This window comes from Veillonella sp. CHU740 (assembly GCF_003992055.1).
Classification (GTDB): domain Bacteria; phylum Bacillota; class Negativicutes; order Veillonellales; family Veillonellaceae; genus F0422.
This window is the reverse complement of record NZ_RQVD01000006.1, coordinates 1-57,671: the sequence shown is the minus strand read 5'-3', so window position 1 is coordinate 57,671 and position 57,671 is coordinate 1. Positions and strand designations below refer to the sequence as shown.

At 40.1% G+C, this 57,671-nt stretch carries 48 protein-coding genes (1 of these 48 running past the window's edge); 5 read left to right on the top strand and 43 right to left on the bottom strand.

Annotated features, from left to right (window positions below):
* The 31 genes from yvcK to EO115_RS04640 all read right to left on the bottom strand — a co-directional run.
* On the bottom strand, positions 1–261 hold the 5' end (the start) of the coding sequence (yvcK, locus tag EO115_RS04795) for a gluconeogenesis factor YvcK family protein (RefSeq protein WP_126937847.1). Its footprint begins 1,089 nt before the window's first position; only the first 261 of its 1,350 coding nucleotides appear in the window; it begins with the start codon at positions 259–261; its stop codon lies off the left edge, out of view.
* A 40-nt stretch (positions 262–301) separates the two neighbouring features.
* Positions 302–1,216 (bottom strand): RNase adapter RapZ, encoded by a 915-nt coding sequence (gene rapZ, locus EO115_RS04790; RefSeq protein WP_126937846.1) that lies wholly within the window; start codon positions 1,214–1,216, stop codon positions 302–304.
* Positions 1,217–1,235: 19 nt separating this feature from the next.
* A complete protein-coding gene (locus EO115_RS04785) occupies positions 1,236–2,027 on the bottom strand; it encodes a Cof-type HAD-IIB family hydrolase (protein WP_126937845.1) in 792 nt (263 codons plus the stop codon).
* 259 nt (positions 2,028–2,286) lie between these two features.
* On the bottom strand, positions 2,287–4,527 hold the full coding sequence (gene hemG / locus EO115_RS08470; protein WP_240628946.1) for a protoporphyrinogen oxidase: 2,241 nt from the start codon (positions 4,525–4,527) through the stop codon (positions 2,287–2,289).
* Position 4,528: 1 nt separating this feature from the next.
* On the bottom strand, positions 4,529–5,449 hold the full coding sequence (gene hemH, locus EO115_RS04770; RefSeq protein WP_164724053.1) for a ferrochelatase: 921 nt from the start codon (positions 5,447–5,449) through the stop codon (positions 4,529–4,531).
* Positions 5,436–6,464, bottom strand: coding sequence for a uroporphyrinogen decarboxylase (gene hemE / locus EO115_RS04765; RefSeq protein ID WP_126937843.1), 1,029 nt, complete (start codon positions 6,462–6,464; stop codon positions 5,436–5,438). Before hemE ends, hemH begins: the two co-directional genes overlap by 14 nt.
* Before the next feature lie 325 nt (positions 6,465–6,789).
* Positions 6,790–8,763, bottom strand: a complete 1,974-nt coding sequence (locus tag EO115_RS04760; RefSeq protein WP_126937842.1) for a VWA domain-containing protein — start codon at positions 8,761–8,763, stop codon at positions 6,790–6,792.
* 48 nt (positions 8,764–8,811) lie between these two features.
* Positions 8,812–9,750: an ATP-binding protein gene (locus tag EO115_RS04755; RefSeq protein WP_126937841.1), complete on the bottom strand. Its 939-nt coding sequence runs from the start codon at positions 9,748–9,750 to the stop codon at positions 8,812–8,814.
* Position 9,751: 1 nt separating this feature from the next.
* Entirely contained in the window at positions 9,752–10,552 is an 801-nt protein-coding gene (locus EO115_RS04750; RefSeq protein ID WP_126937840.1) for an ABC transporter ATP-binding protein, read from the bottom strand.
* Positions 10,549–11,535, bottom strand: a complete 987-nt coding sequence (locus EO115_RS04745) for an iron ABC transporter permease (protein WP_126937839.1) — start codon at positions 11,533–11,535, stop codon at positions 10,549–10,551. Before EO115_RS04745 ends, EO115_RS04750 begins: the two co-directional genes overlap by 4 nt.
* Positions 11,528–12,502, bottom strand: coding sequence for an ABC transporter substrate-binding protein (locus EO115_RS04740; RefSeq protein ID WP_126937838.1), 975 nt, complete (start codon positions 12,500–12,502; stop codon positions 11,528–11,530). The genes EO115_RS04745 and EO115_RS04740 overlap by 8 nt, the downstream gene beginning before the upstream one ends.
* Positions 12,489–16,025, bottom strand: a complete 3,537-nt coding sequence (locus tag EO115_RS04735) for a cobaltochelatase subunit CobN (RefSeq protein WP_126937837.1) — start codon at positions 16,023–16,025, stop codon at positions 12,489–12,491. The genes EO115_RS04740 and EO115_RS04735 overlap by 14 nt, the downstream gene beginning before the upstream one ends.
* Positions 16,026–16,035: 10 nt before the next feature.
* Positions 16,036–18,018, bottom strand: coding sequence for a TonB-dependent siderophore receptor (locus EO115_RS04730; protein ID WP_126937836.1), 1,983 nt, complete (start codon positions 18,016–18,018; stop codon positions 16,036–16,038).
* 266 nt (positions 18,019–18,284) lie between these two features.
* Positions 18,285–18,773 carry a EutP/PduV family microcompartment system protein gene (locus tag EO115_RS04725; protein ID WP_126937835.1) on the bottom strand — a complete coding sequence of 163 codons (489 nt, stop codon included), beginning with the start codon at positions 18,771–18,773 and terminating at the stop codon, positions 18,285–18,287.
* Positions 18,774–18,775: 2 nt separating this feature from the next.
* Complete coding sequence (gene eutS / locus EO115_RS04720) at positions 18,776–19,120, bottom strand: ethanolamine utilization microcompartment protein EutS (protein ID WP_009353658.1); 345 nt, start codon at positions 19,118–19,120, stop codon at positions 18,776–18,778.
* Positions 19,121–19,141: 21 nt separating this feature from the next.
* Positions 19,142–19,876 (bottom strand): MIP/aquaporin family protein, encoded by a 735-nt coding sequence (locus EO115_RS04715; protein ID WP_126937834.1) that lies wholly within the window; start codon positions 19,874–19,876, stop codon positions 19,142–19,144.
* Positions 19,877–19,886: 10 nt separating this feature from the next.
* Positions 19,887–21,035 (bottom strand): 1-propanol dehydrogenase PduQ, encoded by a 1,149-nt coding sequence (locus EO115_RS04710; protein WP_126937833.1) that lies wholly within the window; start codon positions 21,033–21,035, stop codon positions 19,887–19,889.
* Positions 21,036–21,037: 2 nt separating this feature from the next.
* On the bottom strand, positions 21,038–21,571 hold the full coding sequence (locus EO115_RS04705; RefSeq protein WP_126937832.1) for a heme-binding protein: 534 nt from the start codon (positions 21,569–21,571) through the stop codon (positions 21,038–21,040).
* A 29-nt stretch (positions 21,572–21,600) separates the two neighbouring features.
* Positions 21,601–21,873, bottom strand: coding sequence for a BMC domain-containing protein (locus EO115_RS04700; protein ID WP_303733696.1), 273 nt, complete (start codon positions 21,871–21,873; stop codon positions 21,601–21,603).
* Between the two features lie 8 nt (positions 21,874–21,881).
* Positions 21,882–22,463 (bottom strand): BMC domain-containing protein, encoded by a 582-nt coding sequence (locus EO115_RS08555; protein WP_126937831.1) that lies wholly within the window; start codon positions 22,461–22,463, stop codon positions 21,882–21,884.
* An 11-nt stretch (positions 22,464–22,474) separates the two neighbouring features.
* On the bottom strand, positions 22,475–23,878 hold the full coding sequence (locus EO115_RS04690; protein WP_126937830.1) for an aldehyde dehydrogenase family protein: 1,404 nt from the start codon (positions 23,876–23,878) through the stop codon (positions 22,475–22,477).
* Positions 23,879–23,889: 11 nt separating this feature from the next.
* On the bottom strand, positions 23,890–24,525 hold the full coding sequence (locus EO115_RS04685; RefSeq protein ID WP_126937829.1) for a phosphate propanoyltransferase: 636 nt from the start codon (positions 24,523–24,525) through the stop codon (positions 23,890–23,892).
* Positions 24,512–25,546 (bottom strand): AraC family transcriptional regulator, encoded by a 1,035-nt coding sequence (locus tag EO115_RS04680; protein WP_240628956.1) that lies wholly within the window; start codon positions 25,544–25,546, stop codon positions 24,512–24,514. Before EO115_RS04680 ends, EO115_RS04685 begins: the two co-directional genes overlap by 14 nt.
* A gap of 19 nt (positions 25,547–25,565) precedes the next feature.
* Positions 25,566–26,867: a PocR ligand-binding domain-containing protein gene (locus EO115_RS04675; RefSeq protein ID WP_126937827.1), complete on the bottom strand. Its 1,302-nt coding sequence runs from the start codon at positions 26,865–26,867 to the stop codon at positions 25,566–25,568.
* 118 nt (positions 26,868–26,985) lie between these two features.
* Positions 26,986–28,308: an aldehyde dehydrogenase gene (locus tag EO115_RS04670; protein WP_126937826.1), complete on the bottom strand. Its 1,323-nt coding sequence runs from the start codon at positions 28,306–28,308 to the stop codon at positions 26,986–26,988.
* 14 nt (positions 28,309–28,322) lie between these two features.
* Positions 28,323–28,586: a EutN/CcmL family microcompartment protein gene (locus tag EO115_RS04665; RefSeq protein ID WP_126937825.1), complete on the bottom strand. Its 264-nt coding sequence runs from the start codon at positions 28,584–28,586 to the stop codon at positions 28,323–28,325.
* A gap of 22 nt (positions 28,587–28,608) precedes the next feature.
* Positions 28,609–29,142 (bottom strand): hypothetical protein, encoded by a 534-nt coding sequence (locus tag EO115_RS04660; RefSeq protein ID WP_126937824.1) that lies wholly within the window; start codon positions 29,140–29,142, stop codon positions 28,609–28,611.
* Positions 29,143–29,198: 56 nt separating this feature from the next.
* Positions 29,199–29,480 (bottom strand): BMC domain-containing protein, encoded by a 282-nt coding sequence (locus EO115_RS04655; RefSeq protein WP_009353643.1) that lies wholly within the window; start codon positions 29,478–29,480, stop codon positions 29,199–29,201.
* Between the two features lie 30 nt (positions 29,481–29,510).
* Complete coding sequence (pduB, locus tag EO115_RS04650) at positions 29,511–30,281, bottom strand: propanediol utilization microcompartment protein PduB (protein ID WP_009353719.1); 771 nt, start codon at positions 30,279–30,281, stop codon at positions 29,511–29,513.
* Positions 30,282–30,289: 8 nt separating this feature from the next.
* Complete coding sequence (locus EO115_RS04645; RefSeq protein WP_126937823.1) at positions 30,290–31,210, bottom strand: glycyl-radical enzyme activating protein; 921 nt, start codon at positions 31,208–31,210, stop codon at positions 30,290–30,292.
* Between the two features lie 26 nt (positions 31,211–31,236).
* Positions 31,237–33,792, bottom strand: a complete 2,556-nt coding sequence (locus EO115_RS04640; protein WP_126937822.1) for a glycyl radical protein — start codon at positions 33,790–33,792, stop codon at positions 31,237–31,239.
* Between the two features lie 347 nt (positions 33,793–34,139).
* Here EO115_RS04640 and EO115_RS04635 point away from each other — a divergent pair, with 347 nt between their 5' ends.
* Genes EO115_RS04635 through EO115_RS04625 form a run of 3 tightly spaced genes read left to right on the top strand, consistent with a single transcriptional unit; the run spans position 34,140 to position 36,986 of the window.
* A complete protein-coding gene (locus EO115_RS04635) occupies positions 34,140–34,676 on the top strand; it encodes a hypothetical protein (RefSeq protein ID WP_126937821.1) in 537 nt (178 codons plus the stop codon).
* Positions 34,677–34,684: 8 nt separating this feature from the next.
* Positions 34,685–36,391: a DUF4037 domain-containing protein gene (locus EO115_RS04630; RefSeq protein ID WP_126937820.1), complete on the top strand. Its 1,707-nt coding sequence runs from the start codon at positions 34,685–34,687 to the stop codon at positions 36,389–36,391.
* Between the two features lie 10 nt (positions 36,392–36,401).
* The gene (locus tag EO115_RS04625; RefSeq protein ID WP_126937819.1) at positions 36,402–36,986 is read left to right on the top strand and encodes a DUF4125 family protein; all 585 of its coding nucleotides are present in this window, start codon (positions 36,402–36,404) and stop codon (positions 36,984–36,986) included.
* Between the two features lie 1,131 nt (positions 36,987–38,117).
* Here the strand turns inward: EO115_RS04625 and EO115_RS04620 are convergent.
* On the bottom strand, positions 38,118–38,720 hold the full coding sequence (locus tag EO115_RS04620; RefSeq protein WP_126937818.1) for a hypothetical protein: 603 nt from the start codon (positions 38,718–38,720) through the stop codon (positions 38,118–38,120).
* A gap of 133 nt (positions 38,721–38,853) precedes the next feature.
* Complete coding sequence (gene nifJ / locus EO115_RS04615; protein ID WP_126937817.1) at positions 38,854–42,402, bottom strand: pyruvate:ferredoxin (flavodoxin) oxidoreductase; 3,549 nt, start codon at positions 42,400–42,402, stop codon at positions 38,854–38,856.
* Between the two features lie 422 nt (positions 42,403–42,824).
* Here nifJ and EO115_RS04610 point away from each other — a divergent pair, with 422 nt between their 5' ends.
* The gene (locus EO115_RS04610) at positions 42,825–43,757 is read left to right on the top strand and encodes a LysR family transcriptional regulator (RefSeq protein WP_126937816.1); all 933 of its coding nucleotides are present in this window, start codon (positions 42,825–42,827) and stop codon (positions 43,755–43,757) included.
* 139 nt (positions 43,758–43,896) lie between these two features.
* Complete coding sequence (locus tag EO115_RS08390; protein WP_164724052.1) at positions 43,897–44,148, top strand: hypothetical protein; 252 nt, start codon at positions 43,897–43,899, stop codon at positions 44,146–44,148.
* A gap of 297 nt (positions 44,149–44,445) precedes the next feature.
* Here the strand turns inward: EO115_RS08390 and EO115_RS04600 are convergent, their stop codons facing one another.
* From EO115_RS04600 to EO115_RS04555, 10 genes are all read right to left on the bottom strand, one after another.
* Complete coding sequence (locus EO115_RS04600; protein ID WP_126937814.1) at positions 44,446–45,603, bottom strand: hypothetical protein; 1,158 nt, start codon at positions 45,601–45,603, stop codon at positions 44,446–44,448.
* A gap of 148 nt (positions 45,604–45,751) precedes the next feature.
* Positions 45,752–49,444: a thiol reductant ABC exporter subunit CydD gene (gene cydD / locus EO115_RS04595; protein ID WP_126937813.1), complete on the bottom strand. Its 3,693-nt coding sequence runs from the start codon at positions 49,442–49,444 to the stop codon at positions 45,752–45,754.
* Between the two features lie 90 nt (positions 49,445–49,534).
* Positions 49,535–50,554, bottom strand: a complete 1,020-nt coding sequence (gene cydB / locus EO115_RS04590; protein ID WP_126937812.1) for a cytochrome d ubiquinol oxidase subunit II — start codon at positions 50,552–50,554, stop codon at positions 49,535–49,537.
* Positions 50,545–51,930, bottom strand: a complete 1,386-nt coding sequence (locus EO115_RS04585; RefSeq protein WP_126937811.1) for a cytochrome ubiquinol oxidase subunit I — start codon at positions 51,928–51,930, stop codon at positions 50,545–50,547. Before EO115_RS04585 ends, cydB begins: the two co-directional genes overlap by 10 nt.
* Before the next feature lie 28 nt (positions 51,931–51,958).
* Positions 51,959–52,402 (bottom strand): Rrf2 family transcriptional regulator, encoded by a 444-nt coding sequence (locus EO115_RS04580; RefSeq protein WP_126937810.1) that lies wholly within the window; start codon positions 52,400–52,402, stop codon positions 51,959–51,961.
* A gap of 183 nt (positions 52,403–52,585) precedes the next feature.
* Positions 52,586–53,584, bottom strand: coding sequence for an inorganic phosphate transporter (locus tag EO115_RS04575; RefSeq protein WP_126937809.1), 999 nt, complete (start codon positions 53,582–53,584; stop codon positions 52,586–52,588).
* Entirely contained in the window at positions 53,577–54,209 is a 633-nt protein-coding gene (locus EO115_RS04570; protein WP_126937808.1) for a DUF47 domain-containing protein, read from the bottom strand. Before EO115_RS04570 ends, EO115_RS04575 begins: the two co-directional genes overlap by 8 nt.
* 307 nt (positions 54,210–54,516) lie before the next feature.
* The gene (locus EO115_RS04565) at positions 54,517–55,092 is read right to left on the bottom strand and encodes a molybdenum cofactor biosynthesis protein B (protein WP_126937807.1); all 576 of its coding nucleotides are present in this window, start codon (positions 55,090–55,092) and stop codon (positions 54,517–54,519) included.
* 108 nt (positions 55,093–55,200) lie between these two features.
* Positions 55,201–56,754 (bottom strand): ClC family H(+)/Cl(-) exchange transporter, encoded by a 1,554-nt coding sequence (locus tag EO115_RS04560; protein ID WP_126937806.1) that lies wholly within the window; start codon positions 56,752–56,754, stop codon positions 55,201–55,203.
* Positions 56,755–56,796: 42 nt separating this feature from the next.
* Entirely contained in the window at positions 56,797–57,090 is a 294-nt protein-coding gene (locus tag EO115_RS04555) for a hypothetical protein (protein WP_126937805.1), read from the bottom strand.
* Positions 57,091–57,671 lie beyond the last annotated feature (581 nt).

The window sequence follows — 57,671 nt, the reverse complement described above, 5'->3', positions numbered from 1 at the left end:
TTTTCGGATCCCCCACAGCATAGCAAGTATACCTAGTACAATCCCAGCAACTCCAATAGTAGCTATCACTGTATAGTTATAGGAGCCAGTCAGGTGAAAAAGAAATTCTAAAAAGACATCTTCAAAACTGCTAAACCACTGGTAGTTCATCATCATGAGAACGCCCACAACAAGCCATATGGTACCTAGAGAAAAGAGAAATAACCACCGCTTAATATTAATACCAGGTGCAAACCAACGCATCCAATTATTATATTTCATAGGCTTGAGAGATAACCAACTGGCTATCTCACTCCTTTCTTTATAGATCTACTTGAGAACGTGGATTCACATCTTCTTCCACATGATTTCGCATCATATCTCGATGCTCTACAGATACATTGCAGCCTTTTTCTTTTAAATGGGTATATAAAGCCTCTGCCATGGCCACACTACGATGCATACCACCCGTACACCCTACGGCAACAATAAACTGACTTTTCCCTTCTTGTTCATAGTTCGGCACTAGAAAGTCCAAGGTATTAAAGAAGCGGTTTTTAAATTCATGTGTCACTTCAAAGGAATGAATATATTCTTTCACTACTGGCACACGACCCGATTTATGTCGATATTCTGGAATATAGTACGGATTCGGTAAAAATCGTACATCCCATACCATATCTGCATCGATAGGCATGCCAAATTTAAACCCAAAACTTACCACCGTAATTGCCATGCCATCAGTTTGCTCTTGTACATGGCTAAAGGTACGTCTCATGTACGATTTCAAGCTAGATGTTTTCATATTTGTGGTATCAATGATATGGTCTGCCTTGCTTCGCACATCTTCTAATAATGACCGCTCTTGTGCTAACCCTGTAATGATTCGACCAGCTGGCGCCAACGGATGACTTCGACGGCTTTCTTTGTAACGACGAATTAATGTATCATCACTGGCTTCCATGAACACAATTTCATAAGGCACACTCATAGCCGTCAAATCATCTAAGGCACTGTTTAAATCATCAAAAAATTCACGACTGCGGATATCTACCACTAAGGCTACTCGACTCACTTTAGTGCCTGCACTTTGACGACAAATTTCACTAAATTTTGGAATTAATACAGGAGGTATATTGTCGATACAAAAATACCCCATATCTTCTAACACTTGCATGACTTGCGTTTTCCCCGCTCCTGACATGCCAGTGACAATAATTAAACGAAATCCTTCCATACGGCCCTCCTAGTCCATGTTATAACACATTGGCATCGATCCATTTCGCAACGCCATCTTTTTCATTTGTATCGCATACTTCTTTGGCGATTGTCTTCACATGATCCTCTGCATTTCCTACTGCCACAGAATGGCCCGTAACTGTTAGCATAGAAATATCATTTTCCGAATTCCCAAAGGATACCATATCTTCTAAGCCGATGCCTAATCGTTCACCCATGAAAGCTAGGGCTTCTCCTTTTGACACATGAGGGGCTACAATCTCCAAGAAGTTCACCTTAGATCGAACTAAGTCCACTACATCTCCTACTTCTCTAGAAAGTATCTCAATGACCTCTGCCATGCGTTCAGGCTCTTCTACTACTAATAGCTTATTAGCTCCTTTTTTAGGTTCATAGATAGCATCTCCTACATACATAGCCTTAGCACCTGTAATCTCTTCATAAAGGCGAGAAAACTCAGTTTCACTATGCACTAATAGTTCATCATCAATATAAGACTGAATATAGATATTATGCTCTTTTGCAATGGCTAATACTTTGCGTGCTACCTCTGGTGAAATCGCTCGTTCCCAAATGAGTTCCTTACTTTCCACACGTTGAATGATACCGCCAGAATACAGTACCATCGGTACATCACCTAAGCCTAAGCGATGTGCTACGGGATATGCTGTTTGGTACATACGACCTGTGGCAATGAGAACTTCAATTCCCTTCTGCTGTGCTTTTTGAAGCACTGTTTTTGTATAGTCAGACACAGTGTTATCATCACGTAACAATGTATCATCTAAGTCTATGGCTAACAATTTCATGACATCACTCCTTCATCATACCTTTCATTATACCACATAACAACGTATATCTAATGTATGAGTATCACTCAGATACAACTAGTTCTATCCGAAAAGATATAAAAAATGACTCAACCATACATGTCGGTCACAACTCTTTGATGAGTGCCCCCACATTGAGGAAAGCAAAAAAATACGACAGGTTATACAGTCCAGTATGTACTAGTATGCAAACCTGTCGCAATTCTATTTCTTTATAGTGTATTGCCCTATTGATGCATTAGAAAAACAGATGATCTATGCCATTCATATCTAGAATGGTGCCAATCGTAAATGGTCCAAAGATACCAAAACGAGCACTTACTTCATCAAAGCGCATTTCATTGACGATTTTTTTGAATTGAATTGGATCATCACTCATCAAGGTGATGCCCCATTCCCAATCGTCCATACCAAATGCACCTGTAGTAAACTCTTTGATAGTGTCTTCATATTTTTTACCAATTTGACCATGAGAACGCATCATTTTACCACGACTTTGACGATCTAACATATACCAATTATCTGTCAAGTTGCGTTGCTTAGCCATAGGGTAAAAACACATACAAGCCAATCTTGGAATTTTAGGGTATAAGCGGGCTTGCACTTTTGGATGATCTTTTGGAGATTTTACATAGTTGCTTACTTCAATAACAGATACAAAGGAAGATTCCGGTTGTAATACACTGAAAATTGGTAATTTTTTCAATTGTAATTCCACTTCGTTTAACTCTTGTAAGCTTGGTTGCAAGAACCAAAACATAATATCTCCCTTATGACCATTAATTTGGTACATAGCATAACTACTTGTATGAGCTTCATGGGCTCTTTCTAAATTCCCAATAAAATCCTTGAAAGATTGCAACGCTTCACTTTGTTGCTCAGCAGACCAAGTTCTCCACTTTTCAAAATTAATGGAATAATTAGCGTGCAAGCTAAACCAACCTTCGTACGTTTCAGGTACTTTTTCTAGTCCTGTTATTTCTGGACGTCCTTCCACAGACAATACTCCATGATGACCATGGTGAGACTCTGGACGCCCCTCCAATGGACCTGCTCCATGATGTCCGTGGTTAGATTCTATATGTGTATCCATAGGAACTACCTCCTTAGTTTCTTTTTTCCATGCTTCTACTAATTCATATGCTTGTTTGATGCCATCTGGCATACCTACCCCTTTAAATGGCGTTCCAATCAATGCCAATCCTGGATAGTTCTGTACCACATGGTCCATGATTGTTGCGATTCTATCTTTATGACCCACTTCATATTGAGGCATACTTTTTTGTAACCGCACTACTTCCATCCATTCTGGATTTCCTGTAAACCTCAATATATTTCGTATTTCTGAAAGTGCCAATTCACATAATTCTTCTTCACTGTGCGTATCTACTGTAGAATCTGTAGGCTTCCCTAAAAAGACACGCAGTACCACCTTGTCTTGTGGTGTCGTTTGTGGCCATTTACTAGAAATGTAAGTACATGCCGTCAATGGTGTCTCTGTACTGCGAGTGATTACAAATCCTGTGCCTTGCAATGGTTTTGTAAACGCTGACTTCGGCAAACTCATAATCACAATGGCACAAGAAGATTGTTCCATATGCCGCAAGTCTTCAAATTGTTCATCTCCCACAAAAAATCTTTCATAGGCTTTAGGTGGAGTAGTGATCACAAGACGGTCGTAGGAGTCTGTACCATTCTGTGTTTGCACTCTATAAATCTTATCTGCGTAAGATGCCTCTAGCACCTCAGTCGATGTGTGCAAAGAAACGTTCTTCGGCATTTGCTCCACTAGCGCATCTACCAAAGATTCTAACCCTCCCGTTAACTGGGCAAATTGACCTTCTGTAACAGCCCCAGATTGTTTGCGCATACCTTGCATAGCCATCATTCCTTTGACCAAGTTTCCATGCTTTTGTTCTAGTTGACGAAATTCTGGAAAAGTTCCCAGTAAACTTAAGCGTTTTAAGTCTCCGCCATAGATACCCGCTAAGAGAGGTTCAATTAATACATCGACTAGTTCATCCCCTAAATGATAGCGGAAAAAGGCATCGATGCTCATATCCTCGTTTCCTGGATATGGCTTCTTAAAAATATCTAATCCAGCACGTATTTTACCAGACCAACTCAATAAACTGGACATAGCAAAAGGGAGAAATTCTGTAGGGATACCAATGATGGATCCTCCAGGAATAGGCTTCATTTGACCTTGATGATAAATGTAGGATTCTCCTGTAGCATTACGCACTAAGGTATCACCTAATCCCAATTCTTTCACCAAATCTGTCATAGCTGTTTTTCTTGCTAAGTAGGAATCAGGACCCACTTCCACCACATAGCCATCATGGCGTTTTGTTTGCACCTTTCCACCCCAACGATTAGAGGATTCCAACACATGAATCTCCCAATGAGGAAATGCCTTACCCATATAATAAGCGGAAGACAAGCCAGTTAAACCGCCACCAATAATTGCTATTTTCATATTATCCCTCCTTCCAGAGAGCTGTTACTACACCGTGCGCCATGGCTTTCACAAAGAGAGTATCATGGTCTGGCATAGGTACTCGCACATAGGTCATCCCCAACTGTTCACACTGTTCCTGTCGTTCTATATCTAAATCATAGGACACTTCCATATGGGTACAAGTAAAGCCGATGGGAATATATACCACATGGGTATAGCCTTCTGCGCCCGCTTGTTCTGTAACAGCTTCCACCGTAGGTGTTAACCATTCCCCACGAGTCCCTGCACTTTGCCAAGCTAGGGTAGCGTTCGGCAACACCAATTGATCTGCCATGGACTGCATCACCCGTTGTAAACTATGCACATATCCATCATAGGAAATTCCTTGCATCAGTGGCACACTATGAGCCGTAAAGACATAAAACGGTTTCGCCGTAACAGGCAATGTACGCATAGTCTTCTGTACTCGTTCTGTCCAAGATTGCACTAATGTCGGTGCGTCCGCCCAACTTTTCACTATCTTCCACCTGTCATTCATAAACAGTTTCAGTGGCTCTAGATAGGATGCATTTAATATGTCTGTTCCATAAGGATTCATCATGAGTACAACTACTGTATCATAGTGATTCAATTCCTTGGCTACATCCGCGATGAGTGGTTCTATATATTTATGTGCTTGTACCACCGTTACCTTTGCAATGGGCAGTTCGTTTTGTAACTCTTCTTGTAATCTCTTAACTTGCCACGCAGTGGACTCCATCAATTGGGATTGACCACCGATACGTTCATACTTATGACGTAATCCTTGTAATTCTTCATCACTTGGTCTATGGCCTCTCCGTATGCGAGTATAATACTCTTCTATATCATTTAAAGAGCGAGGAGAACCATAATCTAATACCAATACACAAACTTCTTGTGTTGTTTTATCCTCTGTCATGTACATACTCCACAATGTTTCGCAATACTTTCGGATTCGCATCTGGCACAACACCATGGCCTAAGTTAAAGATATGCTTTCCATGAGCAGTACCTTCTTCTAAGATGCGGTCAATTTCACCTTGAATCGTTTTCCAATCTGCGAATAAATAGGCCGGATCTAAATTCCCTTGTAATGTTTGCTTGATACCCATCGCGCTTGCTTCTGCAATGGAGCACCTCCAATCACAACCGATTACATCTAATGGCAATTCTTTCCACACAGGAAATAAATGCTTAGTGCCTACGCCAAACATAGTGATAGGAATATGAGGATATCGTTCCTTAATGGTCCCAATAATACGTTTCATATAGGGGAATACGCCACCTTCATATTGTTCCATAGAAAGGGCACCAATCCATGAATCAAAAATTTGAATTGCATTCACTCCCGCCTGAATTTGACCTTCCATATACGTAATGGACATAGTCGTCAATCGTTCCATCAAAGCATGCCAAATCTCAGGCGTTGCCACTAAACATTGACGAGTTTTCTGGTAATTCTTAGAAGGGCCACCTTCAATCATGTAACTAGCTAATGTGAAAGGAGCCCCTGCAAAGCCAATCAACGGTACTGCAAGTATTTCCTTCGTAAGAATCTGGATTGTTTTTACCATAAAATCCAGCGATTCTTCTACTACAATATCACGTAAATTTGCTACATCTTCTTGAGAACGTATGGGATTTGCAATGACAGGTCCTACGCCAGGTTTAATCGTTACATCCACACCCATAGGTACCAAAGGAGTCATAATATCTTTGTACAAAATAGCCGCATCTACATCATATTCATGAACAGGAAGTGCCGTTACTTTTGCACATAATTCCGGTTGATGAGTAATCTCAAATAGGCTATATCGCTCTTTTATCTTGCGATACGCCTCTTGACTCCGCCCCGCTTGACGCATAAACCAAACTGGTCTGCGGGACACCGACTCACCTGCAATCATTTGCAAATAATCTTGTCGTTTTTCCATATATAATTTACACCTTACCTTTTACCAAACCAAACTTGGATTCTATATTCTATTGTAGCATATGGTAGCTATAATTACCTATAGATTCTATCACTACATATAAAGTGTATATCGATTTTCATCTATAAGATAATAATAATTATCTAACATTGTCTTACCTTGCATTACTATACTTTTCTTCATTAAGAGTATATTTTGTTATCCTTACATACAAAAAGAGGCGGTAACAAACATGTAAAATGTACATGTTGTTATCGCCTCTGAGACCCCTGTATGGGGGATGTCCCTCTCTTAATAAGGAACTGTTAGATTCTATGCTCTTTGGTTATATGTCTTGTACCCTTACATACTCTGCCCCTAGCATAAGAGCAATCTCTTTCCCTCGATTCATACGAACAAAGCTAGTATCGGTATCAATTACAATCGTTTGTATCCTCTGACTGATAAGCCAGTCACCAACTTGTTCTAGCCCTTGTAGTGCTTGAGATGTTACCTTCCCATCCGTTATGACTACTAAATTAGCCTGTATGTGCCCCATTTGAGACATGTCGACACCTATCTGTTTTGCCGCTTCCTCAATACCTTTCACAAAAGGCGTTCTTCCCCCAATCCTAGCTGCCTCCAATGCATTAGGGATGGTCTCAATTCTCCTTGTCAATGGCACCACACATTGAGCTCCTTGCTTTTGAAAGGTGATGAGCGATACATACTGTCGTTTCACATACATCATCTGTATGACTTGTGAAAGTAACTTCTCGGTCCCCTTTAATCGTGTTCTCTGTCCCATAGATCCACTTGTATCAACTACTAAATAAATGGCTTCTTTTGGCATCTCCTGATGCATAGCATATCTGACATCTTCTATGGTTAGCCGAATAGGTAGTTGGCGGCTACGTATAATCCCTTGTACTATCGTTGGAATCCAAGCAATGGTTCTCCCCGTAGTTCCTTGACGATGCACCTTAGGGCCTCGACCGTCGGCACTGATGTCTATTTGTTTCTTTTCGGATCCAGATTGCAACATCCCATATAGATGTAACACCTGTGTTTCCACCGTTTCTGAAAGTGTAAAGGACTCCTCTATCTTACCTGTATTGGGCTTACGTTGGCCCTGTCCGTTAGTATCTTTTTCTCTGTCTCCTCCATCATGACTAGCATCTAGTTCCTCTTCTGTCTGATCTAGTTCCAGAGTGGTTTCCTCTTTTGATTGTCCATCGTGAGATTCATCGCTATCTGTTGTCATCCTCTGAGACATTCTTCCTATTTGCTCATCACGGTCGTTCTCCCTATCCATCCCTTGTGAGCCATTGTTCTCTTGTTCTCGGTTTGAACTGGCCTCTTGCGGTTTCTCTTGTTCAGTTCTTGTCTTATCAGATGTCCTTCGATCTGATGGATCCTGTGCATCTCCATCTTGAGATGTTGGAGGAGTCACTAGGTTCTTCATTTTCTGTGGTAATGTCCAAGGAAGTACTGTTTCTACATCGGTAGGCTCCACAAATTGATGGCCTTTTTCTCTAGCTAAGCCTATGGCTGCTTTTAGTAAAATATATTCCATGCCCATAAAAGAAATGTTGAATTTCTCTACTAGACTGGAAATATATGTATATATGCTATCATGCACGGTTGGGATTCCAGGTACATCTATTAATTTCCCCTTAGGACGAATCGGCTCTTCTCTATGGGTTTCAAATGTAGCCATTACTTTTCCCTCAGGAGGAATCTGTTCTTCTCTGTGGAATCCATATACATCTATTGTGGTTCCCGTGCGAAGAGTTCCTACACTGTAGTGCCTTTCACGAATCGCACCGTTCTCATATGTATCTGCATGGTCTCTATCTGCTAGGACCCGTACTCTAGTGTCCGCATCTGGTGATTCTATGGGAATCCACAAATCCATATCATAGACCCATTGCGATAGCCCTTCTGTTCCTGTATACGTTGCCATAATTTGTAGCGGTCTTCCCGCTTCGTACCGCCGATTTTGCTCGGAAAGAATCCGTAGCCACATGGACCGGTCAAAATGATCCAATCCTTCGCAGATAAGTAGATCATAGCCATCCCAAGGATGTGCTTGTTTTACAATTTGTGCTGTTTCTAAGGTCCTTTGTATATCCACCGCTTCCTGCATAGCACTCACATCTGTGTGAGACATAATCGTCATATAATTTCGGCCCCTATCATGCAATGCTTGCAACAGGGCATAAGTTTTTCCCGTTCCCACTTCACCTGAAATAAGCAATGTCCGCAACAAAGGTTCTTGCAAAAAGAGGTGAATGCCTGTATTTATTTGTACACTCATACCATTCACCTCCTTTAACAAAATCTTTGTTGTTAGTTCTGGCTTCTACTACTTGTGTATTCCTTCATACGTAGCCCATAGATTCTTTAACATACTTTCATCAAATTCACGTTGCTCAAAAGGTTTTCGCTTCATCCGATGAGCCACCACAAGAGGTGTCAACTGTTTCAGATGATCGATGGTCACATGGGGCTCCCCTTGTAACGCCGCTAAGGCGCGGCTACTATTGAGTAAGGTAATATCCGAACGATGTCCCTCTACGCCTAGGATAATCGATATATTGGCAATCAATTCTAATAGATTCGTATCTACCACAATCGTAGGCAATACTTTACGAGCTGTTTCAATGGTTTTACGCAACGCTTCATCGTCCTTGCTGTAGGACTCAATAAATGCTTGCGGATTCTCTTCAAAGGCCAGTCGACGGCGCAATACCTCCATCCGCAAGGCTACGTCTGTTTCCGCTTTCACCATCACCGATAAGCCAAAGCGATCTAGCAATTGTGGTCGAATAGCACCTTCTTCGGGGTTCATGGTACCCACCAAAATAAATCGTGAGGGATGACTATGGCTAATGCCCTCACGTTCGACCCGATTCACCCCCATGGCCGCTACATCTAGCAATGTATCCACTAAGTAGTCCTCTAGTAAATTGACCTCATCCACATAGAGAATATTTTCGTGGGCCTCAAATAAAATGCCTGGGGAAAACTCTTGCTTCCCCTCTTGCAAGATCCGCTCGATATCCAGAGTTCCCACCAATCTGTCTTCCGTACAATGCAAAGGAAGGTCCACCACTTTCATAGGTGTTCCATCACGATGCATAGGCAGCACCTTAGCTAAGCCTCGTACCGCCGTCGATTTTGCCGTTCCCTTATCACCTTGTATCAATACACCACCTACTCGTGGATCTACTGCATTGAGGAGTAAGGCCAATTTCATTAGATCTTGTCCTACTAAGGCTGTAAAAGGATATAGATTACTCATATTACTCTCCTTGCCAACGTCCTTTGGTAGGGATAATTTCTATGCGCAATTGTCCATACCGTTCATCTCTGAATACATCTGTATCCATATCAAAGGCCCGTTTAATATAGTCCGGGCGCAACACTTCTTCTGGCGTGCCATCTGCAATGACACGATGCTCTCCAATAAGCAATAATCGTGTGCAGTATTTAGCAGCTAATTCTAAATCATGTACAACGGTAATGATAGTTTTTCCTTGCTTGCACAAATGTTGAAAGAATCGGAACATATCATCACTATGGCCTTTATCGAGGGCAGAAGTTGGCTCATCTAATAGCATAATGTCTGTTTCTTGGGCTAGAGATTTAGCTAATAAAATGCGCTGTTTTTCTCCACCACTGACCTGTTCTAACCGCTGATCTTTTAAATGCGATACTCCTGTATACGCCATCACCTCTTGCACAATACGACGATCTTCGTCGCTTTCACTATCCCACCAAGATTGGTACGCATAACGACCCGTCATAACGATTTCTTCGGCGCTAAAAGCGTAAGGAATCTCCGCTTGTTGTTGCATATAACTCATCGTTTTGGCAATAAACGTATCCGACTGTTTCGCCAAATCTTGTCCATTTCCATAAATATGCCCCTCATAGGGTAATAGCTGGCGAATCGCTTTGAGCAATGTGGTTTTACCATTCCCATTCGCCCCAATGATACCAATACATTCCCCTTTGTAAAAGTCTTTGGTTACATCTTGAACGATCGGTTGTCCATCATGGTATACAGATACCTGTTTTAAGCGCAATACTACGTCACTCATAGAGAACCTCCTTTCACTTTCAAACGATGTAAGAGGAATAAGAAATATGGCGTTCCTAATAAGGCCGTCATAATACCCACTCGTATATCTACAGGATGGAATAAGGTGCGTCCCAATGTATCGCACAACAACACAAAACAAGCGCCCCCCAAGGCAGAGGCAGGTATCACAAGGCGATGGTCAGGTCCTACTAAGAGGCGCACCATGTGCGGCACCACAAGACCCACAAACCCAATACTACCGCCTACGCATACAGAAATAGCCGTCATCATAGCCGACAAGAGCAAGAAGATCATACGATACCGATTGGTATTCATACCTACAGCTCTGGCTTCTACTTCGCCCATCACTAAAATATTTAAATGTTTACTCAAGGCTATAATAATCGCTGTTCCTACCGCAATGACAGGCAGTGCAATGGCCACATGGTCCCATCGGCGATACTCTAAGCTACCAACCATCCAGAATAAAAATTCTTTCAAACGATATTCATTCATCAACGTTAAAACTCCAGATGTCAAGGCTCCCAACAGCATGCTGATAGCGACCCCTGCTAACAATAAAATGCGAGGGTCCATCCGCCCTTTATACCAACTGAGGAGCATTGTAATACCTAGAGCTGTCAAGGCGCCGATAAATGCAAAGGATGGCATGTAATAGGCACTCACCGATGACAACCCTAATGCTACCGCAATCACAGCCCCTGTGGAAGCCCCAGATACAACGCCCATTATGCCTGGATCTGCCAACGGGTTACCAAATACGCCCTGCATGACTGCACCTGCAATGGCCAAGGCCATACCAATAGAAATAGCCACTAAAATTCTAGGCAAACGTATAAAATATAAAACTCGTTCTTGCTCCTCTGTTAAATGCAAGAAATCACTAGCACTGATGGGAATAATACCCATACACAAGGACACGACAATAAGCACCAATAGCAGTATTATCATGCCAACCATATAGAACCACGGTCTATTCATGGTTGCCTTCTCCTTTCTCGCTCTCTCGAACGATGCGCAAAATATCTTTCATAGATGTACCGATGAATTGATTTCCAGCATATAAATTGGATGCGTCCATGGGCAACACACGATGGTCTTGCACCGCTTTTACCGTTTGCAATCCTGGATTATCTCGGTATAGTGTTTGCCACGCCATTTCACTTTTGTCGTACACTGGTATGAGAATCACATCAGGATTCATTTCAATAATGCGCTCTTCCGTGAAAGCAGTCCTCGGTGCATATCCTAAGTGGCTCGGTCCATTCACAAGCCCCATGACACGGGTCATGTCATCAAACAAGCTTCCCGTCCCTGAAAAGCCTTCCATGGATGACATAGAAATCACGACTTGCCCTTTTGTGTCTGCAGATAGAGCTTTTACCTCTTCTATATCTTGTTGCATCTTAGCAGTCATGTCACGAGCCTTATCCTCTGCTCCAACAACCGATCCCAATCGCTCTACTAAGGCTACAGTTTCTTGTACTGTTTTAGGACTGCTAATGATGACCACAGGAATTCCCATATGCTCTAATCCATCTAGTACATCTCGGCTTGTATACTCTGGAGCAATCACCAAGTCAGGGTGTAAATATACAATTTTCTCCACCGCATAGGAGTATAAAGAGACTTTCACAGATTTTGCCAGTTCATAGTTCGGCCCATATCCCTTTGTTTTTGATAGAAAGCTAACAGCCCCTAATCGACTAGGCCCTACCATCTCTAATAATATAGGTTCATAGGCAGAGGTTAAAGAGACAATTCGCTTCGCTTCCACAGGAACAGTAATCGTTCGTCCCCAATCATCGATGATTGTTCGTTGTTCTCCTTGTATAAGATTAGGTGGTTCACTATGAGTAATTGCAGAAATCCAGCTAGTAAGACCTATTAGAATTCCGCCTAACAGCAACATACTGACTAGTAAACACAGTATTCTACGATTCATCATAATACCCCTCTAGATCTTCTTCCAAAGACATCGCTACCTCTCGCAATCCTTCTCTGCGGTCCTCACTAGCCTCCCAAAGGCCTCGTTGTTCTGCTTCCAATAACGTATTGCAAATAGCCCCTAAGGCCCAAGGATTGACTTGACGCATCCAATCCTGTACGTCCTGATTCATGACATACTCGTCTGTATATCCATCATACATCCAATCTTGCACCATATCGCTGGTAGCATCCCATTCATAGGTATGTTGTACATAGGAAGCCATATCAGCAGCCCCCTTGTAACCGTGTTTCATCATCCCCTCTATAAAAATAGGGTTCATTGGTTCACTGCGGAATTGCCGCTGAATTTCATCTTCTAACGATCGCACCAAAATATCCTTGCGGTACGTTGTATCACCTATGAATGATTTCGGTTGTACACCTTTGATCGATTCTACAGCTGCAATCATCCCTCCGTGGTAGGCGTTGAAATCATCTGTACTTAATAAGCTAACCTCTCGATTATCTTCATTTTTCACGGTCACTTCAATGGAACCTAACCGTTTACGAAACTGTTGATGGCTTGGGATAATATCCCCCTGTTCATCATATCCATAACCGCCCCATGTAACATAGGCATTGGCTAAGTCTTCACGAGTCGACCAATTACTTTGTTCTAAAATTTGGTTTACCCCTGCCCCATAAGCTCCTGGTGCATCACCAAAGACACGAATCGATGCTGCTTTGATAGCTTCTTCATAGTCCATACCGTCTTCTACTAACGTAGCTGTATCCAGGTCTATATGTTTTTTTACGTAATTCACACTATGATCTTCATCAAGAGCGTTTACCATTTGCACAGCTCTTGCAATCCACATGACACCGGTAGGCATCATATCTCGGAATAGTCCACTAATACGGCTTGTTACATCGATGCGTGGTCGCCCCAATTCCTCTAGAGGTATGACTTCTAAATCGGACACACGACTTCCTGTATAAACTGGTCGTACACCCAATAAATAGAATACTTCACCAATACATTGACCGTGAGTTCGTTGCGTATTGTCAGCCCACAAGACAATACCAATTTCCTCTGGATATCGCTGTTCTTCTCGAATATATTCATTGAGCAACGCATCGCCTAGTTCACAACCGATGGCGTAGGCAGGCACGGTCGGTAATGTCCGTTCATCGACACCATAAAAATTCCGCCCCGTAGGTAGTACATCGATACCACCATTAGTAACAGCACCACCAATATTGGGAGGAATATACTTGCCTTCCAATCCTCGTAACAATTGGCACATTTCTTCTGTAGTTTGACGCAGCCCTTCTACATACTGTGCACAGAGAGTTTCTTTCTGTGCATCGTCTGGCACACCATGCATGTCTATGAAAGCATCAATATACCCATCTTCTTCCTCTGTAGTTGGATTTTGCCCCAAAATATGCAATCCACAACGAATATGACGGTTTTGAATATCCATCAAATAATTATGAATATCCCCTAACAATTCTTCTGCTTCGTCACTGCCAATCGACTCTGCTAGGTGGCACCACTCCTCATCTGTCACCATTCTATCTTGGTCAAAATACTGCTGTCTTTCTTGTTGAAAGAATCCATACTTTTCACAGAGATGCTCTAAATGGCAATCTTTTATGGAAGATAAAATATATCCTAGTACTACTTGTTCCTGACCTTTTTCCTGTGCTTTCATATGGTCGTACTCATCAAGGTATCGTTCCAACGTTTCATAGTCACCATATAAGCCGGACCGCTTCATAGGCGGCGATAAATAACTAAGTAAGACAGCATGGCTACGCCGTTTGGCTTGGATACCTTCACCGACAATAGTTGTCCAGTACGGATATAGATTAGGGATATCTTCAATACCTAATTGAGGATAACAAAACTTGCTTAAGGCGGTGCCCTTACCAGGTAGCCATTCTAAGTTACCATGGGTGCCCATGTGGATCGCCACATCTGCTTGAAATACTGTACGCACCCAATGGTACACCCCTTCATAATGATGGGTTGGCGGAATATCTGGCGAATGGTACAGAGCATCAGGATTATCACTAAATCCACGTGGTGGCTGTACCAAAACCCATACATTACCAAAAGCAACGCCTGGAATGATAAGTTCATCATCTTCTACAAATATCTCACCTATAGGCTGTCCCCAATGCTGGAGTAAAGATTCTTGAGTGCTACTGTCCAACTTTGAAAACCATGTATCATACAGTGCTTTTGGAAGTTTAGGAGCTTTCTTGATAGCCCTATCTGTCAAACAGTCTACATCATTCGTAGCATGTTTGGTCAGTATCGTCATGAGTTCTTCACTCGTTTGAGGAATCCCTTCCACTGTATATCCCGTATGTTGCAATTCTTCTAGCAATCGAAGTACAGATTCTGGGGTATCTAGACCGCATGCATTGCCGATATGCGAATTTTTCGGAGGATAATTATGAAGAAATAGAGCTATCTTTACATCTGCTTTCTTCTTTTCTTGTAATGCAATCCATCGCTTGGCTTGAGCTAATAGCTTTTCAATGCCTATGGAGTAAGGTTTAAAATAATATCCTCTTTCCTCTGCATAAGTTCTGGTCCCCACAATGTGTCCATTTAAAATGCCATCCATTTCTGGCAGTGACAGGGAAAAGGATATATCCATCGGCTCTAATCCTTGAGATCGTGCTTGCCAACTTTCAAAGCTCGTATACGTGACGAAGCCCTGCAAGATAGGGATGCCTAACTTAGCCATTTCATCACGACTCGCACCTTGTAAGCCAATAATGGAGAATTTACATGTATTAATGATGAGAGATATGGTCTCTTTTACCTGATGAGCAAACAAAGTATCCCAACAATCGTACCACCGTAATTGTCCATCTGATTTATTGCTGTACTGACCAAATACTAATACAGGAGATAGACCCTGCTCTAATGCACGATCATACAGTTCGTAGGGGTAGTCTAATTGGCCTTGCACCCATTCATCACGATAGAAAAAAATGCCTACCACGGGACCACTATGATGGTAGTCCTTACGATACTCCTCATAGGATGGATACACTTCGCCCTGCCTACCTAAAATACCTTGGTACGGTAATTCTTTCACCGGTTGTTCCTGCTCTGTATAGCCTCGCAAAGACAGCATATATTGGCATAATCCATAGAAGTTTTCTGTTCCACCTTGGTGTAAATAGGCCTGGATTTGATCGATATCACTGTCCCCCACACCATATCTCTGCACATCGGACGAAGAGTCATGAAAAATTAATACATAAGGAACTCGTTTCTGTGTAATATATTTGTGAACCCCTTTTACCAAAGGCGTATCTAAGGTACTCCCTACATGCGTAAACAACACAATATCTGCTGCATCGATGTCTCTCCGTACACCTTCTAATGACACATCTTCACATGACAGAAAGACTATGCCCACGGACATAGTCTCATCTGTGTATTGTTGTTCTATTTCTTTAGCCCACTGCCAATGTTTCGTCATGGATGTGATGAGTAAAATAGAATGTTTCATACTGTACCTACTAGAAATGATAGGAATAGTTCACATAGTAATTACGTGGTGAATCCCAGTATTCGTAAGCACCATGAGTAATTACATTATGGCGATTTAATAAGTTATTCACATAGAACCCAATCGTTTGCGAATCATTAGGGCTGTAGTTTACATGGGCATTCACATTGATGTAATCAGGGTTATATTGTCCATCACGATTTAATAACCGTTTTCCCCACCAAGAGGCAACCATACCAGCTTGCCATTTATCTTTTTCATAATCTAACGCTAGGTTTAACTCTACTTTAGGAGCACTTTGTTCCCATACTGTAGATTTAGTCGGTTGTTTTCTAGGATTTGAGTAGGATCCGCCAATAGTCATCATCAAATCATCTGTGATATGGGATTTATATTCTACCTCAACGCCTGTGTTAAGGAACTTGCCACCATTAATGCGCAATGTATTACGACCATCAACAGGATTTGGTGCCCAGTCAAAGAAATTTTTAAATTTCATATGATATACACTTACTCTCCAAGAATCTTTGGCATTTACTTGTTTATACCCCACTTCATAATTCCAACCTTCTTCTGGTTTTAGATTATCCCCACTAAGTTTTACGTATTGTGGCTCCATTTTCTTCTTCGGATCAGTAGCCCAACGATACACATCATGAAGATTTGGCATCGTGAAAGCCTTACCAATATTGGTATAAATAGATCTTGAATCATCAAGCTTATACATGGTTTGCCATTGTGGCGTAAAGACATGCTGATCCTTAGCTGGATCATCAATTACTTGATACCGTCCACCAATAGTAGTACTGAACATTGGAGTAACTTGGAACTCATAACTTCCATATACAGCAGCTACATTACGGTGTGCTCGCACTACACTATTTTTTACTGAAATTCCTTCGTAGGACTCGTGAGCTCCCATGAATCCTAATACGGCTGTATCTTTACCTTTATGTAATTTCCATGTATGTTGTGCCTCTGCACCTACTTTATAAGCCGCATAGTTACTATCATTTTGATTAAATGTTAAAGTTTTTAAATCACGAGATTCACCTACTAATTTACGGTTATTAAAGAATACCATAGCTCTTGTTGTAGCATCATCATATATAATGGACGCATTATTCTTAATATCCCGATAATGATACTGTTTAGATTCTTTTAATGGATCTTTCCCTTTAAACTTCTTGTTATTTTTTATAATTGCTTCTGTTAAAGTACTCATTTGTCCATATGTAGAATCACTTTGCTGACGCATATAGTTAACTCTTACGTAGTCATGTGGCTTTATATTCACGGCTACATTATGAGCATATCCTTTATCTCTCATATTATAATAATATCGATCGCTACGATCAGGAGAAGTTCTCTCTTGTGCTCCATAGTATTCTTTCGACGTGGAAATTTCAATTGTATCGGTGCCTACTGTTGCTGCGTATTTTTTATATCCTTCATTACCGATACGTGTTTCAATAGTAGCATGTGCTTTAGTCGGGGATTTTGTGATGACATTCACAACGCCACCTAATGCTTCTGAACCATATTGAGCTGAACCAGCACCACGAACAATTTCAATACGATCCACATTGTCCATCATCAAACCATTTAAGCTATTTTTACCATCTAGATTGATTGGTGCTCCATTCACTAAGACTAAAGCGCTTCTTTCTAGGCCACGAATGTTAACACGGCTATCCATAGCCCCATATTCTAACCCAAAAGGACCATAGCTAAATGTCGTAATTCCTGTTGATTGACCTACAGCATCAAAAATACTCTTTGCTCCAGAGTTTTTCAAATCTGCTTGATCTAATACTGTTACTGCAGCAGGTGTATTTAAATCTTTTGTCTCAAACCGTTGTGCTGTTACAACTACTGGATTTAAAACCGTTACTGACTCCGTTTCAGTCATAGCGTGTGTACTCAATACACTCGCTGTTGAGCCAAGTAATCCCGCAAAAATTGCCAAACGTAATGCCTTCCCTTTCATCATTACTCTCCTTACTGTAGCCACTTGCTACTTAACATACTGTGCCTACATGCCCATTGTAGAACACAAATTATCACCTTATATCCTATAAGGCTTCTAACATATGTATTACTTCCAACCTGTTCCATTATTTGAAAGAGGTTTTTCCATTTCATCATACTATATATATAGGCCTAAGTAAAATGAATTTTATTTATCAACTATCGCCGTATACCAAAAAGCACCTTCCACAAAGGAAGGTGCTCTTCTATCCGCACACCATGGTGATGTTATTCCTTTACAGATAACATCTCTCTAAGAGCTTCGTATCCATAGGGCACCATAGGAATACCTTGTATGAAGTTTATATCTTGTATGTCTTCTGCATGATCTACTACGACACAGATGTCATTAGCACCCGCAAGTTGCAGTAGACGAACACTTTCACCAATCTGAGACGTATCTAATACATCATTCATAACTACAACGCCTACTACGTTGCGATTAAAGGCTCCTGCCGTAGCTGGTGGATAGGGATTAAATGGTTCTCCTAAGCGGTAGCCCAATACCACTGTATCCACATCGTAGGATGACACTAAAAGAGCAGAAAAATACCAAGGATTTTCAATGTACTCTCCAGGAGTTAGCACACAATTGCCTTCACGATACACCGCCATCGGTCGTGATAAGATCTTCTTTACGCCCAAAAGACGTTGTACCACGGTTTCCACATGACTATAGGTGCTACCAACCCACAGAGTACTACGCAAGGTATCCACGGTTAGCTCCTTGTAAGAGGAACTACGCTAAACTGTAGCAATTCCGAAAATCCCTGTAATACACTAGAGAGTGATACCTCTACGCTGGAAACATCTCCTGATATCAGCACAGCCCCTGAGAATCGATCAATAAATTCGATATGTACATTCGCTGCTTTAGAGGCCATATCTCCTGCTATGATAGCTGCTTCCCCTGGAGTAATCGTCAAAATACCTACAGCACTACGACCTTCGCTATCCAAACCTAATTTACTGTATAAGTCCCGTTTAGGATTCGCCAGCACATGGGCCAATGTGACTTGTTTCCCTGGCACTGACTCTTGAATGATACGTTGCTTATCTAGCATCGGATATCCCCCCCTTTCAAATTATAAATGTAAAGCTGCATGTAGCCAGTTAAATGCACCCACTGCTAACAGTGCACCAATAGTTGGTCCTACAATCGGTACCCATGCATAACCCATATTAGCAGTTCCTTTATTAGGAAGTGGTAAAATTGCATATGCCAAACGTGGAGTAAAGTCACGAGCAGGATTCAAAGCAAAGCCTGTAGTTCCACCGAAGGAGAAACCGATACTTGCTACAAGGAAACCAATAATAAGTGGTGCTAAGCCATCGGCCATAGGTCCCAAGAAAAGTACACAAAAGATGAATAAGAACGTAGCAATCACTTCAGATAGTAAGTTCCAAGCGCGTTCATCACAAGCTGGACCTGTGGCAAAAATACCTACGCAGTTTCCTTCATCTGGGCCAGTAATCTTGAAGTGAGGATAATAATGTAGCATCGTAATTCCTGCTCCTACAAAGCCACCTAATAATTGAGCGATAACGGCCCCCACTACTAACTCAGGAGGGAATAATCCACCTGCTGCAAAAGCAATCGTTAATGCTGGGTTCAAGTGTCCTACCCCACCTAAGTGAACGGCCACATAGACTGCAAATGTAACTGCAAATCCCCAACCAAACATCAAACCAATCCAGTTTGTTTTAATTGCGCTTGTGATTGTATTTTTAAGTAATAATCCAGCGTTACAACTACTACCGAAAGCCATTAAAATAGCTGTACCGATAAATTCACTAACATACACTTGTGTAGCATCCATATGTGTTACCTCATATAATACATGTTAATATACGTGTTAAATCTTCTTTTGTGGCTGCATATGGGTTACCTGGGTAGGTACGATCCACCATTGCCTGTTGCACTAATGTAGGGAAGGATTCCTTAAAGGAAACTTCATCAACACCAAACTCTTTCATTGTTATAATGCAACCCACTCGACGCGCTAAAGATTGTGCACAGCGCACTAAAGCGGCTATTTGTACACTTTCATCATCAGATTCGGTGGTTAAGGAGAGTTTTTGTGCAATCGAAATGTATTTTAATTTAGCCGTATTAGAGTTGGCTGCATTATACATAATGACATACGGCAATAGCATAGAGTTAGCTAAGCCATGCGGTACATGGAATTGCCCGCCTAATTGATGTGCTAAGGCATGGGTAATACCAAGACCCGCTTGGTTAAATGCAAGACCTGCCATGCAGGATGCTTCATGCATCGCTGCTCGAGCTGCTTCATCTGCTCCACGCTCTACACATATTGGTAAGTTTTTAATGACTAATTCTATCGCTTTTTCTGCTAATGCATCTGTAAAATGGTTAGCTTCTGTGGCTACTAATGCTTCCATAGCATGTACCAATACGTCCATTCCACTATAAGCAGTTACCTTGGCTGGCGCAGATTTTACAAAGAATGTTGTCAAAATCGCTTCATCTGGTAATAAACTTTCATCTACCAAAGGATATTTTATCCCTGTTTTTGTATCTGTGATAACCGCAAAGGATGTAACTTCTGATCCTGTACCACTTGTTGTAGGAATGGCAATAAATTTTTTAACTCCTACACCATAAATAGTTTTACAGAAATAGTTGATTCCTTTCGCTGTATCAATAGCAGAGCCACCACCAATGACAATCATAACTGTGGCTTGTTCTTTATGTAGAACCTCTACTCCTTTAACAATAGAATCAATAGGAGGGTCTGGTACAACATCAGAATACACTACATATGTATTATTGGTATTCACAAAGTTAATCACAGTTTGCAATGCTGGTGTTCCTTCTAGAAAAGGATCACAGATAATAAAAACGCGTTCTCCTTCAAGTACTCGAAGTCTCTCTAAGGCATCTGTTTTGGTACCATTGGTAGAATTTTCGGTTTGTCCCGTAAAAATTTGAGTTTTAAAAGACCATGATTCCATAATTACGCCCCTTGTATATATGATTGAAAAGCTCGTAGTCCTGCGTTCACTATGAGCACATCTTCTTCTACAGTGCCACCACTAATGCCTAGACCACCAATTAGATGATTTCCTAGCATTAGTGGCTCACCACCGCCAAATAAGACTATGGGTCTTTTCACCATCGTCTCAACACCATAAAGAGGAGTCCCTGGTTGCACTATCTGTCCTAGCTTCTCTGTTCCGCATCGAAAAGAGACTGCTGTATAGGCCTTGTTAGGGGCTAGTTCTATGCTCACACCTAAAGCTCGTTCCATACGCCGTTGATATACTAACGATCCGCTAGCATCCACAATAGCAATCACTACAGGAATCCCCAATCGTTTCGCCTCTTGTTCGCAGGCTTCAACGACAGTATCCACCACGGATTCAACGGTAATTCCCGTATGTCTCAACCACTGTGCTGCTTGCCCAATGGGGGCAATCCCCTCTTGTGTAGTGGATGGTACGCGCTCTATGTTTGCAATAATGTCTCGGACTGAATCATAAATATCCATGTCCATCCTCCTTACTAAAGGCTATCCTACTATTTAGTCAACAATGTTTCTACATCGTGATGTGGACGAGGAATTACGTGAGTAGATACAACTTGTCCTACGTTACCAGCTGCTACTGCACCAGCTTCTACAGCTGCTTTAACAGCACCAACATCACCGCGAACCATTACTGTTACTAAACCAGAACCGATTTTTTCATAGCCAGTTAACTCTACATTCGATGCTTTTACCATTGCATCTGCTGCTTCAATAGCTGCTACTAAACCTTTTGTTTCTACCATGCCTAATGCGTTATTCATGATAAACCTCCTTATTTTTTAGAACTACTTTTCTTTTTAGTTTTAGTCGATTTTGTTGATTTCTTAGATCCTGTAGCTTTTGGTGCTACTTCTGTTGTAGATGGTGTAGATTCTTCACCAATCACAATGTTTGTTAGCTCAGAAATGGCTTCTGCTATAGTTGCTTCTGTTGTTTCTACTGGTTCCACTATTACGGTTTCTACCGCTGGGTCCACCTCTCCTGTCACGGGAACAGAAGGTGTTTCTTCCACTGGCTCAGGTTCTACTGTAGGTTCTTCTACAACTTCTGCTATCGGCTCTTCCTTCGCAGGTACCATTTCTTCTTGCAAGAATACATCGATAACGGTTTGCGATACTCTTGGAATCACTTTAGAACTTACGAAACAACCCATCTCTTTTGCCACCATAGCGCCTGCTTCAACAGCTGATTGTACAGCTCCCACATCGCCTACTACTTTCACAGTAAACCAACCAAAACCATTAGCTCTATCAATATTTACTACGTGCACGTTAGATGCTTTTACCATGACATCTGACATGGTAATGGCGCCTAACAAGCCTTTTACTTCTAATAGTCCTAACGATTGATTCATATAAGCCTCACTTATCTCAAGCTAAATGCTTCACTTAATACACAACGACGGATACGACAGAATGATCTTGCACAAGTAATGCCTTCTCCTGTTGGTCCTGCAATGGTAAATGTAGTATGACCTTCACCGCCTACACCAATACCTGCATAGGATGGAGCATTCTTAACAAAAATTGTAGTTTCTAGTAACCGTGCCATTTTAGATAATTTTTCTAAGTTTTGAGAGTGCATCATCGCTGTATGACGATTTCCCAATTCTGCGCGGTACGCACATTCGATAGCAATGTCTACATTTGGAACTGCTACGATTGGTAAAATTGGCATCATCATTTCTTCTGTTACTAGGTGATGATGTTCTGATGTACGAGCAATGATTAAACGAATGCTGTCATCTACCACAATACCTACTAATGCTAATAAATCTTTAGCCGATTTACCTACAAAATCTGGATTTGGTTTACCATCTTTCTTAGTTACTTTTTCAACTAATGTATCTAATATAGACATATCAGTAATTTCATAAGCACCATTCTTTTTCATATGGTATACCAATTGATCTGCCACAGATTCCACAACAAATACTTCTTTTTCAGCAATACATGGTACATTGTTATCAAAACTTGCACCACTTACGATATCTTTCGCTGCTTGTTCAATATGTGCTGTTTCATCTACAACTACTGGAGGGTTACCAGCGCCGGCACCAATCGCTTTTTTACCAGATGATAAGACTTGGTTTACAATGCCAGGGCCACCGGTAGCTACTAAAAGTCTTACTTTTGGATGGCTCATCATGCATTGTGTGCTTTCAATTGATGGTTCACGCACCATTGTTACCAAGTTGTTCGGAGCACCTGCCGCTTCTAATGCTTTATTGATCATTTGCACTAAAATGGTAGATACTTTTTTAGCTCTTGGATGTGGGCTGAATACTACTGTATTACCGCCTACGATCATGGAGATAGAATTATTGATAATTGTTTCTGTCGGGTTCGTTGTTGGTGTTATGGCACCAATCACGCCAAATGGACAAAATTCTTCAATTGTCAATCCATCGTGACCTGTCATAGCACGAGTTTCCAGCACCTCTTTACCTGGTGTTTTCACAGCAGCTACTCGGTTTTTAATCAATTTATCACTATATCTACCAATGCCTGTTTCTTCGACTGCCATGAGTGAAATCATTTCTAAATGATCTTTTTGTACCACAGTTTCACGGATGGCATCCACAAATGCATTACGCTCTTGTAATGAAAAAGCTAACAACTCTCTTTGTGCCACTTCACTCGCATCAATCGCAGCCTCCATGGTATCAAACACGCCATATTCATAACGAGTTGTTTCCATACCTACGCCTTCTTGTTGTAAATCTTTCACTACTTGTTTCACTATACTTTCAATCATTTCTAAGTTCATTCGTATCTCCTCTATGATTTCGATACAATTCCAATATCATTGTTTTTAATCCGTCCTGCATTCGCTTCATCTACATCGATATGCATTTCTAAAGCAAACTTCGGCGATACTCGAATAATTACATTGGAAAATGTCAGCTCGCGTTCTCCATGTACAGTCACTGTCACTCGCTCTTTATCGATCACGCCCATACGTTTTGCATCATCAGGATGCATATGGATATGTCGATGCGCTACGATCACACCTTGAGAAATCGTTAATTTCCCTTTCGGTCCTAGTAACGTTATACCTGGAGTTTCCCGTAAATCACCAGATTCACGTATCACGCCTGGTACTCCCAACGTAAATGAATCTGTTAGAGAGATTTCCACTTGTGTATCATTCCTAAAAGGTCCCAAAATACGTACTTTTTCAATACTGCCTTTCGGTCCTACTAGAGTTACTGTTTCATTTGCAGCATATTGTCCTGGTTGTTTCAAGTCTACTTTTTTTGTCAGTTCATCTTGTCCAAATAAAACGGTATATGCTTCTTTTGACACATGAACATGACGATTTGAAACACCAATTGGTACGCTACATCTATTTAATTCTTGTAACTTTGCTATGACGCGCTCCGTTACTAAATGTAAATACTCAGATTGTTTCATAGGTTTCCACCAATCCATTAATGACTTGATCTCGATATTGTGAGATTGTTTTATGTTCATGTTTTTTGAAAATTTTACAAAAATAGCTCACATCACTATATCCCAATATGTTAGCAATATAGGATCCGCTCTTTTCCGTTCCAAGTATATATTCCTTCGCTAAATTTATTTTTTTCTTGTGTATATACTGCATAATTGTCATATTTAACTTATGTTTGAATATACGACTAATGTAGCCTTGGCTTACATTACAAGAAACAACTATATCTTTTAAAGAAATATCTTCTTGTATATGTGTATGAATATAGTAGAGAACAGTATGTAAAATTTCTTGTTTCCCTTGATATAGTTTCATAAACAGGAAATCAACAATTTTAAATGTCCATATACCGAGTCCTTCTGCATATTTTGTATGTACAGGTTCCAACTGTATCTTTGACACCATCGTATGTAACTTCAATACATGCGTGTCTAAGACCTTGTGTTGTACCTGGTCTACTAGTTCATATAGTTCACTGGCAATTGACTGGCTATCACTATGTTCATATGTATACTGACATACTTGGTATAATCTGTCATAGGCTACCTCAAAATCACCTTGCTGAAAACCTTGTACAATTCCGTCCAACAGATCTAGGGATTTCCCTGTGACCTCTTTTTCTTTAGTCATCCCCTTTGCTGGAATCCATTTATAAAAATCATCCCAGCTAAAAGGTTTATATAAATATCCAATTCCGGAATATTTCATAGTCATTTGGTTAACAGCTTGCGTTTCTTTATTCAACATCATCACAATCCGGCATGTTGGATAGGTGTAATAGATATGTCGAATAATGTCACCTGCTTTTTGATGGCTAATATCCATTGCTATATAAGCGACAGAAATTATTTCTTCCTTCGGTAAGGAAAGTACTTCTTGATATGTACTAATGCAGATGACCTCCGCTTGCATATGGAGTGCAATTCGTTTTTGTAGTGCTTTCATATGCAACTTATCGGTATCTACCAAAAGTATCTTCATCACAAAATACCTCCTTGTCTTATTCTACTGGATAGGATAACATCACCTGTATCCCACCCTTTGGCAATGGATAACAATGTACTTTAGCAGAAGTGCCATGGTATTCTATAAACGTTTGATGTAATTTTAAAATAGCTTGACTCGTTGGAGATAAGGTTGACTCTATGGTATCTCCATGTATTAACCTCGTCACATCTTGTAGTAATTTGTGTAGTACAAGTACTTCATCAGAGTGAATCTGCAATGTATCATCTTCTATAATAATACATACTTGATCACCTTGGAGCTCTGCATGTAGTTTCATAGAAATCTTCGGATGCCCCTCTTGTTGTGCTCTTTCTGCCACTTGATATACATATTGCCATACGCTATAGGACGGTAACATGTAGTGCCACAGGCTCTCATCTACATCCATATGCCAGCCTATGTGGCAATCTTCACGATAGTTTAAGAGAGATACTGTAGATTCGATGCGCGAACATTCCTCTTTAATACTTGTTTCAAATAGACTATCATGATGAAGTGCTAATACATGAATATAATCCAGAATCGCTGCTTCCGTTTTTTCTGCTTCTTCTACTACAGATAAGCTATCTACTACGCTAAGCAATTTACAGTTACGTACCATATCTACATAGCGCTTATACTTTTCTAGCTCACTTTGTAAGCAGCAAATCTTATCTTCTGCTTCAAATACTTCTTTTTCTAATGCTTCTATACGATTTAAATTCTTTTGTTTATTTCTATTCGATACAATTTCATGATTCGTAAGTTGATTAATAATAAACTCCACTAGTTTTGCGATAGAAAGCGCTTCATTATAGCTATACCGCTTAATATCTGCTAACTCTTCCGGATTCGTAGTTTCGATATCTTGGTTCACTAATTGTGCTCCACCAGGTACCATATTTTTACTCAACCGGACTATTGTATCTGGTACATCATCACATAGAATCTGTCCTCCAATAAATCCGCCTAAATAATGACCATCCACGATAATCGGTATAGCAATTTCTAAAAGTCCGCAAGGACAAATATAAATGCTCACCTCTTTATTAGTGGCAGCAATAATTGCACCTGATGCATCGGATAACTTACACAATAATGACGATGTAGGGTTATCTCTTATTTTCTTACAATAGTTGCAAAACCGTGTTGCTTCTGTTAATACATCACCTTTATAATCTACTGTCACAAAAGCTATTCCTGTCACGTTGGCAACCGCTTCTTGGATCCCTTCCAATAAATCATGACCTATGACAGTCATAATATCCAGTCCTGATTCTTCGTTTCGATTGTCTTCCAAAGTATTTCGTGGCATTCCTTTTTATTACCTTTCCTATACAATACGTAAAATATCTCTACTTATAGTATACGACAGTAATTGCAAAAACCATGTCAAAAAGTATGATTTTTGTCATGAAATTTAATCATAGTTATTATGTATAAGAACATAGCGTTTCTACATACACACATCTTCTGCGACGGACTAAATCTTTCGCCGTTATGGCTCCTTCACCAGTGACATTGGCAATCGTGAAAGATGTAGCTCCTACGCCACAGATACCAATTCCATCTAAGGAACATCCATTTTTGACAAAGATTGTAGTTCGGAAAGCTTTTGCTGCTTGCCGTAAACGCTCCGTATCGCGAGAATGAATACCTGCTGTATGGTGATAACCTTGTTCTGCATCAACAGCAATTTGTAAGGCACTTTCAAAATTACTAGCTTTCACCACTGTAATCAATGGAGCTAATATTTCCTGTGTCACAAATGGATGAATTTTAACAGTTTCTACAGCAATCAAATCATAGGAACGATCCGTATGGATTCCTGCATCTTTTAAAATCTCATCTGCCGATTTACCGCCATATTGACGATTCACTTCCATATCTTCAGTCAAGAGAATTTTCGATAATTGCAACATTTCTCCCACTGAATCCACATAATACACATTGAGTCTTTCTAAGGCCTTTCGAAATGCTGGCAATACAGAGCCCACAATAATGACATTTTTCTCCGATGTACAAGTAATATTGTGATCGAAGGATGCACCTTTGTGAATGCAATACGCTGCCCGATCGATATCAGCCGTTTCATCTACCACAAATGTAGGGTTCGCTGGACCTGCTGAAATGACTTTCTTACCACAGGCTAATGCACTTCTAGCTGCATCTGACCCACCGGTAGATAAAATCAATTCCACATCAGGATGATTCATTATTTCATTAAGATATGATAAGGAACAACTATCTGGTGTAGTGATTAAGTTACATATGCCAAATTTATCTAAAATAATTTTGTTCATCACTTTCGTAATATATTTAGATACCTCCATGGCTCTTGGATGTGGACAATGAATCACTACATTCCCTGCTGACAACAAACTAATTGTATTGTTGATCAACGTTTCACAAGGATTGGTACTTGGATGTATGGCACATACAACACCATATGGAAATGGTTCTGTTAAGACAATTCCATTTTCCCCTTGCGTAGTTCCTGTAATCAAGTCTTCTGGGCCCGGCGTTTCTTCCAAAGCAAGTTTAATCTTAATCCCCTTATCTTCGGCTTTACCCATACCTGTTTCTTCACAAGCTAGTGTGGCAAATTCCAGACAATAGCCTCGCAATCCTTCACGGATGGCTTGAATCAATTGCTTCCGTTCCCGTAGGCTCAACTTTTGATAGATGTGAAATGCTTGTTTTGATGCATGCACAACCTGTGTTACTGAGGAAAATATCCCCCCTTGGGTTCCCATATTTTGCCTCCTTACTAAATAACAACAGAGTCTACAATACCAATGATTGCTAAATCTATGGTAGCTCCTTTTCGGTTCTCTTCCACACGTACTGAAGACCCCGTTCCAACTAGCACATATTCACCTACACCAGCTCCTACAAAATCAGCTGCTACTTGTTCTCTATGAGCTGGCGAAAGCGATGCATCGACAGGCTGTACAATCATCAGCTTATATCCTAATAGGGTATCACTTTTTTTCGTTGCTACAACATTACCAATCACTTTTGCTAAATACATGCTTACTCCTATCTCATAGGACTCAATTCATATGACGAATATGGTCTATGTATCGTATCCCTAATTCAAATATTCTTTGATAGTACCCTTGCACCATCTGTTGGTAGGGACCTGGTTCTTTTCCTGATAAAGGCTCTATGGATGTTGGTAGTACATAGATACTAGCACCTGCTGTAAAAGCTTTCTTTACCACTTCCGACAGATCCGATTGACTATAGCCTAACGCAATATGAATGACATCATTTCTTCCTATATAAGGTAATACTATGCAATCGTGTTCTGTGAAAGCTGGTTCCTCTCCATAGGGATATTGCATAAGAAAAGGATGAATTTCTTTCACTCGGCGTTCCATGTCTGGATCACCGTTCTTAGGAACAATGGCATGAACTTGTGTAAAATTACAGGTAGTCAGTTGATTCGCCAGTGCATAATTTTCGTGATGCCACTGTTCATCAAAAACCACATATAGTTTTCTTACATTTTGTTCTTGAGATTGTTCTGCTAAAATACGTGCCACCATGTCTTCTAGGAGCCTAGATAGGTCTCTATCTTTCATAGTGCCTCCTCTAAAGTAGTGGCATATAAGGACGATGCCTCATATGCCACGCTACATTACGCTTTAAGAGTTGGAATAATACGTTCTGTATCGATGTGAGGACGAGGGATAACATGTAAGGATACAACTTCGCCTACTGCACGAGCTGCTACTGCACCAGCTTCAACAGCTGCTTTTACTGCACCGACATCACCACGAACCATAACTGTTACTAATCCAGAACCAATTTTTTCATAACCTACTAAGTTTACGTTAGCAGCTTTTACCATAGCATCTGCTGCTTCAATCGCACTTACTAAACCTTTTGTTTCTACCATTCCTAATGCATCTGAAACCATAATATCCTCCTATGTTTCTATATTAACCTATTAAATGTATGGTGTTGTACTCGATGTAGGTGTGTCACCTAAAGCACCAAGCAATTTAATACCCACTTCACGAGCTGCTTTCACGGCTTGACGAACCGCACCAGAATCTCCAGAGAATGTTAAGATTACTTCATTAGAGAAACTTGTCCCAGATTTAGGAGATGCGTAGGAAACAACTTCTACATTGGCAGATTTCACTGCTGTATCCGCAAGCACTGCACCAATCGCTGCTGGACCTGCACATACCATACCAAAAGATCTACCTAATGGAGTATTGAATACGGCTTCTAAACAATAGCTTGCCCGTGCTGTGTATTGGAATTCCAAGTGACCTGCATCATTAGCGTATACATCTCCAAAATATTTTGGAACAGCTTCTAATGCAATTTCAACAGCTCGACGAGCATCGGATACATCATGAGCACCGATATAGATTAAAGAACCATGACCTGCGCCACCTTTAGTATCGCGAGGCAACTCTACTGTAATAATTTCAGTATTAGTTGCTTTGATCGCATCATCCACAGCCATAATTTGAGGACCTGCGCCTACACGACCGCCGATAATACCGATAGATTTAAATTTTCCCAATCCCATTGTTTCTGTTAATAATGGATCCACACTGGCAATCACAAGACCAATTGTATCGCCCATTGCAGTACCTACAAATTCAGTAACTCCGATGGATCCTGCTGTTGTACCTTGCGGCTTTTTAATGCCAAGTTCTTCTGACACTTGACCCATCACTTTTTCTAATAATGCTGTATCCATAGTACCTCCTAACCACCAATAATACAGTTTAAACCATATGATTCTACTATGTTTTTATACGTTTCCATCTCTTCTTCTGGAATCTTTGGTGTATTTTCTAATTCATATTCACGTCCTAATAGTTCATATTTCCCTTGTCCATAATTGTGATATGGCAACAAGTGTATGTCATGAACATTAGGCATATTTTCCTTCACAAACTCTGCTATGCCACGAATGTCTTCTTCGCTCGCATTAAACCCAGGAATCGTAGGAACACGCACTGTTGTATTTGTAATAGACTGTATGACTTTAGCCGTCTCCTTGATTCTTGCGTTATCAACGCCAGTGAACTTTTTATGTTGCTCTGGATTGACGCTTTTGATATCTAGTAGAACTAAGTCGATGTACGGCATAACCTCTTCTACAATCTTTGTGTCATAATACCCTTCTGTTTCTATTGCGGTATGCCATCCTTGGGCTTTACAAGCTTTAAAGATTTCTTTGGCAAACTTTGGTTGTGTCAATGCCTCTCCACCAGATAAGGTGATGCCGCCATTAGAGCGGAAATACTGCGTTGCATCTTTTTTCAATTCCCGCACCACTTGTTCAACGGTCATCAACTTACCTTTCATGGAAAGGGCACTGGTCGGACAGACCATGGTACACTCTGAACAGTTGTCGCAGAGTGTACGGTCGATCCAGTACGGGTTGCTATCGGCAATGGCCCGTTTAGGGCAAACTGCCTGACAAGCTTTACAACCAATACAGAGTTGTTTTCGATACACTACTTCAGGATAATACTGCTGTGATTCTGGATTAGAACACCATTTACATCGTAATGGACAGCCTTTCAAAAATACGATTGTCCGGATTCCTGGTCCATCGTGAATGGAAAAGCGTTGAATATCAAATACAGTGCCTTGTACACTATAATCTACTGATTCCATACGAACTTATCCTTTATATTATGTACCTACATTTCATGTTCTGTACGATTAATGATATCGTCTTGTACTTCTTTCGCTAATGTTACGAAGTGAGCACTGTAGCCCGCTACACGAACGATCAAGTCTTGGTTATCTTCTGGATGTTCTTGAGCATCAATCAATGTTTGTTTATCAACAACGTTAAATTGAACATGGCTACCTTTTTTATCAAAGAAGCTCTTAATAATAGATACGAAGTTTTTCAAACCTTGTTCTCCACCTACTGCAGCTGGGGTGAATTTTTGGTTGTATAATGTACCATTCGATGCTTGTGCATGGTCTAATTTTGCTACGGAGTTAGAAGCTGCTGTAGGACCGTTTACGTCGTTACCTTGGCGAGGGGATACACCGTCAGCCAATGGTTCAGTTGCTAAACGTCCATCTGGTAATGCAGCTACATCTTTACCGAACAATACGTTAGCGGATACTGGGTAGATACCAGCTTGGAATTGACCGCCACGAGGGTTCATATATTTATCCACTTCATTACAGTAGATTTTACCGCAACGATATGCGAATTGGTCTACTTCTTCAATATCATTACCAAAGGAATCAGTGTTTTTCAAGATATTGCGGATAGTCGCATATTTGCTAGGGTCTGATTGGGATTTGCATCCACAGCTTGTACCTGTGCCAGTACCTTGTTTCAAATGAGATTCTAATGTAGCAATGTCGATAGATCCTGTGGAGGATAAGATTTTCTTAACTGCTTCATAGATTTGAGCTTCATCTAAAGTAGATTCTGGAATAGAAGGAGTGCAGATTGGAGCCGCACTATCGCTATAACCGAAGTTAGCTTCTAATGCTTCACGCAATTCAGCTAATGTAAAGCGTTTGTCTTCGAAAATATTTTTTTGGATTGCATATAAGGAGTCACCTGCATCAGCAACACCGAATGCTTGAGGGCCTGTGAAGTTATAGATTGCCCCACCTTCTTGGCAAGATTTACCGCGTTTGATACAATCATCAACCATAGCAGACATGAATGGCAATGGAGCGCGTTCCATGTGAGCGTAGTCAACTGCGTTATCAGCTTTTGCTAAGTGACGAACGAAGTATTCCATTTGTTGTTGGTACGCTGCCAACAATTTATCCATAGTATCTAATTCTTCTAACTCGCCAGTTTTAGGTCCCAATTGTTTGCCTTTACAACGTCCGTTGTTAAGTGTAATTTCAAGAACTTTTGCAATATTGAAGAATGCCGCATCATGCCAACCCTCAGTACGATGGCCCGCTTGTGGTTCAACACAACCGATGATACAGTAGTCACGAGCGTCTTTTAATGCTACGCCACGAGATACAAGAGCTAAGATAATTACTTCATCATTGTAGAATGCTGGAACACCATAGCCTAAACGGGATACTTCACAAGCGCGATATAAGAATTCCATTGGAGCATTTTGATGTACACGTACAGAGAAGGATGGAGCTGGCAAGCGAACGTGCGCTACTGCTTCCATACACATGTAAGATACCTCGTTTGTTGCATCTTTACCTTCAGAGTCTTGACCACCTACGCAAAGGTTTTGGAATACTGCATAACCAGCAAACGCTTGTGCAGAGATTTCATCACGAGTTTTGTTGATATCGTTCAATTTAACCCAGATGCAGTCTACTAATTCTTGTGCTTTTACACGATCAATTGGATCATCTTTTAAGTATGGATACATGTATTGGTCGAAACGGCCTGGGGAGATGGAGTGACCATTGGACTCAATTTGAACCATGATTTGTAAGAACCAGAAAGATTGACATGCTTCCCAGAAGTTACGAGCACCGAATTCAGGTACACGATCACAGTTAGCAGCGATTTGTTGTAACTCTGCTTTACGAGTTGGGCAAGATGTTTGACTTGCTAATTCACGAGCTTTTTCAGCATAGCGATGTGCGAATCGGATAGCTGCATTGTAGGAGATAATAACTGCATTGTAGAATTGTTTTTTCTTAATGCTGCTAGGATCATCTTCGTCTAATGCATGTAATGCTGTAATTGTTTCTTCTAATACACCGCGGAAACCTTTTTCTAAGATTTTACCGTAGTCTACGTTTACGTGGCCTACACCACCGAAGAAGTAGTTACCTACTGTGAATACACCATTAGCGATACAGTCTTTTGTATCTGGTTCCATATAGGAATCGGCTAAAGAGTGAGTTGTTTTGCCTTCCCAATATTTGAAAGCTTCATGCAATTCATGTTGTACTTTTTCAGAAATTTCGAATGGATCGGCCATACGTTTATGCATAGTATGGAATTCTTTTTCTACCCAATCATAGGAGAACTCTGGGCAAATTTCTGTGGAGCGTGGGTTGATTGTAATAGAACCAACTACAAGTTCATTATCACGGATTGTAACTGGCAACTCGTTAAAGATTTTTTCAACAGCTTTTGCACGACGGATAATCGTAGGTTGACCTTCGGTTTCCTTGTAAGATTCTGTAATTAAAACTGCACGTTCTGATTCGACCTGTGGTACAGCATCAATAATTACTTTTCTTAACTTTTCAATTCGTTCTGTTGGTTTACTAAATCCTCGTTCTAGCATGTGTTAACCTCCTTACAACGTATAAAAATATCTCATGCCTCCACCCCAATTATGCGTAAATGGAATACTGTGCATGCTTGTTAAGGAAATGGTACCACATTTCAGAGTCTAACTGATAAGAATTTACAATCCAAATATTTGTAAAATTCAAACCTCTAGTCATGTGTGTAATGTATACCATCATCGTCTTTAATTTTAAAATTATCATACTTGCTATGTATTTTCATCATGACTTGGTAATATTCAAACTTAACCACGGTACTATAGACACCTCTTCTCTTTCGTCTATTGATGTCCCCTACATTTCTCTTTATACTGAAAGTAATTATATGCAGGAGGTGATTACCATGACATCGCACACGGCTATATGTCTTTGGGAAACCAATCGTATCGCAGCTGGATTTGCTCTTTTAGATCGGTTATTGAAAGACTATCCCATCTCTTTTGTCAAACATTACCGTATATGTCCTGGCAAAGCTTTCTTTGTACTGATTGCAGATACCGATGTGATACAACAAATCGAACTCATCTTAGGAGCCGAAAAACAGATTCAGTATAAAACTATTACGGGACTTCACCCCGATGTGCTCTCTACATTTCAGCACAAACAAAAAATACCTAGCGTCTCTCACCTAGGTATCTATGAATGTAGCACATCAGTAGCCGTCTTTCATTTAGCTAATCACATCGCTTGGCATCATCAGGTGCAATTACTGAGTCTTCAAATTGGAATCGGCTTATGTGGTAAAAGTATTCTTACCATCTCTGCTTCCTATAGTGATTTAAAAGCCATTGAAGATGAACTTTCACAATTGTATCCAAAAGAAATTGTCAGCTACGCCCATATTTCAGACCCTTCATCAGAATTACTCACCTTGTTATAGGAGGTTCTATGGAATCAATTCAATCTCTACTGAAACAAGCCCATACACTTTGGCGCCAAGGCAATGAACAAGGCATGATCGACTATTTAGAAAAAGCCATCCACCTGTGCCGTGCACAAAAGAATGACAAAAAACTGATTGAAATTTTAAATGAGTACAGTGGTTCCTTGCGGAATGTAGGCCGCTATGACGATGCCATTGCCGCCATTGATGAATCCTTGCGTATTTACGAACAGAGCGACACCTATACACCGCAAACATATGCCACGATTTTGATCAATCTAGGCAATACATATCGCGAGAAAAAATCCTATTACGAAGCAGAAACTCATCTATTGAAAGCAAAAGAGATCTTCCAATCCATTGGCGATACATCCTACGCCTATATTGGATTGCTCAATAATTTATCACTTCTCTATCGTGATACTAACAACTACGAAACAGCTCATGAATTGCAATTGGAAGCTGTTCGCCTACTGGAGCCTACAGAATATCAAGTTCCCCTAGCCATTAGCTATAATAATTTGTATGAAATCAGCAAACACATCAAGGGAATACGAGAGCTTTCTCCTCAAGTCTATCTAGATAAGGCTGCCTACATTTTGCGTCGCGAGGTAGGTACAGAACACCCTATGTATGCGGCGGTGCTGAATAATCGGGCTGACTATGAAATGGAACAGCATCATTACGATGTGGCACTAAATTTATATCGAGAAGCCCTTCCCATTGTGAAACATAATTACGGCGTGGAAAGTCAAGCCTATCAATCGGTGTTGCACAATCTTGACTATGTAAAAGACCTCATCAAAACACTGCAACAAGAGACACCCTGTCATCGCCAAACAGGACTTGAACTAGGCAGAGAACTAGCTCATCAAGTAGCGCAGGATATAGAACTTAATCTACCTGACCTAGTATCCCATATATGCTTGGCTCTTGTGGGCACTGGATCAGAATGCTTAGGCTTTGATGATGCCATCTCTGAAGACCATGACTTTACAAAACGATGTCAGCTATTCTTACCAGCTGACACCTACAAAGCTAATACAGAGCGTCTTCACAGCTACTTTAAGAACTATGCCTATGGCACAGTGCAAATTGAAAGCATTTCCGACTTTTACAAGCGATATACACTGTACTCTGAAGGACCTCAATGTGAAAAAGAATTTCGCCGCATCCCTCAAGATTTACTTTGTACCGCTACCAATGGGGAAGTATTTTTAGACAATTTCGGTTCTTTCACACATATTCGTCAACGCCTATTGGCCTACTATCCAGAGGATATTCGGCTCCGCAAAATCGCCTATGAATTAAACCAACTAGCACAGTCTGGTCAGTATAACTTACCTCGCATGTTACAACGTGGTGACACTATTGCCGCCAGCTTAGCGTTGCATGAATTTGTCCATCATTACATGCTACTCGTGCATCTATTGAACAAATCCTATGCTCCATTCTACAAATGGCTCTATCGCCACAGCTGTAGCCTTCCTATCTTAGGAAATACTGTGAAACATGGAATTCCCGAATTACTAGACGCACCGATTAGAGATACAAAACCCCACGTCAATCGCTTATGCAATGCCATTATCCAAGAACTACAACGCAATGGTCTAAGTACAAGTCCCATTGATTTCTTAACCTATCAAGCTAAAGAAGTCGTTCAACGCATTCAAAACCCACTTCTCCGTGAAGAAGATTCTTGGGTAGAATAGGAGTTTTACCATGAAAGACGATTTAATCATTTCTATCATTCAACAAGAATGGCCTCTTTTCACCAGTACACAAAATGTGGGGCATCGATCTCCTTGTCAGAATCAAATGTCTAACTTCATCGTATCGCGCCATGCCTATTGGTCTATGTACTCCACACCAGTGTTGCAATCCTATTTGCACGATTTAGAAGTAGCACGCATGAAAGGGCACAACTTAGTAACTTTCAAATACGGCTATATGATGGCTTTCACTCACCCTGATGAATTCTTGGCCATTAAAGATAAGTTGCCATCTATTTCTAACACAAAATTGTCTTTAGTCACTGCCATCATGGCCCTGTATATGAAGTGGGAATTAGATATCCAAGTAGAAATGCCAGGTTATGACACACACCATCGACCTATCCAAGCAAAAGATAACTCTCTGACCCATACATCTGTGGAAACCTATATGACCGGAGAATTACAATCATATTCAGAAAATACTTTAGAATGTATATTAGCTCATTTTTTACAATGTAGTAAAAATAGCCTTAATCCAGTACAAACATACTTAAAGGCCTTACAAGATGGCACAAAGCAATACATAAAGTAGAATAAATGTACAAAAAAGGCGGTAATATAGTATACATTTTTACATTTTTGTTATAGCTCTTTTTATATGCAAAAACTACCAAGGTTCTTGAGACAGTACTATCACAAGATATCTTGGTAGTTTTCCATTTTTATGTGCTCTTCGGGGTCCTTTTGCTCTTTAAAAATATAAAAAATAGAGGAAAGTTGATGCTTTTGATCTACTTTCCTCTATTTTATTTGTGGGCTAGCTTGTTACAGCCCCTTTCCTATCTATCGTTTACTTTAATGAATGACACCTACTTTAGCAAAAAACATTTTATGATTTACTGACCAATGATAATACGATCTATGTAACTTTATAAGTAACTGTTCACAGTTAGGTGACTCTGATACAATCTTTACTAACTCTATAGCTTTACTATACAGTTTACTAATTTGTAATATCTTACCATACGTAATGATACTATGATGCAAAAAAACCGTATCAATCAATCTGACATATTCTTGTATGTAAGCTAGGCTAATACTCTCCTTTTCTACGTGCTTCTCATATATGGCGGTGTGCATCGATGCGCTCAATATACACAAGTACTCCAAAGTATCTTCGACTCGCTCTGGAACCATGATGGGTAACAGTTGTTCTTTTACAAATACTAAAGACGCCGTAAAAAAGATTCTGTACATTTCTGACCTGTCTAAGGCATATACTGGATGTATCATACTAGTACCTCTCCACACTTAATGGAATCTTCCCTCTACATGAATATACTCCTACAAACTTCCTTCAAGAATGAATCGACATACTGTCTCCCCCTTTCTTGTCTTCATTTGTATCCTAGTCTATTAGGATGTTATTGTGCCTTACTTTGAAAGTGTTCATGATAACTTCAAGCTCTTTATTATCATGATTTGTATTAATCATATATAAAAATCAAGATGCAGTCAATACTTTTTTACTACAAAAGCTATACCTTTTAGTCAACGCAAATCTTTTCTATCAATATGCCATATCTTTATCTACTAATGTATTCCTAATGATATCTAAACTCTTCTTACATTCTCTATATACTGAAGTAAAGATAGTATTTTGAGTAATGTTAAATATTTTATTATAATTATTAATTTTTATAATAGATGTAACTAACTTTCACTAGTTTAATAACTTTTCAAAATTAGCTACTTCTTTCAAATTAGCAATTCTCGTCACTTTCCACGTTTTATCTTCTAAGCGTTGCATTTCTAGCTTGATGATAACTTCTTTCCCATCTTGTTTAGGATCTGTAAATACCAATGGAACAATAGCTACATCACCATCAATATCAGAACTGCCAATCGTTTTGAACTCTAAGCCTTTCACACCACTTGCTTCTTGTAATGCTTCCGACGTGCCATCACTTTTCTTATCTCCTGCATCAGTTTCCTCTGTGGCTACTATCTTATATACCTCAGCTGAAAGTTGTTTTACAATGGCCGGCTTAAATGACTCAAATAATCCTTTTCCTAATGCTGCAAATGGATTATTTTTTTCTTTCTCCATTTGTACCTCAAAGGCATCATCTAACGCTGAACCAATAATGCTATCTACATCAACATGCTTTTTAAACTGTTGCAGATTATGACTTGTGTACGCTTCTTTTGCCAAATTCAAGGAATACGCTGGCGTCTTTGTAAAGTATAAAAAATACCATCCAATCACAGCTATTACAATAACCGCAATCCCAATTAAGACTTTTGTTAATTTATTTTTGTTCATTATAACTCTCCCTTTTACACTCTTACTTTAATAACTACTACTATCATACAAAGAATAGTATAGCTACGTCAACTACATCATAGTAAAAGGCTCTCCCTAAGGAGAGCCTTTTTGATATTACATTCACTATTAATTAGCCTTGCAATTCTTCTTCAAAACCTTTTTGTAAACGAACATAGGATTGACGACGTTCTTTAGCTAATTGTTTGTTGAGTTCTAACAATTCTTTGCTCATTGCAGGAACCGCTTTACCCAAAGATGTGTAACGAACTTCTTTTCCTAAGAAGGAATCGAATAATTCGTAATCAGGTTCTTTGGAGTCAAGGCTGAATGGGTTTTTGCCTTGTGCTTTTAATGCTGGGTTGTAACGGTATAGATCCCAGTAACCGGATGCAACAGCTTGTTTAGTTTCAGCTTGTGCATTACCCATACCACCTTTGATACCATGGTTGATACATGGAGCGTAAGCGATAATTAAGGATGGACCTGGATATGCTTCTGCTTCTGCTAATGCTTTCATCAATTGGTTCATGTCAGCACCCATACCAACTTGAGCCACATAGATGTTGCCATATGTCATAGCGATCATGCCAAGGTCTTTTTTGTTTGTACGTTTACCTTGAGCCGCGAATTGAGCAACTGCACCTACGCGAGTAGATTTAGATGCTTGACCGCCAGTGTTGGAGTATACTTCTGTATCGAATACGAATACGTTAACGTCTTCGCCGGAAGCCAATACATGGTCAAGACCACCGAAACCGATATCGTATGCCCAACCGTCACCACCGAAGATCCATTGGGAACGTTTTACAAGGTATTGTTTTTTAGCCAATACTTCTTTTACAGCTTCTGTTTGTTCTACTTTGGAAAGAGCATCGATCACAGCTTTAGCACGGTCACGAGTACCTTCGCCTTGAAGGCGTTTTTCTAACCATAAGTCAAGAACTTGTTTTGTTGCTTCATCAGCAGTTTCAGCGATGGAAGCTACAGTTTCAGCCAATTGTGCACGGATTTTTTCAGTACCGATGAACATACCATAACCGAACTCAGCGTTGTCCTCGAATAAGGAGTTAGCCCATGCAGGACCTTGGCCTTGTTGGTTTTTAGTGTATGGAGATGCCGGCATAGATGCACCCCAGATAGAGGAACAACCTGTTGCATTGGCAATCATCATACGGTCACCGAACAATTGAGTAATCAATTTAGCATATGGAGTTTCACCACAACCTGCGCAAGCGCCGGAGAACTCAAGCAATGGAGTTTTGAATTGGGAACCTTTTACAGTTTCTTGTTTCATTGGGTGAGATTTAGTTGGTAATGCTACACCGTAGTCCCAAGCTGGAGCAAATTCTAATTCACCATCGATAGGGCGCATTTCGATTGCTTTTCCTTTAGGAGCTGGACAGATGTTTACACAGTTACCGCAACCTAAGCAGTCTAATGGAGATACTGCAATACGGAATTGCAATTCGCCTTTAGTCATCATTTCTGGAATTGTTTCAAAGTTTTCTGGACCTACTGCTGCTTCTTCTGCTGTCGCTAAGATAGGACGGATAGTCGCATGTGGACATACGAAGGAACATTGGTTACATTGGATACAGTTTTCTTTGATCCAATGAGGAACGAATAATGCGGCACCACGTTTTTCGAATGCTGCAGTACCAGAAGGCAATGTACCATCTTCATAGCCTGTGAAAGCAGATACTGGTAAATCATAACCAGCTTGTGCATTAACAGGTTTTGCAATGTTAGCTACATAGCTTGGGCAAGTTGTGCAAGAAGGTTTTTCGAAAGTATCTTCAGAATCTTTTGCATCTTTCCATGCTGCTGGAACCTCTACTTTTACAAGAGCTCCTACACCTTGGTCAACGGCTTCGTTATTCATTGCAACAACGTCAGCACCTTTTTTACCATATGTTTTTTCGATGGAGTCTTTTAAGTATTCCACCGCTTTGTCGATAGGAATGATTGTATCTTCAGTTAATTTGAAGAACGCAGCTTGTGTAACCATGTTGATACGGCCACCTAAACCAATTTCAGCTGCAATTTTCGCTGCATTGATGATGTAGAAGTTCAATTCTTTTTCAGCAATTGTGCGACGAAGTTTTGCAGGTAATTTTTCAGTCAATTCTTCTGGACCCCAAGTACAGTTCAATAAGAATGTACCGCCGTGTTTAATACCACGAAGAAGGTCGTATTCGTGAACATAAGATTGACGATGACAAGCGATGAATTCTGGTTCAGTTACCAAGTATGGTTTGTTGATTGGGTTTTTACCAAAACGCAAGTGAGACATAGTCACACCACCAGATTTTTTGGAGTCATAGTCAAAGTATGCTTGTGCATACATATCTGTATGGTCACCGATGATTTTGATTGCAGATTTGTTAGCACCTACAGTTCCGTCAGAACCGAAGCCCCAGAATTTACATCCAGTTAAGCCTTCAGTTTTTACGGATACGCCTTCAGCACGGTTCAAGGACAAGTTAGTTACGTCGTCATTGATACCCAATGTGAAGAAACGTTTGCCAGCTTCTGCTAACATGTTATCGTATACTGCTACAAGGTCAGCTGGGATTACGTCTTTAGAAGAAAGACCATAACGACCGCCGAATACTTTAGCATTGATATTGTGTTGAACAAGTGCTGCTTGAACGTCCAAGAATAAAGGTTCAGCTAATGCACCTGGTTCTTTTGTACGGTCTAATACTGCAACGCGTTCTACAGTTTTAGGAAGAGCCGCTACAAAACGATCTGTCGCGAATGGACGGAATAAGTGAACTTGTACGAAACCAACTTTACGGCCTTGTGCATTTAAGTAATCTACAGTTTCAGTAGCTACTTGTGCAGAGGAACCCATTGTTACGATTACATCTGTTGCATCAGCTGCACCATAGTAATTGAACAATTGGTAATCACGACCAGTGATTTTGTTGATTTCATGCATATAATGTTCTACTACATCTGGAACTTGTAAATAGAATGGGTTAGAAGCTTCACGATGTTGGAAGTAGATATCAGGGTTTTCAGCAGTACCACGAGTTACAGGAGCATCTGGGTTCAACGCACGTTGACGGAATGCTTCTAAAGCGTCTTGGTCTACTAAAGGTTTTAATTCATCATATTCTAACACTTCGATTTTTTGGATTTCGTGAGAAGTACGGAAACCGTCGAAGAAGTTGATGAAAGGAACGCGAGTTTTTAACGCTGTTAAATGCGCAACTGGAGCAAGATCCATAACTTCTTGTACAGAAGATTCTGCCAACATAGCACAACCAGCAGCACGAGCTGCCATAACGTCTTGATGGTCACCAAAGATAGACAATGCTTGCGCTGCAATCGCACGAGCTGCTACATGGAATACACCTGGAAGTAACTCACCAGACACTTTGTACAAGTTAGGTAACATTAATAATAGACCTTGAGAAGATGTGAACGTAGTTGTCAATGCGCCCGCTTGTAAAGAACCGTGAACTGCTGCTGCAGCGCCGGCTTCGGATTGCATTTCAACAACCTGTACAGTGTGACCGAACAAGTTTTTACGGCCTTGTCCTGCCCATTCATCCACATGTTCTGGCATTGGAGAAGATGGCGTGATAGGATAAATCGCTGCCACTTCAGAAAAACCATACGCTACGTGAGCTGCAGCTTGGTTGCCGTCCATAGTTTTCATTTTACGCATGTTAAAATAGCCTCCTTAAAGCAAATAAAAATTAACACTTGTAGTTACATACAAAATAGGGGGATGTATATAGGCTCTACTCCGTGCACTCGCAGGATGAACCTTCCCCTTTTTAGTATCAAAATGTTTTTGAAATATGAATCGTTTATTTCTAAAAAGATTGCATATGTTGCAAAAATGTAATAATATATAAGTTATATAGTACTTCTTTGCAAATTTGTGAAGTAGTTTATCTACTTCATCAACAAATTGATATAGCCTTATGGTTTCATTATACATTGAGAACAAGAACTTCGCAATACCATATAGTCTATATCTATTGCTAATTATGCGATTATCAATTTACATTTTCACATATATTAATGCCTAATTAGCATACTAAAAAGAGGGCTTTTGTTATTACCATATTTAAGAGGTGCATTATGGACTTTCATCACTTAAAATACTTCGTAGAAGTAGCGGATCAAAAAAGTTTCAGCAAGGCCGCAAGAAATCTTCACATTTCACAATCTGCTATCAGCCGTACCATAAAAGCTCTAGAAGATGAGCTTGGTGTTGTATTATTCATTCGTAATGCAAAATCTGTAGAAATGACTGACGGTGGCACCATCTTCTTAACACATGCCAAACGTGTCGTGTTTATGTTCGAACATTTAAAAATTGATTTCGAAAATGAATTCCGTCTAGAACAAGGTTCTGTTCTAATTGGCTTACCACCTGTAACAGATGCTCCTATCTTTGCACAATTATTAGGAGAGTTTAAACAAACCTACCCACAAATTGAGCTAGAGCTATATGAGCATGGTTCTAAAAAAATAGAAATTTCTGTTCAAGAAGGTCTTATTGACGTTGGCATTATCTGTACAAAGCCAAATGCTAAAGAGTTCGACTCCTTCTATTTAACAAGTGATCCTCTTAGCGTAATTCTACCAAAAGACAATCCACTAGCAAACGAAGAGTCTATTTCCTTGGAACAATTAGCGGATCAACCATTTGTACTACATAAAGATGACTTTAATCTGCACGACGAGATTGTGAAATCCTGTAAATCTGCAGGATTCCAACCACATATCGTCTTTGAAACTAGCCAACGAGATTTGATGTTACAAACTGTAGCGGCTCATCTAGCAATTGCTTTATTACCTAGCCGTCTATGTCCTACAGAAGATGAAAATACAAAAGTAGGCTCTAGCGTAGTGGTACGTCCTTTAGTAGATCCTGAAATTATGCATACCTTACATGTCATTTGGAAAAAAGGACATTACCTATCACACGCTTCTCGTTTATGGTTAGACTTTGTCATGGCTCGCCTTCCATTAGTACCTGGCGATACACATCATGACGAAGATAATTAATCTGTTGTTGAAAGTAGGTACACTACTACGAAAGCCATTATTCTGGATCGTTCTCTATGCCTTAGGTACTACCTATTGGATAGCATCCCAACAGGCAGAAATCGACACTCTGAAAGAGCAACTCGAGACAGAGCATACTATGGAACATAGCGATACCTTTCATTATCGCTTAAGCAATCTAGAGAATATCAGTAACTCTCACGGAGATCGCCTGAAAGAACTAGAACGTGACAGCTGGCAACTCAAACGCTTCGCCAACCAACACCAGTTCCGTATCATGCAGCTCGAATGGGAGCACCCGAATATAGAAGCTCCAGAACCAAGCAAATCAACACCAGTGAAAACACCATTTAAAGCAAACCCAACCAACGTCCCAGACGTAAAACAATAAAAAAGGACTGCAACCTGTGCTTAGCACAAGATGCAGTCCTTTTTTACTCTCAATATGTATGTAGTATACTCAACACTCCTCCATACGACATCTACCTTGTGACGCATACCTTAGCACTTACTACATTTGAAAAGGAGGGATATGTGAGACATAAAAACAATTTGCGACAGTATATTCCTTGCGACGCCTACCTCAGCACTGACTGTATAAAAAGAGGGGATATATGTCTGTAAAAAATGATTTGCGACAGCATATTTTTACAGACATATATCCCCCTCTCCAAAAATGCATCAGTGCTCAGTGTATAAGGAGCATCCATTCGAGGAACGTACACAACACATAAGCAATAATAAACTTCACTTTTTGTTTCCGATCTCGATCTTCATCCGCCACTTTCAGACGATGTGCCAGGAATCGTTTATCTCGTATTTGCATTAACATTTCTACGATATGTTCTTGCCGTTTTATGACATCCTTATCATTCTCTAAAGCCTGTTTTTGCATCGCAATACGACGTTGTAATCGACGCATCTGAATCTTAATGTTATTGCTTACAAACACAGACTGCCATTTTTTTCTTGTTTCAAAGTACATATAGATGTATCGAGGAATATTCATAACCACGAAACTGAACAACAAGATACTCAGAGAAATAAAGAAATATGTGGAAAATGAAAAATCTTTCAATTCCTCATGCGGCAAATAATGATTTAGAATGATAAAGCTGACCCACACCCCAATTGGCATCAATAGTGCTGCCGCCATATCAATAGATCGAACCCAATTCGTTTTCACTGGCATCTCTGGTGCTATGTAGGTCTCTAACTTCTGATGAAATGCATAATACTCTACTTGCAGCACAGATTGTCCTGATTTAATCCCCGTCAATAGCACTGGACCCACACTTTCCTTACGACGCTGAGGCCATGGAATAAATTGCCGAATCGGACTGTCTGGGGATAGATCAAAACGAATAATCCCTTTCTTTTCAAACCGCATAGAGGAAGTATCTCCACCGATGCTGAAAGGATTAAAAAACATCCCCAATACATGCAGGGTCCAATTACCAAGGATATGTGTAATTATATTCAAGAATAATCCACCCATATCCACATTCGCCACATCTAGCTTTAGCTGAATCGTAGAAGTATAGTCATCAAACCAAATATCATCAATATCAAACTCCACATTAATGACATTCCCTAATTTTGTGATGACATTCATAAACACCTTATTATTCGGTTCAAATTCAAAAATTATGGAATGAAAGAACCAATGATTACGCACGACAGATCGCATTTTGCGATTGACCGCTTCTTCTTCTATCGATAACATGCGATGATCATACAACGCATTCCCCTCATCCACTTCTTCTAGCACAGTTGGCGTTTCTATATGTGTTTGTGTAGTTACAGTATTCGCTAATTTTAACAGCTTTGTAACTAATTGTCCCATATATATATCTCCTATCTAATAGGTTATCTTTATGTTAGTTATAACTTTCATTACGATTCTTAAATTATACCATAGACAGGCCGTAAATAAAAGAAAAGCCCTACTCTAAGCATCTATCTGCCAGTAAGGCTTTTCTAAATTCACTGTATTATATACGTTCCATACTTAATCGATGATAATCATAAAAACGTCCTTGCATAGCTAACAAGCTTTCATAGGTACCACTCTCTACAATACGTCCTCGTTCTAAAAACAAAATCCGATCCATCTCATGGAGTTGTTCAATATGATGCGTAATATATAACACTGTTTTTCCAGTAAACAAACGGCTCAATTCGCCTTGCACCCGATGACGTGTGACTTGATCCAATCCTTCTAATGGTTCATCTAATAATAAAATATCTGCATCACGCAAATAGATACGAGCCATGCCAAGTCGTTGTCGTTGTCCTCCGCTGAGCCCCATACCACCTTGTCCTACCATAGTGCGTAATCCATTTGGCAGCGTTCGTACCCACTCCGCTAGTTGCACCGCTTCCAATGCTTGCCATATTTCCTCATCAGTAGCACTTGGCTTCGCCAATCGAATGTTATCACCTATGGTGGCGTGGAATACATAGATATCTTGTGTAGCATAGGACATGTAGGACTGTAATCGTTCCTCTGAAAGTGTCTTTGTATCTATACCATCAATACAAATAGTCCCACTATACTCATGCCAGCCTTGTAATAAGGAAAACAATGTACTTTTACCTGACCCACTAGGCCCTACGATGGCTACTTTCTCACCTCGCTGGATAGATAAATTCAAGCCATCATACACAGGCAGTACATCGTAAGCAAAGGAAAGAGATTGTACGTTAATAAAAGGCTCACTATGCATCGTTCCTCTTTCACCGTCTTCTCTCTTCATGCGTATTGCTTGGTCACTAATAGTATCTGCATGATTCGACCGTAATAGATCTTTATGTACTGGCTCTTCTTCCATATGTTCCAAGCGTTCCATCGCCAATGCACTTTCATAACCGTGTAATGCAGCTTCTGTCATCGGTTGTAGCACTTCAAAGTAAGATTGCAAGCCGATAGCAACTACAGCTATCCATAACGGAGTATAGGCCGCTGTCTCTGTCACCCATAAGCCTATGATAATTCCCACTAACAAGGCAGACTGCGCTAGACCAAGAACAATCGTCTGATTCCAACGAATTCCCCGATTCCATAGACCTTGCCATTTATCAAATGCACTGAAGGATGCTTTCATAGACTGAATAAATCGCCGTTCTTGATGGCTCATGATAATATCTACTACACCATGAATGGATTCAATCAGCGCTTCTTTCATGTGTCCACGTGTTTTCAAACGCATAGGTGGCACTCGTCGCAACATATAGGTAAGCGTAACAGGAAGAATGACACCTACAAGAATACTATACACCAGAACCACTACGGATACTACAGGATGGAATTGATATCCTATGATACACCCTAAAATAGTGACACCAACAAATGACAAGCTAGGTACTAACGTTCGCAAATAAAAGAATTGCAATGTTTCTATATCCGCCATAATGCGGCCTAACAAATCTCCCATTTTCATAGATTGAAAGACCCTTGGTACCAACGGCTCTAACCGTTTAAAGAAAGCAACGCGCAATTCATATAATCCTTGAAATGCCATAGAATGCGATACATAGCGCTCCCCATAGCGGCAGACAGCACGGCTAATCCCAAAGAATCGCACCCCTACAATTGCCAAACTAAGCGCTACTAACACAGGATGCTCTGCTGCTTTCGTAATCAACCATGTGGAAGTAGTCAATAATCCTATATTCATGAGCACCGTGCCCATAGCAAAGAGTACACTGCCCACTAGTAACCCTCTATGCTGAGATAGTAATGTCCAGAGTGACAATAATCCTCTGCGGATATTCTGCTTTCTCGTAGGGTCTATCTCTTCATCTTGTTGAGCATTTACTATGTCAGTACATTCTGCCTTATCTAATCTATCTGAATTAGTAGATTCTTCTACTTTATATTGATTATAGGTATACGATGATTTACCAATAGCGTCATCCTCTATCTCCAATGCTTGATCTGCAACTACAGAATCTACGGTGGCTGCTTCTAGTTTCTGTATGACAGGGTTGCTATAAGTATTCACTAGGGATGTAAAATATCCATTTTGTGCCACTAAATCACTATAACTGCCATATTCCACTAACTGTCCACGACGCATGACAAAGAGAGTATCTACAAACTTCATCGTTTGTACTCGATGCCCCACATACAGAACGATTTTATCTTTCCCATACTCGTGTAACACTTGCATAATCAAGCGTTCTGTTTCTACATCTAAATGGGCTGTCACTTCGTCTAATATTAGAATTTGTGCATCTCTTAGCAAGGTACGCCCCAAAGCTAATCGTTGGCGCTGTCCTCCTGACAAACCATAACCTTGCTCACCTATCATCGTATCTAATCCTAATGGTAAGGTCTTAACAAACTCTGCTAATTGCACTTGGTCCAATACGTGCCACAGCTCTTTTTCTGTCACCGCTAGACCAAACTGCAAGTTATCTCGTAAAGTACCACTCATAATATATGGAGTTTGACTGAGATAGGCTATTTGACTATGATACCATTCACTCTGTATGGATTGTAAATCTAGACCATTGACGGTAATCTTACCCTCAGTGGGTGTCAACAATTGCATCAGTAGATTGGCAATCGTGGTCTTACCAGCTCCACTTTCACCAACTAGCATATACGAATGGCCCCGTTGTAATGTTCCTGTGAAAGATTCCAATCCCATATGATCCGCTTCATATTGATAAGATACAGTATGAAAGTCAATATTTTGAATGGGTACAACTAGTTTTTCCTGACCGTTATGGGCTACTTCCTCACCAGATGCTAAATACTCCTGTACTGCTGTGAGGCTCACTTTGCCAGATAATCCAGTATGGAACGCAGCTCCCAACTGTCGCAATGGTGCATAAAAGTCGGGTGCTAGTAACAAAATAAAAAAGGCTGGCAAAAACTCTACTTCCCCATACACTAAGGATACCCCTAAATAGACTGCGATCATCGCTGTACTAATAGTACCGATTAATTCTAATACCAAAGCAGATAAAAAAGCGACCCGTAATACTTTTAATGTTGCATCACGAAATTCTCCAGATAGACGGCCTATGACATGTACTTGTTCTTTAGCTCGTCCGAATACTTTCAGTGTTGTTAGCCCTTGTAATACATCAAGAAAGTGCCCTCCTAAGAACTGCATGCGCTCCCACTGTTGTTTATTTAACTTATCTGCTTCTTTACCGATTAAAATCATAAAGAACGGAATTAAAGGATACGTCAATAGTAGAATCCAGCCTATCCACGACACAGAGTTAATGATAGCTATGGATATAACTAGAGGTATTAATACAGCATACAAAGCTTGTGGAATATATTGACTCATATACGCATCGATATGATCTAATCCATCAGACACCAGATGTGTCACAGAACTGGCACTTTCTGATTGTCGAACACCTTGCGATACCATATGATATAACACACGATTCCGTAACTCTTCATGAACTTGGTGGGCAATCCGATTTCGCAACCATTGTTCTCCATGAGAGCAGCCCATACGGAGTACTATCATGACACCTAAGAGCACCATATACTCAAAAGATATACTTTCACCATGTACCACTAATCCATCAATACTACGAGCGAATGCATAGGCCTGACCTAAGGTAGCTATTGTTCCCAGTAATGTAAGTAGTAATACAGCCCCATAGAACCGGGGATGCAGTTTGGCTAATTGCCAAGCAAAAGAATGAAACATAGGGCCTCCTTCTGAAACTCTAGAGTATATCTTCTAACACCATGTAAGAAAAGGGACGTGAATACACGTCCCTTTCAAACACACTATGAATTAATAGTGTAAATCATCTTGTGATACACGATGACGGAAATAGTAGTATGCCCATCCTTGGTACACTAATACGATAGGTACAAAAATACAAGCAACTATTGTCATCAATGTTAATGTATACGTGGATGATGCAGAATTCATGATTGTTAAGCTATATGCTGGATCAATGCTGGATACCATAATACGAGGGAACAATCCTGCAAAGTATGCAAGGGTAACAAATAGAATTGTTAACGCACTAAATATAAACCCTTTACCAGTTTGACGAGTACGTGTAAAGCCCCAAGATACTAAGAAACTTATAATAGCCAATGCAAAGGCCGCCGTAGCTAATGTGCTATTGAATAGATCAGTATATACATAAGTAGCACCTACTAATACCAAGGCACCAATAGCTGTAATCACACCTTCTACTAAAGCTGCTGCACGAGCGCGCTCAGAGATTTCCCCTGTTGTTTTCAGGGAAGCATATAATGCACCATGGTACAAGAACACGCACACAAAAGCAATACCACACAAAATTGTGTATACGCTTAATAAATCTAAGAACCCACCTACATAGTTCATATGTTTATCGATAGGTGTACCTTGGATTAAATTGCCCACTGTCACACCCCATAGTAAAGCTGGAATCGCAGACCCAAAGAAAATACATTTATCGAATGCTCCTCGCCATGCTGGACTTTTGTCTTTACTACGGAAGTCAAAAGATACACCACGAGCAATCAAAGCTGCTAACATTAAGAACAATGCTAAGTAGAAACCACTAAATAACGTAGCATACACTTGTGGGAACGATGCGAACATCGCACCACCTGCAGTCAACATCCATACTTGGTTGCCGTCCCATACAGGTCCAATCGTATTGATTAATTGACGGCGTTCACGGTCTGTTTTACCCAAGAATGGAAGCCACATGCCTACACCGTAATCAAGGCCTTCTAGAATAAAGAAGCCTGTAAATAGTACACCTACTAGGATGAACCAAATTAATTCTAAGTTATTTGTAATTATTTCCATAATGCAGCCTCCTCTTGTTCAACCACATCATGTGCTGGGTTACCATTAGGGCCCGCTTGAATATGTTTCACTGCTAGATAAATGGCAGCAATCGCCATCACAACATAGACAGCTGTAAAACCAATAATCGTTGTCCAGATTTCTGGCGCTGTTACTACTTTGGATGCACCATCAGCTGTTTTTTGCAAGCCATATACAAGCCATGGTTGACGACCAGCTTCCGCCACATACCATCCTGTAGAATTGGCAATAAATGGAAGAGCTAATAAGTGGTAAATGCTTTTTAATACCACTCTATTGTTAAGTAATTTTCCTTTCACATGCAAGTAGTATCCCACAATAGATGTCACTAACATGATGATGCCTGCTAGAATCATGATACGGAAAGACCAGAACATAGATGTAACATGTGGTACATAATCACCAGCACCATGTTTCAATTCAGCTTCTTTTTGAAGGTCATTAATACCTTTTACTTCACCTTTGAAAGAATCATGAACTACGAAGGACAATGCCCCTGGCACACCGATTTCAAAACTATTCTTTTTAGCCTCTTGGTCAATACCAGCTACGATAGCAAATGGAGCTGGATCATGAGTTTCCCATAAAGCTTCAAAAGCAGCTACTTTCATTGGTTGTAATTTTGCCACTGTTTGGCCTTGGAAGTGACCAGCACCACCTACTAATAAGCCACCAATTACAGCGGCACCTAAACCAAATTTGATAGATTTCGAATAAAACTCTACATGATTATTTTTCAATAAATGCCATGCACTAACAGAAGCAATAATCACACCTGCTGTTAAGATTCCATCTGTAAAGATGTGTAAATATTGGCCCGGTAAATATCCATTTTGTAAGATTGCTGCAAAAGAATCCATTTCTGCACGACCATTACGAAGCGCATACCCTACTGGATGTTGCATGAATGAGTTCGCTACTAAAATCCAAAATGCTGATAAATTACTACCGATAGCTACTAATACAGCTACAAACGCATGTGCTTTAGGGGATAGTTTATCCCAACCAAAAATCCAAGCCCCCATAAAAGTAGACTCTAAGAAGAATGCTGTTAAGGCTTCTAACGCCAAAGGAGCACCAAAGATATCTCCCATGAAACGAGAGTATTCTGCCCAGTTCATTCCAAAATGGAACTCTTGAACGATACCTGTTACAACACCCATTGCAAAGTTAATTAGGAATAATTTACCCCAAAACTTTGCCATTTTTTTGTACACTTCGTTTTTTGTTCGCGCGTAAGTAATTTCAAGTATTGCTACTAATACTGTCATACCTAGCGTAAACGGTACGAAGAGCCAGTGATAGATCGTAGTCAACGCAAATTGAAAACGAGCTAACAAGACTGCATCCATCATGCTAATTCCTCCTCACTTGAACACTAAATTAAACCACATGGTGCAATGATATATGAATCGAACGCTCACGATTTGCTAACGTTTCGAAATCAACCTTTTTTAATTCCTCTATTAAATGTGCCTGAATCTTAGCCACAGCTTCTTGTACAGCACACTGACCGTGACATCCACGGGAACAATTTTCAGAGTCATACAAACAATGTTGTAGGTAGGTCTCCCCTTCTACAGCTGTTACCACATCATACAAACTAATATCTTTTGGTTTTTTTGCCAGTGAAAATCCACCGTCTACTCCTCGATAGGAGTTTAGTAAATTTGCATTCACTAAGTATCTCATAATCTTTAACAAAAATCGTTCTGGAATTTTACTAGTTCGTGCAAGCTCTGCACCAACTTTGCGAGTTCCAAATGGCTGTGTAGACATGAATAAGATAATACGAAATGCATAGTCTGTTGCCTGATTAAACTTCAATGGGACCTCCCTTATCACAAGTGATTACATTCTGTTACTAAGTATGGGCGTAAAATACACTCATTGAGTATACTTTATAGGTAGAAAAAAATGCCCGAGTGCATAAGCTATCGAGCATCTCTCTCTATTATAAGAAATTATTGAGAATCATGCAATAGATTTCTTCATAATTTCTTCATCTTTTTATATATGGGCTAATGTATCAATAATGACATACGCCAAGGCAGATACACCTGCTGATAACGGAATCGTGATAAACCAAGCAAATACCATGGATCGAGCAGTACTCCAGTTAACGGCTTTTACACGCATTGCTGTGCCTACCCCCATAATAGAGCCACTCACAACATGTGTAGTAGATACAGGCAAATGCAATAAAGTAGCTGTAAAAATTGTGAGGGCCGAGTTTAAATCTGCCGCAAAGCCATTAATACTTTCTAGTTTGAAAATTTTACTACCTACTGTAGCGATGATTTTCCAACCACCTGCTGCTGTACCTAATGCCATTGCTGTAGCACAGGCAAGCTTTACCCATAATGGTACATCTAAAGTAGGTAAATGACCACTAGCAACTAGTGTCAATGTAATAATCCCCATCGCTTTTTGTGCATCATTAGACCCATGGGAAAAGGACATCAACGCTGCTGATACCAACTGCATATTACGGAATCGATCATTTAACACAATTGGTGAAAATCTACCAAAGAGGAATAATAGTACTTTCATCACTATATAACCTAATATAAGGGCTAAAATCGGCGATGCCACAAGAGAAATAAAGATTTTACCAATCCCACCTATATGAAGCGCATCAGAACCTACAGAGATCATAACAGCCCCAATAATACCACCAATTAACGCATGGGAAGAGGAGCTAGGGATTCCATACCACCAAGTTAACAGGTTCCAGAATATAGCCCCTACTAAGGCAGCAACTATAATTTCTCCATTAATCATATCCGGAGACGTTACAATGTCTCCACCTATGGTCTTCGCTACGCCCGTACTTATCATAGCACCTAAAAAATTAAGTGTCGCAGCCATCATAACAGCTGTTTTAGGGGCAATGGCTCTCGTAGATACAGAAGTAGCAATCGCATTGGCCGTATCATGGAAGCCATTAATATAGTCGAAGGCAAGCGCTAGTAAAACGACTGCCCATATTACCCAACCATCAAGCATACTTCAATACTACCCGGCGGAACGTACCTACCAAAGTCTCAGAACCATCGATTACATCTTCCATGGAGCTAAGAATTTCCTTCCATTTAATAATTTCAATAGGATCGCTACACTCTGTAAAGAGTTTTGCCATTTCCACATGATAAATATCATCAGCTTCTGCTTCTAGACGCAATACTTCTAAGGCACGACCTTCTACTTTTAAATAGTTTTTCTTTAAACTACCCATATAGGAAATAGATTTTTTCACGTGTTTACAGCATTTAGCAACGATTTCTGCCATGCGGATAGCCCCTGCTGTAGGTTCACTTTGTACTTGGTACATCACCATTTTATCCATGATTTCTTTAATATTATCAATGGTATTGTCCAGTTGGTCAATAAGGAGTTGAATATCTTCACGGTCCATAGGGGTGATAAATGTTTTACGTAAACGATCCATCGTTGCCGCTACTAACTCATCAGCTTCTTGCTCTTTTTGTTCGATTTGATGAAGTGCTTCTTGTTTTTCCACTTCTCCCTCAAATACTTCCTGCATCAATTGCGCCGCTTCATGGCACAGTTCAGCATGGTCATTGAGCATACTGAAAAATTTTTCTTCTTTTCCTTTTAGATTGAAAGCCATTACATCCTCCAATAACAAACTACGTTGTGTATACAGTTTCTATTATAGCACGTTACAAAATACTTTTACACAAAAATTACAAAAGACTATATGCATTTTTGTAATTATGTAATGCTTCTACGACTATCAGACTCACAGCATTATTAGTATTACCACTCATCGATTCCTCAAAATTACTGTAACTAATCTGTAATACTACCATACATACATTACTTAGCTTAGCCTACCCTAGCCATGATCTAAAAAATAGCTATCTTTGTGTTACTATACATAGATACTAATCGCAAAGATAGCTATATTTCGGCTACTATTTAATTAACTCCCGTTTTAAATGCTTGACTTCTGGCAAAATTAATTCTTTCATAGCCAGTGTAACGGCACCTACTGACCCTGGAATTGCAAATAAAATCGTATGATCTTTTACCCCTGCAATGGCACGAGATGCCAATGCTTTTGTTCCAATATCATCACGATAACTCAAAAAACGGAATAGTTCACCAAATCCTGGAATTTCCTTATCCAGCATTGGCTGTACTGCCTCAATAGATACATCACGTTTAGCAATACCTGTACCACCAGTGCTAATAATAATGTCAGCACCACCTACGTGCGTATCATATATCCAAGCACGTACATCCTTATTGTGAGAATCATCTAACACTTGAACTGTTTCTCCATAGGAACCGGTAAAAGCTTTTTGAATAGCCCCCTGAATTTCATCGATAGTATCTGTTACAATTTGACGAGATACCACCACAAATCCAGCTTCACGCGCTAACTCTTCAACACGAGCACCACCTTTATCTGTTTCTATCGTTCTTGTATCAGATACTGTAATGACCGCCACCGTCAGTGGTCGATCAGTAAATTCCATCATTGCCATATATATATTCCCTTCTGTACACGATTCTATATTATACATGTAATCAACACTCTGTATCTTACTTATCTGTATGGTAGCATATCTTCTGCTGTTACACTATAGCAAAAGTTACTGACTAAAAAATTCTTTCACATCTTTTAACTTGCCCTTTGTACAAGAAACATATAATTCATCCCCACACTCTAGCACTGTTGTCGCTACCGGTACCATAGCTTGTCCACCTCGATCAATGCTGACAATCATGGACCCTCTCGGCATTTCAATGTCTTTCAACATTTTTCCTGCATAAGGACATACCACAGCTAGGCGAGTTTGAAAAAATGTTTGCTCCTCCTCTACGCCTACAATTCCTTGGCTCATACGATATAACAGATTATCATAAATTGGCAACTCTTTCATAAATTCTGCCGTCAAGTAGGCAATGATTGCTACCGTTCCTACTTGGTATATACTATGAAAGCTATCTGTCATTTCTAGAACTAATAGTATAGATAATAAAGGTGTGCGCATAGATGCTGCTAGCATACCTGCCATTCCACAAATGATGAAGCTGCTACCAAACGCATTTGGAAGCATATGTACTTCCACAAGAATGCCATGTATCAATGCACCCACTGCCGATCCAATAACAACCATCGGCAAGAATATACCTCCTTGTGCACCATTACCATAGCAAATAGATGTTAATATAATCTTACCTATAACAATATATAGCAATAACTGTAGTGTTTGTTGATGTTCTACCATCATCGTCACAACATCATTACCTCCACCGAGTAATAGTTGTGAATCCAATCCCAGTAATGTTACTCCTAAAAAGGTCAAAGATATTTTCCATCCTCGAGAGATTTTCATTATATCGTACAAAGATTTAAAACCTACAATCATACGATTAAATATAATCCCAAAAAATCCAACACTTACACCTAACAGTAATAATGTCGAGAAATATTCAATCGGTATACTCTCCATAACGGTAAAGCCAAGAGAAGGCGTAAGTCCAAACACTAATGAAGTAATTAAGTTTGAAGCAATAGTTGCCGAAAATGTAGGAATAATTAATTTAGGATAAAAGCTTTTATGAACCTCTTCAAAAACAAAAATAGCGCCCGATACAGGTGCACTAAAAGCTGCTGTCAATCCTGCTGCGGCGCCTGCAGAGGTTAAAATACGTTCTTCTCTAAGAGAGCTACCAAACCATTTAGACAATAGTTTTCCCGTGGCTCCACCTAATTGTACGGAAGGCCCCTCTCGCCCTACTGAAAATCCAACAATACCAGTAAAAGCGCCACCAAAAAATTTAGAGACTAATGTGGGAAACGGCTTCATATTAAAAATCCCTTTCATCTCTCCTTCTATTTGAGGTATACCAGATCCCCCGGACAAAGGAGCCCACCGTAGCAGCCAGTGACAACACCAACCTAATATCATCATCATTCCAGTCCAAATAATGATTTGTTCTATTGTGGCACTAGCCATATATTCATGACGATACTCATTGCCCCAATGAATAATATATCTAAAAGCAGAGCCTATGGTACCTGCTACGATTCCAATGAGAATACCTTTAAGAATTAAAAGAAGAAATTCCTTTCGGTCAAAGGTATTAAAATATTCTATTTTAGTTCTTTTGAAGATATTATTAAGTTTATGTCTAGTCATGATATTACCTTGTTAAGTTGCACTAAAGCCTTGCATTTACAATTATAGTAGCCATCTGTAGATGACATAACATAAATTTCCAGTTAGAATCACCCAACCAAAAATACACTCATTTCCTGTGCCATCTTCCCATACTTCATCCATACTAAAGGCCATAAGTAAAGCTATTCCTACGTATAAAAACATAAGAATAGGTGCAATAATTAAGCCTTTCTCAAAGATAAAGTAGAGGGCCATCAGCCCAACTACAATAGCATGTGGTATAATCATAATTCGAAATGTGAAAGAAATCATTAATATCGCATACGCAGCGTGAAGTAAATAGATTCCAAACATATATGCTCCTTAGTAGACTTTAGAGTTAATACTAGAAGATGTTAACATTATGTGCTTATTGTATCATGTTTATAGTGTAAAGTATATCATCCTTTAAACGTGGTTCTCTAAAGATCCCAGGCCTTTTCAAATATACCTTAGGTATTACTTGATCAATCTGGCTGGAAACGGCCAGAGTAAAATAATATATTACATTAGAAAATAAAAAAGACGCCTTTCGGCGTCTTCTTTATTTTCTTAATTAGCAACTTCCTATTTGTTCCTAGCTGTGGGTTTTGAGCGCCTCTTTGAGGCTCCAAAATCTTACGCCAGGAACTAAGCGATGCTCTATGATTTATGCGTCGCTTCGCTCCTATAAATCATGAGCCCTGCTTATCCCAGGCCTTATGAGGTATACCTTAGTTATTACTCGATTAATCTGGCTGGAAACGGCTAGAGCATAATAATATATTACATTAGAAAATAAAAAAGACGCCTTTCGGCGTCTTCTTTATTTTCTTAATCAGCAACTTCCTATTTGTTCCTAGCTGTGGGTTTTGAGCGCCTCTTTGAGGCTCCAAAATCTTACGCCAGGAACTAAG

What these genes read in the sequence shown, in the direction of transcription:
- rapZ (WP_126937846.1), bottom strand. Translation starts at nt 1,216, where the DNA reads ATGGAAGGATTTCGTTTAATTATTGTCACTGGCATGTCAGGAGCGGGG.
- EO115_RS04785 (WP_126937845.1), bottom strand. Translation starts at nt 2,027, where the DNA reads ATGAAATTGTTAGCCATAGACTTAGATGATACATTGTTACGTGATGAT.
- hemG (WP_240628946.1), bottom strand. Translation starts at nt 4,527, where the DNA reads ATGAAAATAGCAATTATTGGTGGCGGTTTAACTGGCTTGTCTTCCGCT.
- hemH (WP_164724053.1), bottom strand. Translation starts at nt 5,449, where the DNA reads ATGACAGAGGATAAAACAACACAAGAAGTTTGTGTATTGGTATTAGAT.
- hemE (WP_126937843.1), bottom strand. Translation starts at nt 6,464, where the DNA reads ATGGAAAAACGACAAGATTATTTGCAAATGATTGCAGGTGAGTCGGTG.
- EO115_RS04760 (WP_126937842.1), bottom strand. Translation starts at nt 8,763, where the DNA reads ATGAGTGTACAAATAAATACAGGCATTCACCTCTTTTTGCAAGAACCT.
- EO115_RS04755 (WP_126937841.1), bottom strand. Translation starts at nt 9,750, where the DNA reads ATGAGTAATCTATATCCTTTTACAGCCTTAGTAGGACAAGATCTAATG.
- EO115_RS04750 (WP_126937840.1), bottom strand. Translation starts at nt 10,552, where the DNA reads ATGAGTGACGTAGTATTGCGCTTAAAACAGGTATCTGTATACCATGAT.
- EO115_RS04745 (WP_126937839.1), bottom strand. Translation starts at nt 11,535, where the DNA reads ATGAATAGACCGTGGTTCTATATGGTTGGCATGATAATACTGCTATTG.
- EO115_RS04740 (WP_126937838.1), bottom strand. Translation starts at nt 12,502, where the DNA reads ATGATGAATCGTAGAATACTGTGTTTACTAGTCAGTATGTTGCTGTTA.
- EO115_RS04735 (WP_126937837.1), bottom strand. Translation starts at nt 16,025, where the DNA reads ATGAAACATTCTATTTTACTCATCACATCCATGACGAAACATTGGCAG.
- EO115_RS04730 (WP_126937836.1), bottom strand. Translation starts at nt 18,018, where the DNA reads ATGATGAAAGGGAAGGCATTACGTTTGGCAATTTTTGCGGGATTACTT.
- eutS (WP_009353658.1), bottom strand. Translation starts at nt 19,120, where the DNA reads ATGCTAGATAAGCAACGTATCATTCAAGAGTCAGTGCCAGGGAAACAA.
- EO115_RS04715 (WP_126937834.1), bottom strand. Translation starts at nt 19,876, where the DNA reads ATGGATGCTACACAAGTGTATGTTAGTGAATTTATCGGTACAGCTATT.
- EO115_RS04710 (WP_126937833.1), bottom strand. Translation starts at nt 21,035, where the DNA reads ATGGAATCATGGTCTTTTAAAACTCAAATTTTTACGGGACAAACCGAA.
- EO115_RS04705 (WP_126937832.1), bottom strand. Translation starts at nt 21,571, where the DNA reads ATGGATATTTATGATTCAGTCCGAGACATTATTGCAAACATAGAGCGC.
- EO115_RS08555 (WP_126937831.1), bottom strand. Translation starts at nt 22,463, where the DNA reads ATGAATCAATCGTTAGGACTATTAGAAGTAAAAGGCTTGTTAGGCGCC.
- EO115_RS04690 (WP_126937830.1), bottom strand. Translation starts at nt 23,878, where the DNA reads ATGAACTTAGAAATGATTGAAAGTATAGTGAAACAAGTAGTGAAAGAT.
- EO115_RS04685 (WP_126937829.1), bottom strand. Translation starts at nt 24,525, where the DNA reads ATGAAACAATCTGAGTATTTACATTTAGTAACGGAGCGCGTCATAGCA.
- EO115_RS04680 (WP_240628956.1), bottom strand. Translation starts at nt 25,546, where the DNA reads ATGAAGATACTTTTGGTAGATACCGATAAGTTGCATATGAAAGCACTA.
- EO115_RS04675 (WP_126937827.1), bottom strand. Translation starts at nt 26,867, where the DNA reads ATGCCACGAAATACTTTGGAAGACAATCGAAACGAAGAATCAGGACTG.
- EO115_RS04670 (WP_126937826.1), bottom strand. Translation starts at nt 28,308, where the DNA reads ATGGGAACCCAAGGGGGGATATTTTCCTCAGTAACACAGGTTGTGCAT.
- EO115_RS04665 (WP_126937825.1), bottom strand. Translation starts at nt 28,586, where the DNA reads ATGTATTTAGCAAAAGTGATTGGTAATGTTGTAGCAACGAAAAAAAGT.
- EO115_RS04660 (WP_126937824.1), bottom strand. Translation starts at nt 29,142, where the DNA reads ATGAAAGATAGAGACCTATCTAGGCTCCTAGAAGACATGGTGGCACGT.
- EO115_RS04655 (WP_009353643.1), bottom strand. Translation starts at nt 29,480, where the DNA reads ATGGTTTCAGATGCATTAGGAATGGTAGAAACAAAAGGTTTAGTAAGT.
- pduB (WP_009353719.1), bottom strand. Translation starts at nt 30,281, where the DNA reads ATGGATACAGCATTATTAGAAAAAGTGATGGGTCAAGTGTCAGAAGAA.
- EO115_RS04645 (WP_126937823.1), bottom strand. Translation starts at nt 31,210, where the DNA reads ATGGAATCAGTAGATTATAGTGTACAAGGCACTGTATTTGATATTCAA.
- EO115_RS04640 (WP_126937822.1), bottom strand. Translation starts at nt 33,792, where the DNA reads ATGCTAGAACGAGGATTTAGTAAACCAACAGAACGAATTGAAAAGTTA.
- EO115_RS04635 (WP_126937821.1), top strand. Translation starts at nt 34,140, where the DNA reads ATGACATCGCACACGGCTATATGTCTTTGGGAAACCAATCGTATCGCA.
- EO115_RS04630 (WP_126937820.1), top strand. Translation starts at nt 34,685, where the DNA reads ATGGAATCAATTCAATCTCTACTGAAACAAGCCCATACACTTTGGCGC.
- EO115_RS04625 (WP_126937819.1), top strand. Translation starts at nt 36,402, where the DNA reads ATGAAAGACGATTTAATCATTTCTATCATTCAACAAGAATGGCCTCTT.
- EO115_RS04620 (WP_126937818.1), bottom strand. Translation starts at nt 38,720, where the DNA reads ATGAACAAAAATAAATTAACAAAAGTCTTAATTGGGATTGCGGTTATT.
- nifJ (WP_126937817.1), bottom strand. Translation starts at nt 42,402, where the DNA reads ATGCGTAAAATGAAAACTATGGACGGCAACCAAGCTGCAGCTCACGTA.
- EO115_RS04610 (WP_126937816.1), top strand. Translation starts at nt 42,825, where the DNA reads ATGGACTTTCATCACTTAAAATACTTCGTAGAAGTAGCGGATCAAAAA.
- EO115_RS08390 (WP_164724052.1), top strand. Translation starts at nt 43,897, where the DNA reads ATGGAACATAGCGATACCTTTCATTATCGCTTAAGCAATCTAGAGAAT.
- EO115_RS04600 (WP_126937814.1), bottom strand. Translation starts at nt 45,603, where the DNA reads ATGGGACAATTAGTTACAAAGCTGTTAAAATTAGCGAATACTGTAACT.
- cydD (WP_126937813.1), bottom strand. Translation starts at nt 49,444, where the DNA reads ATGTTTCATTCTTTTGCTTGGCAATTAGCCAAACTGCATCCCCGGTTC.
- cydB (WP_126937812.1), bottom strand. Translation starts at nt 50,554, where the DNA reads ATGGAAATAATTACAAATAACTTAGAATTAATTTGGTTCATCCTAGTA.
- EO115_RS04585 (WP_126937811.1), bottom strand. Translation starts at nt 51,930, where the DNA reads ATGATGGATGCAGTCTTGTTAGCTCGTTTTCAATTTGCGTTGACTACG.
- EO115_RS04575 (WP_126937809.1), bottom strand. Translation starts at nt 53,584, where the DNA reads ATGCTTGATGGTTGGGTAATATGGGCAGTCGTTTTACTAGCGCTTGCC.
- EO115_RS04570 (WP_126937808.1), bottom strand. Translation starts at nt 54,209, where the DNA reads ATGGCTTTCAATCTAAAAGGAAAAGAAGAAAAATTTTTCAGTATGCTC.
- EO115_RS04565 (WP_126937807.1), bottom strand. Translation starts at nt 55,092, where the DNA reads ATGGCAATGATGGAATTTACTGATCGACCACTGACGGTGGCGGTCATT.
- EO115_RS04560 (WP_126937806.1), bottom strand. Translation starts at nt 56,754, where the DNA reads ATGACTAGACATAAACTTAATAATATCTTCAAAAGAACTAAAATAGAA.
- EO115_RS04555 (WP_126937805.1), bottom strand. Translation starts at nt 57,090, where the DNA reads ATGTTTGGAATCTATTTACTTCACGCTGCGTATGCGATATTAATGATT.